Genomic DNA, 57,671 nt, shown 5'->3' with positions numbered 1-57,671 from the left:
CTATCTTTTCAAGGACACCGCTGCGCTGCCGCTTGAGAAGATCGAGCTGGAGGTACTGATCGAAGCATCGCTGAAGGATTGGACGGAGGTGGAGCCGGCCATCTTCGGCACGCTGTTAGAACGCGCCTTGAACCCGAAAGAGCGCGCGAAGCTCGGCGCGCACTACACGCCGCGCGCCTACGTCGAGCGGCTGGTGGGACCGACCATCATGGAACCGTTACGCGCCGACTGGGCGGGCGTGCGCGTCGCCGCGACCGAGCTGATTGCTCAGGGCAAACCCGACGAGGCGCGGAAGACAGTCGAAGCCTTCCACGGCAAGCTGGCGGGTACGCGCGTGCTCGACCCGGCGTGCGGCACTGGCAACTTCCTTTACGTCGCTATGGCGCGGATGAAGGAGCTAGAGGGCGAGGTGCTCGACCTGCTCGTGGATCTTGGCGACGATCAATACCTCGCCGAACTGACCGGCCATACGATCACGCCTGAAAACTTTCTGGGTATCGAGATCAATCCGCGCGCCGCCGCTATTGCCCAGCTTGTGCTCTGGATTGGCTATCTTCAGTGGCACTTCCGCGTGAACGGCAAGGACCGTTCGCCGCCTGAGCCGATCCTGCGCGACATCCGCACCATCGAGAATCGCGATGCACTTATCGAGTGGGACGCACTGGAGTTAGAGCGCGACGAGACTGGCGCGCCGGTTTCGCGTTGGGACGGCGAGACCGTGAAGCTGCACGCCACAACGGGAAAGCTCGTACCTGACGAGGCGGCGCGGGTTGAAGTGTATCGCTACGCAAAGCCGCGCGCTGCGAAATGGCCCAGGGCCGATTTCATCGTAGGAAATCCGCCCTTCATTGGCGGTAAAGACGTGCGGGAAAAGCTTGGTGACGGATATTTCGAGGCACTGTTCCGCACGACCGACGTACCAGAAAGCGCCGACTTCGTCATGCATTGGTGGGACAAGGCCGCACTTGCCGTCCGCAAAAGCGGCACGCGCCGCTTCGGCTTCGTCACTACCAATTCCATCACACAGTTATTCAGCCGTCGTGTCATTGCGAAGCACCTCGACGCCAAAGACCCCATATCGCTGCGCTTCGCGATCCCCAATCACCCTTGGGTAGATGAGAAGGATGGTGCGGCGGTGCGGATCGCAATGACTGTCACGGCTAGAGGAAAAACCGAAGGCCTATTGCTGAACGTCGTTGACGAGCGCGACGCGCCAGAACGCATTGAGTTCGTGCAAGCGGCCGGCGTTATTGGAAGCGACCTTCGCACAGGCGCGGATCTGACCGCCACGGTTCCACTAAAATCGAATGACATTATCTGTTCGCCGGGCGTGAAGCTTCACGGCGACGGATTCATTGTGACGCCTGAGGAAGCCATAAAACTTGGCTACGGTCGTGACATAGCTGCGTCCAAAGTGATCAAGTTATATCGAAACGGTAAAGATCTGGCGGCCCGACCACGGAACGTGATGATCATCGATGTAGATGGCTGGGATGAGCAGACGCTTCAAGCCACGTTACCATCCATATATCAACATCTGCTCGTTCATATGAAGCCCGTGCGTGCGAGCAATCGTGAGAAGTCGCGACGGGAACTATGGTGGATGTTCGGGAGACGAAACACCCTCCTTAGGGCGGCGTTAGCAGGTCTCCCCCGGTACATAGCAACGCCAGAAACTGCCAAGCACCGCGTCTTTCAGTTTTTGTCAGCCGATACCCTCCCCGACAACATGCTAGTCTGTGTCGCCGTGGAGAACGGGTTTGAGCTTGGCATTCTTTCGAGCAGATTTCATTGTCTTTGGGCTACGGCGAGCGGCGGCAGGATGGGGGTGGGCGACGATCCCCGCTACAGCAAGTCGCGCTGTTTCGACCCATTCCCCTTCCCTACCGACGTATCCGAACCACTCAAAGACCGCGTCCGCGCAGAGGCGGATGCACTCGACGCACTTCGCAAACGGGTGCTCGCCGAACATCAGGACCTAACTCTAACCGGCCTCTACAATGTGTTAGAAGCGTTACGGGCCGCAGACGCGGGCGGCCCACCACTCACTCTCAAAGAGCGCGACACTCACGATCGCGGACTAGTGACGCTGATCCGTCAGCATCATGACGCGATAGATGGCTTCGTCGCCCAAGCCTATGGCTGGGCTGAGGACCATGCAGCCGGCCGCTTAGCTGACGCAGTGATTATCGAACGGTTGGTTGCGCTCAACAAGGAGCGCGCTGCCGAAGAGGCGCATGGCCTGATCCGGTATTTGCGTCCAGAATTTCAGGACCCCGGCTACCGGACGCCGGTCTCTGCGACGTTCGATCTGGGTGATGGCGCTGCCGCCGTGCCCGACAACATCATCCTGTGGCCAGCCACCCTGACCGAGCAGGTGGGCGCGGTGCAGCAGGTCCTCGCCGCCGCCGCCGCACCGTTAGCAGCTCAGGACATTGCGCGCAGCTTCAAGGGCAAGCGGGCGGCTACCGTCCGGCCAGTGCTTGATGCGCTCGCTGGCCTCGGCATGGCTCGGCGCCTGACAGACGGTCGATACGCAGCATAAAGCGCCAGCGCCTAGGCTAATAAAATCCGCTTAGAGCGGATTTTCCTTGCGACCTGTCCGCGATTTGGATATCGGTGCGTCAGTTCAGGTGAAAAGGGGACAAGTCGTCATTTACCGAGGGGCAACCCTCTAGAAAGGCCGAGTGCCTTTTAACTTAAGGCTGCGCGAGTGTGATGCGCGGTCGGGGCGGCCCCGGCGACCGGGCCCGCCATTGTGATCAGGGTTAAGCGTTCTCTCCCCATACCTTCCGCGTCCAGGCGACACCTCCATAATGTTGTGGAGGGGGCAAAGAAGGACCCAAGCCGATGGCAACATTGGAACCGAACGGAGAACGTGGGCGTGTTAAGACGGGACGGCGGCGGAGGTGGGCAAAGCCACTTATCCGGCCGCAGACCATGAAGCTGGTAATCGAGATTGGCAAATGGATCCTCCAGATCCTTCAGCTAGTTGAGACCATCATCAAGGTTTTCCGAAACTAGACGCCACCCTGATTTACACCTCAGGAGATCAAGGTGTTAGCAGAAGCCCTCAGACTGATCCGGGTCTATCATGACCTCAAGCAAAAGGATGCCGCTGCGCGGTTAGGCGTATCGACGTCGTATATCTCAGACATCGAGCGAGGTGATAAAACGCCCACGCTTGCAGTGATTCAGAAGTATGCGACTGCCTTCGACATGCCAGTTTCTTCGATCATGTTTTTTGCCGAGAGTCTTGATGGTGCGCCGGTCAGTGGCCCCAGATCGTTTGTCGCTGGCAAGGTGCTCGCCCTACTCCAGTTCTTAGAGGCAAGATCGGGTCGAGAGCATGCCGAACAAGCGTAAGATCGCTATTAATCAATCCCGGCTCTTCAAAGTGTCGAGCCCGGAGCGGTTAGCCAAGGTACTCGGTACGTCGCTTCAGGACCTACGTGACCTCTGCGCGCTCGACTTACGCTACCGAGAGTTCGACATTCCCAAGGCCGGCGGAAAGCTTCGTCATTGTGAGGACCCTGTCCCAGCGCTGAAAGCGGTACACGGGCGTATCGCATCGGCCTTGTCACAGATTGAAGCTCCAGATTTCTTGTTCTGTCCAGTCAAAGGCCGTTCGTACATATCGAACGCCGCCGCCCACCGTCATAACCGAGCGGTCCGCTGCCTAGACATCAAAAGGTTTTTCCCGAGCACGCCCAGTCGGCGAGTTTTTTGGTTTTTTAAGACCGTCATGGGGCTTCGAGGTGACGCGGCCGGATTGCTAACCGACCTAGCGACCTTCAAGGGCCGCTTGCCAACGGGCAGTCCCCTTAGTCCAATACTGGCGTATTTCGCGTTCCATGACATGTGGGCAGAGATTGCCGCCTTCTGCAAATCTCGCGATTATGTTCTTACGGTGTATATCGATGACGTAACCGTATCGGGCCAAAAGGTGCCGCTTAGCGACCTATGGTATATCAAGACGATCATTCGACGATACGGCCTTGAGTACCATAAGGAGAAGTCGTTCATTGATCGGCCAGCGGAGATCACCGGCGTCATCCTTCGTGACGGCGCCGTGTCCGCACCCCACCGGCAGCATCAAAAGCGCAAGGCGGCGTCAGAGGCGCTGCGGGGTGGTGCAATCGACATCGACGTGGTCGGCAGACAGCTCAAAGGGCTTGAGGGTCAGCTTCGGCAAATCGCTCGATTTAAGGACGCCTGAAAACGTCAAAAAATACCGCGTGACCCGAGCGCGCACTATCGCATCAGGGCTGGAAACTAACGGCAAATAATCGTGGTACCCTTCCGGGCTTGACCAGCTCCGCGTAACGGCATGCACGAATGTGGGGCCAAGTGTGGGGCCGATGACCATCTAGGGCCATATTCCGTAGCGAATTCAAAGGCTTGCCAGCAAATATTGGCGGAGACGGAGGGATTCGAACCCTCGGTACCAGTAAACCCGGTACGGCGGTTTAGCAAACCGCTGGTTTCAGCCACTCACCCACGTCTCCGGCTGCAGCAGATGCGGGGCTATAGCGAGGGTCGTGCCGCGGGGCAACGCCTGTAATCGCGTCGGTTCCGCAATTCGGTCGATCCTCCCATCAACTCGGGCGAACTCGGGGGAAATAGGCCGAATCCGGTCGTTCACCGCGAATTCGGACGTGTTGGGCCAAATTCGACATGCGCGGCCCGATCGTTCATTGCGCGGCAAGGCGGACGTTGGTTAACCTGCGCGGATCAGGGGCACCCTGCCCGTCGGGGCGTCCTCCGGTTTTCCGTCCGGTTTTTCGGCCGGTCTTTCCGGCGAGTTTGGGGATCATCATGCGTAGCTTCTGGCTTGGCCTCGGTGCCATCGCGGCCGTTATCAGCGGAGGCGCGACCGCACAGGTCCGCACGATCGATCCCAACCAGGCGATCGATGGCGACCTCGCACCCCAGGCCTACACGGCGCCGACGCGGCCGCAGACGACCACCCAGCCATCGCGCCCGGCCGAGACCGAGACGATCGTCCAGAGCGATCCCACCACCGCCCCTGCCCCATCAGGCGTCCCCCCTGTCGGCCCAGCCGCAGGACCCTCCTCGCAGGCGGCCCGCGCCGAGGCGACGACCCAGGCGGCCGATACCTACGAACGCGACGACCTGCTCGCGGCGGGCGAAGGCGTGTTCGGCAAGGGCGCGGCGGGGCTTGGCGGCATCCTCGAGAACATCCTCAAGGACCAGGGCCAGCCCAACGCCTATATCGCCGGCCGCGAGGCATCGGGCGCGTTCATCCTCGGCGTGCGGTATGGCTCGGGAATCATGAGCCACAAGGTCGAGGGGCAGCAGCCGGTCTACTGGACCGGCCCGTCGGTCGGCTTCGACGTGGGTGGCGACGCGAACAAGGTGTTCGTGCTGGTCTACAACCTCTACGACACCGAAGAGCTCTACAAACGCTTCCCCGCCGTCGAAGGCCGGCTGTACCTGGTAGGCGGTTTCGCCGCCACGTATCTGCGCCGCGGCAACGTCGTCCTGATCCCGATCCGCTTGGGCGTCGGCTGGCGCGCGGGCGTCAACGTCGGGTATATGAACATCACGCACAAATCGAGGTGGTTGCCGTTTTAGGCGCAGCGCGGCAGCGGGCCACGTCCCGCTGACTCGCGCAAGCCCGGCCGGCGGGGCAAAGCCCCGTCCAACGACGCGGGCTTTGCCCACGGCGCGCGCCCAAACCGCAAGGCTCCTCATGCACGGGCCGCAAAGCCCAGCGCAAAAGTTGACGCCCCCACCCCAACCGCTACGCCCAAACAATGGCAAAACCCGACCGCCTCGCCCGTCTCGACGCCCAGCGCGAAGACCTCGAAACCGAATACCGCGAGACGCTCCTCGCCGCCCTCGAAAAGACCGCAGCCGGGTCGCTAGGCCTGTTCGACCGCACCACCGATCGCCGCGTCCGCGCCGCGATCGCCCCCACCATCGCCGCGCTTTCGGAAATGGGAACCGACATCGACTCGATGCGCGAGCGCCTGATGCTCGAACCCTTTGCGCTGCACCGCGACTTCTTCGCCGCAAGAGGCCCGGTCAGCGCGAGCGCGGTTGGTGAACAGAAGGAAGCACGATTGTGGCTCGACCGGCTGAAGGCGTCGTCCTGACGAAAGTCGGGATGACCGATGTTCGGAGACGCCCCTACCCCTCGAACCGCCACCCGGCATCGGTTCCGGCCAGGAACGGCACCACCGCCGTTTCCCCCGATCCGATCGACGCCGGCACTACGGCCTCGCCGCGCACCAGCGTCACGGTGCCCTCGTTCAACGGCAACCCATAAAACCGCGCGCCGTGCTCCGACGCGAAGCCTTCGAACTTGTCGAGCGCGCCCTCGGCGTCGAACACGCTCAGATACGACTCCAGCGCGAACGGCGCGTTGAAGATGCCCGCGCACCCGCACCCGGACTCCTTGGCGCCGACGACATGCGGCGCACTGTCGGTCCCCAGGAAGAACCGCGGCGATCCCGACACCGCCGCGCGCCGCACTGCTAGCCGGTGTGTCTCGCGCTTTAGCACCGGCAGGCAATAGGCGTGCGGCCGCAGCCCCCCGTCGAACAGCGCGTTGCGATTGATCAGCAGATGCTGCGGCGTGATCGTCGCGGCGATCGGATGATCCGCCTCGGTCACGAACGCCGCAGCTTCCGCGGTCGTGATATGCTCCAGCACGATCTTCAGGCCGGGATAGTCGCGCACCAGCGGTGTCAGCACGCGCTCGACGAACACCGCCTCGCGGTCGAAGATGTCGATCGACTTGTCGGTCACCTCGCCGTGGATCAGCAGCGGCATGCCGATCCGCTGCAGCGTCTCCAGCACCCCCGTCAGCGCGCGGATATCGGTGACACCGTGCGCCGAATTGGTCGTCGCATGCGCGGGGTACAGCTTGCAGGCGGTAAAAACGCCCTCGGCATGGCCGCGCTCGATCTCGGCGGGATCGATGCCGTCGGTGAGATAGCACGTCATCAGCGGGGTGAACGCGGCATCGCCCACCGCCGCCATGATCCGTTCGCGATAGGCCCTGGCCGCCGCGATCGAGGTCACCGGCGGGGTCAGGTTCGGCATGATGATCGCGCGCGCGAACTGCCGCGCGGTGTACTTCGCCACCGCCTCCAGCATCGCGCCATCGCGCAGGTGGACGTGCCAGTCATCGGGGCGGCGGATCGTGAGGCGGTCGGTCATGCCGCCTTCCTATCGACGCGAACCCACAGACGCCAGCCGCCGCCCGCCCGGAATCCCGTCACGCTTGGAAATCGCCCCGCACGCACTAGGTGGTAACGATGACCCAGCCCATTCCCGACGCGACGCCCGGAACGATGCTCGCGGACCGCAGCGTGATCCGCGTCGCCGGCGAAGACGTACGGGGCTTCCTGCAAGGGCTGGTGACCGCCGACACGGCGCTGCTCACCCCCGCCACCCCGGACTGGGCCGCGTTGCTGTCGCCGCAGGGCAAGGCGCTGTTCGACTTCATCCTGTGGGCGGATGGCGACGACGTGCTGATCGACGTCGAAGCCGCACAGGCCGAGGCATTGACGAAACGCCTGTCGCTCTACCGCCTGCGCCGCGCGATCACGCTCCAGCCCGACGACCTCAAGGTCCATTGGTCGCTAACCGGCGATCAAGGCGTACCCGACCCGCGCCTAGCCGCGCTTGGGAACCGCTGGCTCGCGCCCGAGGGCCCCGCCGCGAGCGGCTGGCACACGCATCGCCTGTCGCTCGGCGTCCCCGAAGGCATCGCGGAGCTCGGTGCGGGCGAAACGCTGTGGCTCGAATGCAATGCGCGGGAGCTGAACGGCGTCAGCTTCACCAAGGGGTGTTACGTAGGCCAGGAGAACACGGCGCGCATGCACCACCGTTCGAAGGTTAACCGCCGCCTCGTCGTCGCCCCTTTCACCGAACCGAGCGCCCGCACGCGCGTCACCTATCCCGACCGCGGGCTGATGGTAGAACACCGCCGCGTCGAAGCGCTCGGCGACGCGCTGATCCCGGCTTGGCTCGCGGCAGCCTTGGCGGAAGACGCTCCGACAACGGTGTAGAGCCTCGCTTCGCGTCGCGTATTTCTGCAAGAAGATGTGTTCGCGCGAAGGCGCAAAGCCTGTCCTGAGCTTCGCCGAAGGGGCGCGAAGATCTTAGCCCCCGACGAAGCTGCTCGACCGTCCACGATCGGACAATCGGCGCAGTCATTCTAAAAGGCCCGTGCAAGAGCAGGCAACGCTGCCCCGCCCGAACCCTCTTCGCGCCTTTGCGCCTTTGCGTGAACACATCGACGCTTCGTTGAGCACCGTCAGTCGATCAAGGTCGGAAGTCAGAGAGTTTGTTCGCGCGGAGGCGCGGAGGCGCGGAGAGTTTCCGCTTGAGAATGTGGTGGCACGTCGGCTGATCCGGTTGCTGAAGGGCGAAGCCGATACCCGAAAGCCGCATTCGCGGGCGCGCCCTCCCGGAACGATCCATCTCCGCGCCTCCGCGCCTCCGCGCGAACAGAATCAACGCCTACCAAATCCACGAAACCCGCGACTCAAACCCCACTCGCGCAAAGCACAAAAGAAAAGGGAGGCCGGCTTGCGCCGACCTCCCCGATCTTCATTCCGTAGCCGATCCGAGGATCGACTGGCGAAAGTCTTACTGGCCCGAACCCGGACCGTAGGTGACTTCCACGCGACGGTTCTGCACTTCGCGAACGCCATCGGCGGTCTCGACGCGCGGACGGCTCTCGCCGAATGCTTCCGTCGAGATGACACCGTCTGGGATGGCATGCGACGACAGGTACGCCTTCACGCCATCTGCGCGACGCTGCGACAGACCGACGTTGTACGAAGCCGAACCCGACTTGTCCGCGTGACCTGCGAGCATGACCTGTGCGTTGCCGCACGACTGGTACTGCGTGATCGCGTTGTCGAGGATCGACGCTGCCTCTGGCGTGATGTCCGACTTGTCCCATTCGAAGAACACGATAAACGGACCAGGCGAGCAGACCACATCCACCGGCGCCGGGGGCGGCGGGGGAGGGGGGGGAGGCGGCGGCGGCGGCGGCGGCGGCGGGGGAGGTGCAGCCGGCTCGCCGAAGTTGTACGTCACACCACCAAGGATGCTGTGCGAACGGAAGCGACCGTCGAACACGCGGTTCGAAACGTCGACCAGCTTGACGTTCTCGGCGTTGAAGAAACGATACTTCAGCGTCGCGTCGATGTGGTCGCTCAGCGGTGCACGGATACCGGCCAGGCCCTGATACGCGAACACGGTGTCCGAGTCGTTCAGGAAGTCGCCGTTGTTGTTAAGTGCGTACTGCGCCTTGACGCGAGCAACACCAACACCACCGCCGACGAAGCCCTGGATGCCATCGTCCGGACCGAAGTCCAGAAGGCCGTTCAGCATGAAGCTGAGAGCCGACGACGAACCACCAGCGAAGTCGGCATTGCCGGCTGGGTAGTTGCCGCGAGCGCCGTTAGCGGCGAAAATCGGCGTGGTCGTGGTCGACGAATAGCCGTCCACGGTTGCCTTGCGGTAACCGACTTCGGTTTCGAGGCGGAAACCGCCAAAGTCGTAGCCCATTACGGCGTCGACATCGTAACCATAGTCATGATCGACCGAACCGGCATTGTTCAATGCGCCGATATCATAGTCGATGTCTTCAACGATCATCGCACCGCCTTCGACGCCAACGTACCACGACTTATCGCGGGCGAGGGCGGGAGTGGCGAGTGCGGTGGAGGCGAGTGCCAGAACGACGGCAAGCTTCCGCATACTAATCCCCTTTCATGAGTGTCACACGGACATCGCAAACTCCCTATCCTCGGGCTTGTTTCCACGCAAGCTAACAAAAGTTGATACTGTTGCTGGAACGACACAGTTTTCGGGGTGTTTTAGCCGGAAATCAGGCCATGCCCTCGAAGGGCGCCCAATATGGCGCCAATTGCGGCCCTGGACTCGGTATCGACGATCGTGCCGCCGGCCGGGTCGACGATCGCGGCACGGCGCGCGCCGACCACGTCGTTGCCGCCGATCGAAACACGACTGCCCGCCAGCACGCCCAGCGTCCAGGCGCCGCCGACGAACCGCGCGACCTGTCCGTCGGCGATGCTCCAGGCGGCCATCCCGTCGCGCGCCCCGACGAACCGCCATCCGCCGCTGGTCCACCCCGCGATCGCGTGCGCCTGCCCGGCCCAGCCCCCGGTCGGCGCAGCCCCGACGATCCAGGCGCCGCCCGACACCGGAGTCGCCGGCGGTACGTTGGTGCCGACCGCCAGCACGCTTGCCTGTACCGCCAGGTCCAGCACCGTCAGCGCCTCGTTGTGAGTCGTCTCCTTCTGCGCCTGCCCGGGCTGCAGCAACGGCAATGCCAGCCGCGGTGTGATGTCGTCGCTCATCTTTCGTTCCCCCGTTCGATTATCAGGCCGGTACGATCAGTTCCGCCGGCAGCGACTCGCCGAACATGCCGCGCTGCCGCACCACGACGGCGACCGGCCCCACCCGCTCCGCCGCGCTCAGGACGATCGACGGCACTCCGACATCGACGTCGCGAACGTCGGTTCCGGTCGTCAGCGTCACCCGGTACCCCTCGCTTTCCTCGGCCAGCGGCGCATCGACCCCGTCGATCCAGCGCCATCCTGCCCGGCTCCGCCGCGTCCACCGCACCACTGCGCTGCCATCCGCCTCGCCACGCCAGCCAAGATGCACCGGCGATGGCGGCACCACCGACGCGCCGCGCATCGTGCAGCGCGTCTCCACCGGGGTGGCATCGCCGACCCCGGACGCCATCACCTGGATCTCGCGCCCGAGTGCGGCTAGCGGCAGGTCGAACGTCCGCACGGCCTCCGCCTCGATCAGCACGAACCGATCCCCGACGCCCTGAAGACCCGCCTCAGCTTCGGTCCCCCGCCGCCCGCGCAGCAATCCGCTCAACCGCCAGCGCCCCGCGCCCAGCGGTTCCGCCCGGCCGAACTGCACCAGCTCGTCCCCCAGCAGCGCCAGGTTGACGCCGCGATCGAGCGCCGCCGCATCCGCATCGCCCAGATCCATGTCCGCGTGCGCCAGGACCACCTCGAACGCGCCGTGCCGGTCGACCAGCGTCGCCGACGCCCCCGACGCCACGACCGCGATCGTCCCCAGCACCGCAGGCGCCGCGGTTGCCCCGGCCGCCACCCAGCTCACGCCGTCGTCCATGCTGTAGAGCAGCGCCGCTTGCCGCCACGCCGCGCCCTCGCCTGCGGCCACCACCGTCATCCGCGGCGCCGACAGCGGTGCATCCTCCAGCCCCGGCAGCTCGACCGCGCGCAGGATCGTCGCCCCGATCACCGCATCCACCGCCCCCGAAACCCGACCGCTCGTCGCCGTCGCCGGCACCGATGCCGTTACCAGCGACACCAACCCGAGCGTCGTCACCATGCCCTCGATGCTCACATCGGCCACCCGCCAGACGCCGCCCTCCCCGGCAACGGTCACGCAAGCCCCCGGCGCCATCCCCATCGCCGCGAACCCGGCAGCGACCGTCCGCCGCACCCGCCCGGCCTCGGCGCGCGCGAGCATCGCCTCCGCCACCGTCTTCGCCGCGCCCGCCGCCAGCACCGCCGGGACATCGACCGACACGTCGCGCATACCCGCCCCCGGCCGCCGCGCGCGTTGCAGGCCCGCCTGGTAATCGCGCGCCGCGTCGTAATAGCCGACCGTCACCGTCCGCGGCACGGTCTCGATCGCCGCCACCGCGCGTGCCCGCCGCACGCCCTTGCCTGAAACCGCAAACCCCTCGTCGACCACCGCCACGGTCGTCCCCGCCGCACTGCGCATGACCAGGCCGGTCCCCGACGGCGCAAACCACGCCCCGCTCGCCTGCCCCAGCATCGCCAGCACCGCCCCGACGCTCCCGCCCGACGCCGCGAACCCGCCCACCGCCAGCACCGCCGTCCCCGAAACCTCCCCGGCCAGCACGCGGGCGATCGTCGACACCAGCACCGCACCGTCGTCGGCAATCACCTCAAACGTCAGCGACGGGATCCGATTCCCGAAATCCGCCAGCTGCAACGTCTCGAACACCGCATAGGCGCACCCCCGATACGCCGGTGTCGCTCCCCCCTCGGCCGATGCGATCAACGGATCCACCGCCTGGTCCTCGCCTCCCAGATGCAACCGGAACCCGGTCGCCGTCTTGAAGTCCCCAGCCGCGCCGCGCAGCAGCTTGCCCTCCGCCCAGATCCGCCCGACGCCCAGGATCGCGCGTGCCGACAACAGCACCGCAAACGATGCCGCATAGGAATAGGTCGAGACGCTCGGCTGGCCCTTGCCCGACCGCGATGTCGACCGGCTCTCGATCAGGTCGGTCGCCCAGATCACCGTACCCGCCACGCGCATCGTCCCGAACAGCTTCGGAATCTGCGCGCCATAGGACGAGGTCTGCACCGCCAGCTCGACCAGCCGCGGCCCCTCCCGCCGCTTCGGCGCGAACAGCGCGTGATCCACCGACTGCCCGATCAACGCGCCGATCGCACCACCGATCGGTCCGCCCACCGCGGTCCCGACGGCGGTCAATATCAAGGTCGCCATGTCACCCCTCCATCCGCCAGACACCGAGCACCGGCCAGGGCGGCGCGCCCGGCCGCTCGACCACGCGTCGCAACCCCGCATCGGCATGCACGAAACCGCGCTGCGTGCTGACCCCCAGGTGAAACTGCCCCGGCCCCGCCGCCATCAGCAGCACATCGCCCGGCTCCGCCTCGGCAACGCGCACCAGCAGCCGATCCAGCAAACTCCAATCGCCACCCCGCAAAGAATACCCGCTCGGAACCGCGCCAGAATACCCACCAGCCCGAAGCGCCAAGGCCACTAGCCCGACACAATCGAGTCCCTCCGCCCCCCGCCCATGCAACCGAAACCGCGTCCCCACCGCGCGCAGGGCAGCCTGCTCGACCGCGCTCAAGCCCCCGGATACCGCGTGAGCAGGTCGATCCCCGGCAGATACGGCTCCCCCCGGAAATTCACGGCATTGCGAAACCGCCCGGCGCAGGTGGCAAGGCTCTTGTCGCACCCCTCGACGACTTCCACGAGCACGCCCGCCTCGACCGCGAACGCCGGCACTGCGCGCAACGTCAGCACCACCCCCGCGCCGGCCGCGACCGCGCTCTCCAGCCCGCCATTCGCAGCGCCGAACCAGCGCAGCAGCCCGCCCGCCAACCCATCGGTCGCGCCGTCCAGCGTCACTACCGCCCCCGCGCACGCCACCACCCGGGCAAACCGGCGCCGTCCCGCCATCGCCACCCGGCACCGCCGATCGCCCAGGTCCGCGCGACATTCGGGCGATGTCTCCTCGACAACCGGCCGATCCAGCGCCGCGCTCGCCCCGCGCAGTTCGGCCGTGAACCCGGCATCGCCCAGCTCGACTGCACCGATGATCCCCTCGCCCAGTTCCACGCGAGCCGCCGGATCGCTCCAGTCGACCGCAAACACCGCCACCCGCGCCCCATCCCACCGCCCGCCGAGCAGATCGCGCTCGCCGATCGCCGCGCTCGTCAAAGCCCCCGCCACATCCATCGTATCCGCCTCCAGCCCATCGGACCGCTGGATCGCCGACGGCGTCATCCCCGGCGCCGCGCGGTGCACCAGCCCGTCGACCACCAGATCCCGGTCATGCGCGGTCAAACCGACCGCCACCCCATCCCGCCGCTCGATCCGCCAGCACAGGGCAATCGTCGCCAGCTCAGCATCCAGAAACATGACAGTCTCCTCAAAAACCCCTCGCCCCTCCGGGGAGAGGGAGGGGCCCGCGCGCCCTTGCGCGTGGGAGGGTGAGGGGCGTGAGGCTCGGAACGTTAATCCCCAAAACCCCTCACCCTCCCGTCGCCAAGAGGCTCCTCCCTCCCTCTCCCCGCAGGGGAGAGGGACACGTCACGCCTCCCGCACCTCGACCAGCGGCACACTCGCCGCCACCCCCGCCAGAAACGTAGCCCGAGCCACGCTCAACCGATCCTCGGCAAACCGCACCGGCACATCGAACGCAAACCCCGCCGTCACCACAGCCCCCACGGCAGGCGCCACGTCGAGCACCACCCACCCGCCAGCCTCCACGGAGAACGCGGAAGTCCCAACGCCCCCCACAGCCACCGAAACACTGCCAACAACAGGCCGGGTAATCCGCCGCTCCATCGCACCATAGGATTTCACCAACGCAAACCGCCGAGCCACCCCATCGCCAACTCCGACCACCTCGCCCACCGCCTCGAAGTCAAACGGATCCCTCAGCCGAAACCCCCGAGCCGCGCCCATTCGCGCCCGGAAGAACGCGAGCAAAACCCCGATATCCGCCTCGCTCCGCAATCCCGGCCCGACATCGTACGCCGTCCGCGCCTCCGCCCAGGCCGCGTTGCGTACCTCCCGCCCCCCCGAACTCGTCAGGATCGCGGTCGAGAACCCCGGCGCCACCTCGGCCTCACGCCCCAGCGCCAACGGGAACAGCACGTCATCGAACGCGTCCACGGCCTCGTCCTCCCCCCCGATTGAATCGTCAGTATCGAAATGCACGAACCCATCCCGCATCACCTGCGGCAGCGCCCAGAGGAACGTCTCCGCCACCCCCCGCGCCCGCGCCACCTCGGCCGCCGCCTCGATCAGTCCCCATTGCGCCGCCTGGTCGGGTCCCAAATCTGGCTGGAGCACGAACCCCGACAGGTAATGCTGCCGTTCGACCGGATAGCCGAGCCGCGCCAACGCCACCGCCAACCCTTGTGCCGACGACGCCGAATCCCCCTCGGTCACCCAGTCGTAATCCTCGAGCTGCAGCACATCGAACGCCGGACTGGCCCACCCCACCGGCATGTTCGCGCGCTTCGCCTCAGGCGCGGCAGCATCCAGCACGGTCGGCAGATACGTCAGCAGATGCGAGACGCACCCGGGCGCCTCCAGCTTGGCAGCCGCCACCAGCGCCGCCGTCGACGCTGCCAGGCACGCCCCCGCAGCCTCCAGCGTCACCACCTGCGCCGCCGTCTTGGCCCCCCGAATGCTCGCCATCGCCACCGGCGCGAACGCCGCCACCGCGCTCGCATCGTACAGGCAAGGCCGCCCATCCGGCATGATCCACCACCACGGCTCGCCAACCTGAAACTTCGGCGCCAACCCCGCCGCAATCCCGATCGCGAGAAAAGCCCGCGCCACCGCCTGCAGATACCCCATCGCCCCGCCATGCGCCGGCGACAGCAACGTAGACGGCGGCGCCCACCCGGTCAGCGCCGGCGCGCCATCGGCGGCCCGCTGCTTCCAGTCGTTCCAGCAATGCGCGTCGAACAGCTCGTAGCTCAGCGACCAGATCACATCATAGCCAAGCGCCTTGGCCCGGCCCGCAAAATCCCGATGCCAGGCCGCACAAGCCGCGTTCAAAACGCCCCCCGCCGCCGACACGTAAAACCCGCCGCCAAGCGCCTCGAGCCGGAAATAATGGCTCATGCCCACATAATGCGTGATGCTCCCCCGATACCCGAGATGCAGCGCATTGCGCAGCAGCCTTGCCGGCGTCAGGTTATAGCTGTCGTCATACCCGCTCGCGATCCGCACCCCGTGCTCGGGCACGACGGCATCGCCGATCGCCAGCACCGACCCCGCCCCCTCACAGACCAGATCGGTCCACTCGACCCACCCCGCGCGCGGCCCGGCCAGCGGCACATCCGCCCCCGAATACTCCGGCGGCACCAGCGACACGAACATCCGGTCGATATCCCCCGCCCAAACAGGGTCCGCATCCTCCGGCAGTTCATACCCGCCGACCATCGCCGCGAAATCGAGCGAAACGACCGCATCCTCCGGCGCCCCCACCGCATAATTCCACAACCGCACATACCAGGCCCGAGCGACCCCAGCCGCATCCCGCCCCTCGATCGTCAACGTCGGACCATTGATCGCATCCAGCGCCATCACCCCGCCGGAGCGCCACCGGAACCCCAGCCGACAGTCCCGAAAATCCCGCGAAGTCTCATATTGCAGCAAAGGATGATCGAACCGATCGACCGCCTCCCAGATCAACCCGGCCAGATCGTCCGCCTTGTAAAACACAGCATCCACCCGCAGCGAGTCAGCCCCGCTCGTGACCACGGAAGCCATCATCGGCCGAGGAAAGTTGACGGTCCAGAACCGAGGATCGAACCGGGACACCAGCCCCTCGACCTGCACCGTCCGAGCCGAGCAAAGCCAATGCGCCATGAAGATTCTCCAACTTTCCCTCGCCCCTCCGGGGAGAGGGAGGGGCCCGCGCGCCCTTGCGCGTGGGAGGGAGAGGGGAGTGAGGCACGGAACACCGACCCCAAAGCCCCTCACCCCCCCGTCGCAAGCGCTCCTCCTCCCCTCTCCCCGACGGGGAGAGGGACTATTCCACCGCCAAAGCCGCCTTAACCGCCCGAGCCACCTGCCGGCTCGACTGCGCCAGCACCCCAGGCGCACTCCCACCAACCGCGTTGACGGTAATCGCCACCCGCACCTCGCGAACCCCACCGCCAGACCCAGCCTCAACCCGCCCGCTAGCAGTAGGCACGAAAACCTCCGCCCCCCGCTCCCCAACGACATAAGCGCGCCCCGGAGAAACCGGCCCACCGGTAGCCCGCCCAGGCAGTCCACCAACCAATCCGGCCAGCGCGCCACTCAACCCGCCACCGCTCAGCACAGACTGCACCCCAGCCTTCAAAGCCGCCGAAGCAATCGCATCCAGCGCCGACAACGCCACCCCCTTCAACTCCTCGAACCCCAGCTTGCCCGACCGAACCGCCCGCAAAAGCCCAGCCTCCAACCGAAGCGCAGCCCGCTCCGCCCCAGCCCCAAGCACCCCCTCCAGCTCCCCCCGCATCGCCTCGACATCACGCGAGAACCCGTTCGTATCCGCCCGAACGCTCACCAGCGCCGCATCAAGATCATCCATCAGGAAAAGCCCCCCTCAACCGCGCGATCGTCGAGGCATCCGGCGGCGCCGTCACATCGCCCACCAAAGCCCCGACCACCCCCGCCAATTCCGCCGGCGTAGCCCGCCAGAACATCTCCGGCGCCCACCCCAGCACCGCCCCCGCGAAACCCGCGAGCCGCGCCGCACTCTCCGAGAACGTCACTTCCCCGCCAAAATCTGCCGCAACAGCACCCGCAGCACCGGCGTCACCGCCGCCAGTCCCGCTTCGACCACAGCCTCCCCCAACCGCTCCCGCGTAACCCCCTCGGGACATTCGCGAAGGCAATGCCAGAACAGCCCCACCATCTCGCCGAGTCCAAGCTTCCCGTCGGCGGCGCGCTCGACCAGCGCGAACAAAGGCCCCAGTTCGCTTTCCGCTGCGACCAAAGCCGCAAAGCTGGGCCGAAGAACAAGCATCTCTCCCCCGACCCGAAGAGCCCCCTCCCCCCGAACCGGATTCGCCTGATCGTTCATGATAGATCTCCGAAAAGAGAACCCTCTCCCTTCAGGGGAGAGGGAGGGGCCCGCGCGAAGCGTGGGAGGGTGAGSSCACGCCCACCAAAGCACGTGCCCTCACCCTCCCGTCGCAAGTGCTCCTCCCTCCCTTTCCCGCCGGGAGAGGGACCAAACTCACCCCACGACCACAGCCCCGGAACTCTCCAGGCTAAGCGTATAAGACCGCTCCCCATTGAAATCCCCGGCATAGTCCAGCCGAGACACCAGGAACTTGCCCGTCATCGTATCCCCGCCCTCGAACGCCAGCCGATAATCATCCAGCACCCCGGTGAGCGCACTAGCCTTCACCCGCAACTCCGCCACCGACCCGGTAAAAACCCCCGCGCCCGACACGGACACACTCCGAACCCCAGCCCCAGACAGCAACTGCCGCCACCCCCCGGAATCCTTGGTGGTAACGACGATAGCCTCCCCATTCACCGACATCTGCGTCGTCCGCAGCCCCGCCACCGTCGCGTAGACTACCGGCACCGCCCCGTTCCCCACCTTCAGCAGGAACGCACTCCCCTTCTCCACCGCCATGTCGATCTCCCCCAAAGACGTTTCCCCGCGAAGGCGGGAACCTGCACCGCGCCTCCGCGGCGCAAACCCTTCAACTCTCCCGGTACATCCGCACCAGAAACTCGGACGTCCCCCGCCACCGATCCCCAACCCGCAGCACCCGAGACCGCACAAGCGCCAGCCGAACCACCCGCCATCCCTCGCCAAGATCAGGCGGAAGCAACTCCAACCCCTCCTCCGCCGCCGCCAGCAAGGAACGCACCCGAACCGGCCGCTCCCCCCCATCGAACAGCGTCAGCAGAACGCGCCCCTCCCGCCCAACCCAGGTCTTCGTGCTCCAGTCCGACAACACCGGCTCGTCCACCACCGCATACGGCAGCCCACCCCGCACCGGCGGCGCATCGAACACGCTCACGTCGAGCACAGCGTTCAGTCGAGCGACGACGGCATTCTGCAGGACCACCCGCGCACTCACGTCAAAGCTCCGGAGTGCACCTCAAGGCCCAACCGCATCCGCCGATAAGGCCGCCACAACGCCGCCACCGCCGCCGGCGGCGCCACATCGCTCTCCCGGTGATCGAACAGATGCGCGACCAGCATCGCCACCCCCTGCGCGATCGGGGCGGGCACCGCCTCGAAGCTCAAGGCAAGCCCAGCAGAATACGCCACCGCCACGCGCCCAGCCGATCCCGCGGTCAGGATACGAACCCAACCAACCCCATCCGCATCGATATCGACCGCATAGGCGCCAGCCGCCAGAACGAACGGCGCGCCCTCACTCGGCAATCCCGTAACCCCGGCAATCGTGCTCACCGGCGCAACCACCAGTCGCCGCCACCCCGCCGCACTGGTCACCACATCCTCGAAGGGCCGCACGATCACCGCCGCCCCCAGAAAAGCCTCCCCCAGCAGCAACGCCGTCTGCGCCAACCGCGCCAGCACGGCGTCCTCCCCACTCTCCACCCGCAACAAAGCCCTCGCCGCGACGACCACCTCAGCGATCACCCCGGCAGAAATCGCCGACCCACCCATGCAACGTCTCCTATTTCCCTCGCCCCTCCGGGGAGAGGGAGGGGCCCGCGCGCCCTTGCGCGCGGGAGGGAGAGGGGAGTTGGGACGAGCAACCCCCGCCCCAAACCCCTCCCCCCCCGAAACTCAAGCCACCGAGAACTTCATCAGCTTGATAGCCTCGGAGTTCGTCACGCACCCACCGACTCGCTTGGTCGCGTAGAAATTGACGAAAGGCTTGTTCGAGTACGGATCGCGCAGGATCCCAGTCTCGGTCCGCTCGGCGATGATGTACCCCGCCCGGAAATTCCCGAACGCGATCGCCAGAGCATTCGCCGCAATGTCCGGCATGTCCTCGGCCTCCACCACCGGATACCCCAGCAGCGTAGCCGGCACCCCCGCCGCCAGCGAAGGCGCCCACACGAACGCCCCATCCGTCGTCTTGAACTTCCGGATCCGCGCCAGCGTAGCCGCATTCATCACGAAGCTAGCCCCCTGCCGATACGGCCCGCGCAAAGACTGGACCAGATCGATCAACCGCTCCTGCGGACTCGCCGAAAAGTCCCCAGCCGTCCCGCTCGCGAGATACTGCAAAGTCCCGAAAGCCCGAACCCCATCCGCCGTCGCCGCGGTCGCCGACGTCAGAAACCCCTTAGGCCGCGACACACCGGAACCCGACACGAAAGCCGCCCCCTCGGCCTTCGCAAACTCCATAGCGATCTCGCCCGCCAGCCACTCCTCGACATCGAACGCCGCGTCATCGAGCATCGCCTGGCTAGCCGAGGGATTGGCATACAGCTCCCCCGTAGGCGGCGCGATCTCGACGAACACCGGCGAAGCCGTCTCCGGCCGAGCCGCATTCTCCGCCGCCCACCCCGAAGGGGTACCGCCCGTGGTAACCAGCTTGCGATACCCAGCCGACCCAACCTTCACGACATTGGCGATCGCCCGGATCGGCGAAATCCCCTTCAGCAACGTATCGATCTGCGCATCGATCTCCCGCGGCACCGCAAACCCGCCGGCATCCCCCGTCACCCCGGTAAACGCCTTCATCTCCAGCGTAGCGCCGGTCCGCACGAACCCCGCAAACGCCGCACTCACCCCGAGAGGAGCCGCCCCCTCCAAAACCGGCCGGTCAACAACACCCATCAGTCATCTCCTCGCGTGAAACGAAAAAGGGCGCCCCGCAGGACGCCTCGTGAAACTCAAAAACCCCTCTCCCGTCAGGGGAGAGGGAGGGGCCCGCGCGAAGCGTGGGAGGGTGAGGGCACGCCGCTAAGGCACCACCTCAACCCGCGCCAAAGCCTGCATAGGCACCGCCACCAGACTAACCTCGACCAGCGCGACCGACAGCAACTCGCGCCTACTCCCCTGCCGAACCCGCAAAGCCCGATACCCCACAGACAACCCAGCCACCGCCCCAGACCGCACCAGCCGAGCCAGCTCCAAATCCGCCACCACCCCCTCGACCCGCAACCCCCGCTCATCCTCAGCAACGACGGACAAAGACCCAACCGCCCCCCCACGATGCTGCCACAACAAAGGCACCATCCGAGCGTCGGCAAAGGCTCCCCGCCGCACCACATCCCCTGCCCGATCGACAACATCGAACACCGCCGCATACCCCGCGAATGCCACCTCGCCCGTCACTTCAACCACGCGGCAAACCCCAGCTTCACCGCCAGCCCCGCCAACATCAGCGCCATAGCCAGCCGCGCGATCCACCCCACCACCGCCTTCCAAACCGACCGCTTCGCATCCCGCCAAGCCGCCAACAGCTCGCGCAACTCCGCCACATCCTCCCGAGCCCGCTCATCACTCAAAGCCACCCGCGCCAAAGCCCGAGCCGCCCCCAACTCCCCCGCCTCCTCCACGATCGCCCGAAGCGTCACCAGGTCCACACCCCGCTCCGCCCCCTGCCGCATCAACTGCGCCAAAACCGCCCCGTCCATCAGACCACCTCCGATATGTCCAAGAGAGCCCGCTTCTCCGCATCGCTAAGAAACGAAGCCCCGCTAACCATCCCCCAAAGCCGCTCGCGATCCTCGACCAGCGCTGGCACCCGATCGAGATCGACCGAAATCGCCGCCCCCTCGAACCACCCAGCCAACCCCTGCGCGATCCCGGTCAAAATCGAAGACGCCAACGGCAAAACCCCCAGCCGCCAAAGCGCCCGGTTAGCCTCCCGGTAATTCGCGTAAGAATTATCCCCCGGCAGCCCGAGCAACATCGGCGGCACCCCGAACGCCAGCGCGATCTCCCGCGCCGCCGCCGCCTTCGTCCCCACGAAATCCATGTCGGCGGGCGACAGACTCAAAGCCTGCCACCTGAGGCCCCCCTCCAACAGCATCGGCCGCCCAGCATTCCCCGCCCCCGAGAACGACGCCTCCAGCTCGCCCCGCAACCGCGCGAACTGCTCGGTCGACAACACCGCGCCATCCTTCGGATCATACATCAGCGCCCCCGAAGGCCGCGCGGCATTATCCAACAGAGCCTTGTTCCACCGCGCCGCCGCATTGTGGATCGCCACAGCTCCCGAAGCCGCCCCCAGGCACCCCAACCCATAATGGTCATCGACCGGGTTGAAGCTCTTCAGGTGGATCACCTCCGGCCGAACCGGATTCGCATGCAACCGCGTAACCCGCTCCCCAACTCGGTAGCGATAAGCCGCCGGCCACCCACTGGAATCCGCTTCAACGGCGACCCGCTCCGGCCGCAAAGCAAACAACTCCGCCGCGCCCCCATCGACGTCGCGCAAGACCTGCACATACGCATTGCCATGCAACAGCACCTGCGCCGCCACCGTCTCGACCAGCGACTGCCCCCCGGACCGCGCCGTCACCAAAGCCACGAGAGCCGGATCAGAAGCCAGCAGAGGCGCAGACCCGACGCACTCCACCACCAGCTTCACCGCCCGCTGGACGATCGCATTCCCCAGATACCCCGCCCGCACCTGCGCCTCATACGAATACGGCACATCCCCAAACGCCCCCTGAAACCCCGGCGCACTCAAGGCACGCGACAACACCGGCCGCGACTCATCGCGCCCGGATTTCCACCCGAACAATTTCATGGATGATCTCCTGTAACGAAAACCTCTCTCCCTTCAGGGGAGAGGGAGGGGCCCGCGCGAAGCGTGGGAGGGTGAGGGCACGCTCACCAAGACACGTGCCCTCACCCTCCCGTCGCAAGTGCTCCTCCTTCCCTCTCCCCAATGGGGAGAGGGCCACCCCCTACAAAACTCGCACAGAAACCCGCGCTCTCGGCCCCAGCATTACCTCCGTCATAGCCCAGACAAGAGCATCAGCCCGATCCGGCGACCGCCCCGGCCCCTCATACCCCCCACCAGCGATCAGCCCGCAAAGCTCGTCCTCCAGCGCCGGAAACGCCCCCACATGCCAGGCCCGCCCAGCCTCATACAAAGCCACCACCGGCTCCGCCCGCGCCACCTTTCCCAGCGACGCATGCACCAGCTTCACCGGCATCGCCCGATCCGCGCCGGCAAGCACGCTCCCCACCATCTTCCCCCCCTGGTTGGACTCCGCGATCACCCGGTCCGCGCCATGTCGCTCGGCGCACTCGGCCACAGCGCGAGCCCACCCTTCCGGACTGGCCCCGGAAACGCTCGCATCCTCCAGCACATACGCAAACCCATCGACCCCGAGCGCAACGACCACGATCCCGCAGGCATCCCCCGGCCCCCCGGACACACTGCCAGCGGGAGGATCCACCCCCACCACGACCCGCGTCACCTCAGGCGCAAACGCCTTCCGCCGAGACTCCACCAGCGCCCGCGTCCACAGCGCCCCCACGACATCCTCGATCAGCTCGCCATCCAGCTCCTGCCGCCCCAGCCGCGTCCCCGCATAGGACGCCGTCATCGCCTCCACGAAACTCACCGGCAGATGCACATTGTCCACGGTACGCCCCTGCGACCGCACCACCCCCGGCAGCGCCAGGATCCGCCGCAGCAAAGCCACCGGCCGAGGCGTCGTCGTCACCACAATCCGCGGCAGATCGCCCAGCCGAAGCCCCATCATCAGATTATCCCAGGTCGCCTTCCCGTTGCGCCACTTCGCCACCTCGTCGCACCACGCCACATGATGCTCGGGCCCGCGCAACCCCTCCGGCGCCTCCGCCGAATACGCCGAAGCCAACGCCCCATTGCCAAATCGCAGCTCGCCCGAGCCAACCCGCCAGACCGGATCCTCGTCATCGCGCGCGACGGCGAGCAGCCCGCTCTCCCCCTCGATCATCACCCGCCGCACATCCTCGACGGTCGCCCCGACCAGCGCGATCCGGGCCCCTGGATTGTCTCGCGCGACCTGGCTGACCCACTCCGCCCCAGCGCGAGTCTTCCCAAACCCGCGTCCGGCCAGGATCACCCAGATCCGCCAGTCGTCCGCCGCGCCCCGACCAGCCAGGCATTGCCCCGGATGCGCCCAGACCTCCCACCGATCATGCAGTTCATGCCGCTCCGCCGCCGTCAGCATCCCGACCAGCCGCGCCCGCCGTGCCGCAGGCAACGTCGCCAGTTCCGCGATCACATCCCGGCCAGTCTCAGCCCCGCCGTTCGCAGAACCGCCTTCATCCTCTACTCCCCCGCCCAGCGTCTCGGGCGTGCGACCGTCAAGATCTTCCCCCGAATTCTCCCCCGAATCCCTCAAAGCCATGTGGTCGGTTTCATCAGCCACGCCACGCGCTCCTTCGCCAGACCGGTCATCGCTCATGCCGCACGCCATTCTCGGGGATCATCCCGGCCCCTGTCAGACGCACCTCAGATCCAGCGACATCGGCCCCGTCCCCGTCCCCGGCTCCATCCTCGCCGGCCCCGCCCCCCAGCACGATCACAGCATTCGTCGGCGCCGCCGCCAGCCGCCTGGCCAAGGCATCCAGTTTCTTCGCGATCGAGGCATTGGTCTCCTCGACGGTCGCGCGCCGTCGACCCAGTTTCGGCCGTTTCCCGCCCTCCGCCTGCGTGGCGCGAAACCGACCCAGCATCGCCAGCGCAACCTGCACCGCCTGCATGCTCGCCAGCCGCACGACACCCGTATCCGGAATCGAAATGCCCTCAAGATCGCCGGCGGCATCGCCCGCCAAATCCCCGGCGGCGGCCCCCTCGGCGGCGTCATCGGCCTCGATCGCGAAATCTCCGCTCAACCCGGCGATCGCCGCCGCCAGCAGCGCCTCCTCGAGCCGATCATACCCGTCGGCCAGCGCCGCAGCCCACGCCGCTGCAAAGGCCGGATCGCGCAGTTTCAGCGCATACGCGGTTCCCCACGCCATCCCGACATTCGCGGCGGCCGCCCTGACGTTGCAGGTCCTTCCCAGCACGTGCAGGAATTGCACCCGCCGCGCCTTGGTCCACCCGTCGGAACGCAGCGCGCGCACCTGGATACCCCTGTTCTTGCCCCCATTGATGATCGTCGCGCGCGCGCCAACCGACCGAACGTGCGTATGCGTATCGACCGTCGCACCCGCCTCCCGAAAGCTCACCATCCCGCGCCCCCGCCCATGTGAACCGCCCCGCCAGAACGCGAAAAGGCCGGCAACACCCGAGGCTCCCACCCCGGCCGTCCCGGCCTCTCTCCGCCCGAGCCACCAGCCCGAGCCGCAATTCTTCAGCGTTCCCGTTATGTACCAAACGAGCGTGACGATGTCAAGTCGTTTAACCGTTTTGGTTACACATCGTCTTGGCTAATCTTCAGGCCAAGCCTCGGCCGGCCAATCCCGCGCAGTATGGATCACATGCAGGATCGATATCTCCTCCCGATCGTCGCGCACCGTGATTGCATAAGCGATCACGTACGCCAGCCCCGTCACCAATTTCTCGAAAGTACCACCAACCCGTCCCGGACGCCCGGTCGGGATCGCTCCTAGCGCGGCCCCCGCATCGCCGATCCGAGCCGCAACCCGGTGTGCGGCGTCAGGGTTGTCCGCTGCAATATAGGTGAGTTGCGCCGCCAGATCGTCCAGTGCATCGCGCGACCAGACGACGGTCCGCGTCAACCACCCGCCTTGCCGGAACCCTTGACGCCAGCCCGGTCGATCGCCGCATGAAGCGCACGCACAGCATCGTCATGCCCGATAACCCGCCCAGCCTCGACGTCATCGAGCCCACGCCGAATACCCGCGACGACCGCAAGCTCACGATCGACATACCCCGACACAGCCATTGCCGCGAGATCCGACGGACTCTGCTGCGTATCCTGCGCCAACCGCCCCAGCCGCGCCTTGAGCGCCGACGTCACCCTGATCGTCATCGTCGTGCTGCCGCTCATCACCGAACCTTCGCTCCAGACGTCACAGCACATACCACAACGCCCGAATTGCACCAACGCGCGGATGCATGACGATGCCAAACCACCCTGCTGAATGGCCCCAAGCCTGTAACTCGCCCTAACCAAAGCCAGCATGTTTCCCCGCAAAGGCGGGGATCCAGTCTGGGCTCCCGCCTTCGCGGGAGAACAAGAAGGTGCCAGCGATCATCTCACAGGCATCGGCCAATCCCTCGTTAGGTTATTCTGGACAGATAAGGGAGCGGACCGCTTGGCGACTGTGACACGTAGTGCAGGGATGAAGAACCACGCGCGATAATGCAGGTCGCGTTAGGCGTGTCATAATCGCCTAGGGGCGGACCGTGCATACGGGGTAAACCGGGCTCACTCTTGTCTGAATTGCCCTCTCGCAAATCTCTACCGGAAATAGGTCGTAGGCGCTTCTAACATTTGCCTACGAACCTTGCTGCATCAATGGTCGTAATGATCGGTGGTTTTTTCCATTGCAGTGTAGCGTCGCGCAATCGTTCGGCAGTCTCGGAAAGGTAGGCTACCTCGTCTTTAGATGGACCGTTTCCATATTCTTGAGCAATTGGTGAGCAGCCGTATTCCTGAACGCTTACCTGCTTTGCCTCAAATGCTAGCGAAGCAAATTCAGATGCGCCCTTGATTTCGTACTCGGTCGGTTCGAGCGGCCAAAACAGAGCACCCTTAATCCATCCTCCCTTTCGAACATGGGTGTTCATCAAGTAATCGTAACGTATCACCTTCTGCACCGCGGCAGCACGTTCCTTAATGCCAGCTTGCGTATCTATCGCGTGATTAATTGGCGTCAATGCGAGAAAGGAGACCGCGATATAAGCAACTACCGCAACTCCCGCGATAAACCAAGGTAGGTACTTAAAGAACTTTCGAGTGCTAGGGCTCCGACGAGACTCTTTTTGCAAATAAGGCAGCAAGTTATCTGAGACATAGTTTACCGCAGGAATCCACGTATCATCACAGTTCTCCCGGGTAATGTTCAATTCTTCTAAGGTTAGACTATATGCCTGCTCGTAACCATCAGGAGTATCAAGCAGACTATCAACGTATTCCTTCCGAACGCGAGTGAAGTTAGCTTGTAGAGCATCGTGCTCCGCCTTCGCCTTCTTCCAGTACCTCTTGTCAATAGTGCCTTCCGCATCGGCCAATTCGACGATGCCAGCCGCTAAATCCAAAAGCTCGTCAATGTAACTTTTTGCCATGAACAGCCCCCCCCCCGGAGTTTTATGGGTTGGTCGCCCATGTCGGTCAATCCACGCTTACGACAATAACGCAGCCTTGCCTCAGCTAGTACAAAGGGCTAGCACAACGGTCCCGGCGCCGAAATAAATATCCTTTGTTTCTCAGTGCTTACGGGGATTTTAACCGATCCCCCTCGGTTCCACCGGCGGGCATCATTCTTCGAGACTTAGTTGAAGAGTCGGCGCTCTGATGGCCGGTAATCCAGCCCACCGAATACGACCTATCACGCGAAACCGTAGCCGCTTCACCGAAGCGGCTGCGCCCCCCTCACCGAGTAGGCACAGGCTCCGCCCCCGAATAATCGTAAAACCCGCGCTTGGTCTTCCGCCCGAACCACCCGGCCTCGACATATTTCACCAGCACCGGCGCCGGCCGGAACTTCGGATCGCCGGTCCCCTCGAACAGCACGCGCGTGATCTCCAGGCACGTATCCAGCCCGATGAAATCCGCCAGCGTCAGCGGCCCCATCGGATGGTTCAGGCCCAGCTGGCACGCCAAGTCGATGTCGCGCACGCTCGCCACGCCTTCGCCCAGCGCGAAGCACGCCTCGTTGATCATCGGCATCAGCACCCGGTTGACGATGAAGCCCGGCGCGTCGTTCGCATGCACCACCTGCTTGCCGAGCGCTTGCGCAAACGCCTCGACCGCCGCCACCGTGGCGTCCGACGTCGCCAGCCCCCGGATCAGCTCGATCGGCCGCATCACCGGCACCGGATTGAAGAAATGCACCCCCATGAACCGCGCCGCATCGGGCGCTGCCTGTGCGAGGCGCGTGATCGGGATCGACGATGTGTTCGACGCCAGGATCGCATCCGGCCCCAGCACCTTGCCGACCTCTGCGAAGATCGCGCGCTTCACCGCCTCGCGCTCGGTCGCCGCCTCGACGACGATCGCACAGTCGCCCATGTCGGCAACGCTCGCGACCGGCTCGATCAGCGCCAGCGCGTCGTCACGCTCGCGCGACCCGATCTTCTCCTTCTCGACCAGCCGGCCGAGCGCCTTGGCGATCCCCGCCTTGCCTTTCTCGGCCGCCTCCAGCGACACGTCCGCCAGCAGCACCCGGTACCCCGCCTGTGCCGAAACCTGCGCGATCCCCGCGCCCATCTGTCCTGCACCAATCACGCCGATCGTCTGCATTTCGCTCTCCTAAAATCGTTGCCCCTCCCTAGCCGCTTTTCCCCGCGCGGCCAGAGCGCTAGGCTGCAATCATGCCGTGCAAACCGATCTTTTCCGCCCTGACGCCCCTCCTCGCGCCCCTGGTCATGGTGCCGCTGATGACGGCCTGTTCGCCAAGCCAGCCCGCGCCGCAGCCTAAGGCCGAATCGACGCCCGAGGCCAGGACAGCGTCCGCCCCCGTCGCCCAGACGGCGCCACAGCCCACCCCCGCCGCAGACTCGCACACGCCCCCAAAACCCGGCACGACCAGGACCTTCACCGACTGGACCGCAGGCTGCGACAACGCGCTTCGCTGCACGCTCGGCTCGCTCCTCCCGGATGCGAGCATCGGCCAGGACGATCTCACGCTCAACCTCGTGCGAGAGCCCGGCCCGGTCGCGAACGGCGGCGGCAGGATGTCGCTGGCGATCGAAACCCGCAACGCCCAGGCCGCCACCACGCGCCCACCCGCCAGCTTCACGGTCGACGGCAAACCCATAGCCCTGCGCGACGCCGCCGCCCTCGCTGCCGCGATCGCCAACGCCCAGTCGCTGAAGATCCTCGACGCACAGGGCGGCACGCGCGCCACGCTGTCGCTGAAAGGCGCCGCCGCCGCACTCCGCTACATCGACGCGCAGCAAGGCCGCGCCGGCAGCACCGACGCGGTCGTCGCCAAGGGCCCCGCCCCCTCGCGCGCACCGACGCCCGCCCTCCCCGTCATCGCCGCGATCGCGCCATCGGGCGCCGCCGCCAAGCTCACCCCCACGCAGATCGCAACGATGCGCAAACGCGGCGCCTGCGATCTCGGCAATTTCCCGTTTGGCGCAGACCCGGAACTGTTCGCCCCCGAGGTGCACGCGCTGGGCGGCGGCAAGTCGCTCGCGATCCTCCCCTGCTCGACCGGCGCGTACAATCTGATCGGCGCGCTCTTCATCGTCGACGGCGCAAAGATCACCCCGGCACAAACCGACGCCCCCTCGGGGTTCGAGGAAACCGGCGCCGACTCCGGCACGCCGATAAGGAGCGTCGTCAACGGCAGTTTCGAAAACGGCATCCTGACCAGCTACGCCAAGGCGCGCGGCCTCGGCGACTGCGGCGTCACCCAGAGCTTCGTCTGGGACGGCACCCGCTTCCGCCTGTCCGAACAGGCCGAAATGGGCGAGTGCCGCGGCAACATCGACTATATCACGACGTGGCGCGCGCGGGTCCAGCGCGCGCCCTGATCCTGCTGCGTCGTTACAGCCCGATCTGCAGGCTCGCGCGCAGCGACAGCGCCACCCGGCCCTGCTGCTGCTCGGCATTGAACTCGCCGCCCATCCGGAAGATGCCGTTGCCGCCGACGCCGCGCAGCTTGCCGACCCAGCCGCTGGTGCGCTTTTCCGGGGTCAGCGTGAACGCCTGCCCGCCCTCGAACGCCGCGGTAGTCGCGCCCAGCCCGCCGCCGACGATCTGGCGACGCCCGCCCTCGGTCTCGAGCCTGAACCAGCCGTCGGTGAAATCGGGGCCGCCGAAGTTCAGCCCGATCGCGGTGCTGCCGGTCACCGCCAGCTCGTCGCTCGTCCGCGCGCGCACCACCAGGTCGATCGCCTTGCCGCCGCCGGTCTCGGCATAGCCGTCTTCCTTCAACCGGTAATAATCGATCGCCAGCACCGGCCGCAGCACGAACCGGCCCTTGCCCGCATCCCACGACACGCCGCCCGAGCCTGCGTACAGCGTCCCGTTCCAGTCGCCGCGCGAGGTCCGCTCGACCGCCTCGGTGCCGATGTTGCCGGTGAAGCGCCGCAAGCCATCGAACTGCACCTTCGCGCCCGACGCACGCGCATTCGCCTGGAGGTTACCCCAATGCCCGCGCCAGTATCCGGCCAGCTCATACTGGTCCGAATTCACCTCGTTGTCGGTGCCGTCGTCCGCGTCGGTGCCATGCAGATACGCCAGCGAGGTGCCGAAATTGCCCACCCCGGTCTTGTATTCCGCGCCCGCCGCGACGCCCCAGCCGCTAATGTCATAGCCCGCGGTGTCGCCGACGCTCTTCGCCGTTCCCCACGCGACCTGCGAGACCCAATAGCCCCATTTGCCCTCGTCCTTGAACGGGCCGTGCGGGTCGGCGAGCACGCGGGCGGTCGCGCGCGAGCCCATCGTAACCGCCTCGAACGTGCCGCCGGCATGATCGGGCAGCATCTGTCGCACCGAGCCGCGGAATGCGTCGCCGTCGGTGATGTTAAGGAACGCGCCGCCGACCTTCGCGTCGTTGCCCAGCGCCTTGTAGACCGCGTCGTACGCCGCCGCCTGCGAGCGGTTGAACCCGAGTTCGGTGGCCGATTTCCGCGCGACGTCGACGCTCAGCTCGTTGCCCGTGTTCGCCGCGATGCTGCCCTTGTAGAGGAACGGCAGCGCGGTCGTCGTCGCGGTCAGGTTCGCCGCCCCCGTCAGCGTTCCCGCGCGCAGCACGGTGTAGCGACCCTCGGCATCGACCACGCTGGTCAGCTTCAGCGCCAGTTTCGCATCCTTGTCGAACGCCGCCGTGCCCGCGACCTGGATCATCGTGCCGGTGCCGCCGGTCTTGTCGAGCGTCACCGCCAGCACGCCGCCCGCACCGACCGACAGCGACGCGATCGACGCCGCCTTGGTCAGGTCGAGCGTCCCGCCATTCACCGCGACCGCCAGCCCGCCGGCATTGGCGAGCGTGCCCGAGAACCGCGACGTGCCGCCCAGCGTCAGCGTGTCGCTGCCCCCGCCGAAGTCCGCCGCGCCGCTGAACACCGAGGTGCCGGCCAGCGCGACCACGTCGTTGCCCGCGCCGAACACCGCCCCGCCGGTCAGCGCCGCGTCACCCGACAGCGCCAGCCGGTTGTTGCCGGCGCCGAACCGCGCGGTCCCGGTCACGGTGCCGTCCGCCACCTCGAACAGGTCGTTGCCGCTGCCGAAGCGCACGTCGCCGACGATCGCCGGCGCGGCGATGCCGGTCGCGACCAAGGTCTGGCGGACGATGGCGCCGGCCGCGTTCGCAGACAGGTCGATCGCGATGTTGCGCTCGGAGGTAGCCAGCGCACCCGCCGCACCGATCCCGCCGCTGTTCTCGACCAGGCTCACCGTTCCCGACCGGTCGAGGATCGCGATCGCGGTACCGTCGGCGGCCTGTGCGGTCGCCTTGATCGTACCGCTGTTGCGGATCGTGCCGACCGACGCACCGGTATCGACCAGGACCGCGGTGGAGATCGACGCCGCGGTGCCGCCACCCGCTGCCGAGATCGTCCCGGCATTGCGGATTTCCGGGGTCGACGCCCCTCTACCGATCTTCAACGCGGTCGCGCTCGCGCCGTTCGCCGTCGCTGCCACCGTGCCGTTGACACCGATCCCGCCGGCGATCGTCACCGCGCCCCCCGACCCTGTGCCAAGCCCGCCGATCGCCAGCCCGTTCCCCTCGACGCCGCCGTACACGCCGCTCCCCGCGATGCCGCCGTCGACGATCAGCCCGAAGCCGGTCCCCGTCCCCGCCACCGCGCCGATCGTGACGGCGCGCGTTGCCGACCCGATCTGCACCGCCGGCGCCGCGCCATAGGAGGTCACCGCCGCGGAGCCTTCGGTCGCGTCCGGGATCCCGTCCTTGTCCTCGTCGGTGTCGGTGGTGCTCGCATCCTTCGGCGGCACCGCAAAGACGATCCCGCCCGACACGTTGCCCGCCACCACCAGCGCGGAGCCGCCCTGCAACAGGTCGTCGGCATCGAGCTTGGTCACGTCGGCGGGCGCGGTCGCGTACCGGTATCCGGTCGAGCCGAGCGCGCCCTGCACCACCAGCGCGCCGGCGATGTCGCCATCGACGCGCGCGGCGACGGCACCTTGCCCGATCGCCGCGATCGTCCCCGCGAGCCGGACGTTGCCGGTGACGTCGGCGATCCGCACCCCGGTCGACCGGTCGCCGGTGACCGCGGTCTGCCCGTCATGCGTAAACGCGCCGGTCAGCGGCCCGCCCAGCCAGATGCCCGCGGAGTCGTTGCCCTTCACCGTGATCGCACCGCTGTTGACGATCGCGCCGGCATACGCGCCCGCCGTCCGGATCCCGGTCCGCCCGGTGCCCGCCGCGAACGGCCCGTCGATGTCGCCGTCCTTGTCGACATCGGTCGGCGCATAGCTTTCGTCGATGATGATCTTGCCGGCCGCCGCGTTGGTGATGCCGCCGCCGGTGCCCGCCTGCGCGAGGATGCCGGTCGCGCCGTCCGCGTTGGTGACCTGGATCGTGCCTTCGTTGGCGACCGAGTTGACGCTGTCGACCGTCACCGCGGTGCCGCCGGTCGGCGTGACCGAGCCCGCCGCGACGATCCTGAGGTTGTCCGCCGCACCCGCCTTGATCGTCGAGGTCCGCACCGCATCGGTCCGCTTCGTGTCGATCACGGTCTGCGCCTGCGCGCCGCTAGCGACGGCAAACACGCAGGTGGCCAGGCAGGTGGTGGTCAGCAGGAGACGACGCATACGGAACCCTTTTCGATGTGTTTTCGAAAAGAGGACGGAGCCGCGGCCCAGAAACCTTGACCCGCGCCGTATAAGCCCGTGCCACCGGGATCGCGGCACCAAGATCAAGTCGGCGCGTTATCGCGCCAGACATCTTCAGGGACACACGACCATGATCACCACCATCGCCGACCTCGACCGCATCCGCGACGACAGCAAGCGCCTCGTCACGACGCGTTCGATGATGTCGGCGGGCGCCGCGGTCGTGCCGATCCCCGGCGCGGACATCGTCGCCGACATCGGCCTGCTCACCAAGCTGCTGCCCGAGATCAGCAAGCGCTTCGGCCTAGATCACGATCAGGTGCAAAAGCTCGAGCCACAGATCGCCCAGCAGGCGCTGGTGATGGCCTCGAGCCTTGGCAACACGATGATCGGCCGCATGGTGACCAAGCGCATCGTCGTCGCGCTCCTCCGCCGCGTCGGCGCGCGCGTCGCGGTCGGATCGATGGCCAAGTTCATCCCCTTCGCCGGCTCCGCGGTGGCCGCGACGATCAGCTTCGGCGCGATGAAACTGGTCGGCAATTCGCACGTCGAAGACTGCTACAAGACCGCCCTCGCCCTCCTCCCCGCCGACCAGCGCGCACTGGCAAAGGCGTAAAGATCAACGTCGTCGAAATAGGATACCCGATCGTTTCCATGATCCATGGATCTGTAAACGATCGGGTATCGGGGGCGCCGAGCACCGCCCGATGTCCCGATGGGGTTGGGAAGGCCATCGGGGCACAGCCGTGCCAGTTGTGATCGGCGAACTATCTGATGGGTCGCGTATTCATTTGACGTGACCGTACGTTCTTATCCAGGTCTTCGCCATTCCATGCTGAAATGGCATCCCATTCGGCTTGCGTGTGACACGTTTTTTCGGAAAGCCTGGAAGCCGCGGAATTGGCCGCCCGGCATATCAGTTTCTCGGTTTGCGTCGCCGCGGGCACGGTCGCCACGGATTCCGGCGGCCGAGCAATTGCCGGCGTCGTCATCAAGAGTATCCCTGCCAGTGACATGCTGCGATCAAACATTCAAAGTCTCCTAGCGGCCTGCATATCAACCAACTTATCCGATAGAAGTTGCTTGGCAAGTGTTGGGGTAGTGGCCGTAGGCGCTGGACCCAACCAGAAATGGAGCATCGGAATATCCGAAAATACGCGGAAGCGGAATGGTCGGAAACGGAAGCCGAACGGCCGGAAAGGAGAGGAAAGCGGACAGGCCGCTTATTGTTTGAAAGGCTGTCGTTTCGACGCCCGAGCTACCGCGCTCGATCTTTGTCGTTTCAGCACGTCAGGTATCTGACGAAGAAGGGCGGGCAGGCCCACGAGGATCAACAAAAGGAGTGACCACCTTTCGAGATGCCTGTCGCGTTCAGTTACTTCGACGCAGTAAGGTCCCGAATTCACACGCCCGCAAAGCCAATCAGCAGGAATGGCTGTGAAATGAGAACCTACGGACACCACCGGACGGTTTTCCATGAGATAGATGTTAGTCGCGAACGGCGCGAATATCATCGAAGTACAAGCGGCCAAAATAAGTCGACGCTTCACGACAATCTCCCTGCGCCTCCCGGTGTGCGTCACCGGATACACGATCCGACGTCCGCTATCGGGGAGTTAGAAGAGGGGTGTCAACGCCGGCAAGTGGGCGTAAGCGGAATGGCCGAGATGGGAAGGTTAGCGGACGTTGAAGCGCTTACTTAAATCTCGCACTTCACGCTCGAATGACGCGGCGAAAAATAGCCCCAGCCGGTCTATCTCGGCGTCCTCATCTCCGGCGTAGGCCGGGAAGCGTGGCTTTCGCTGACCCGGTCGCAGCATGACGTGATCGCACTGGCTTTCGATGCCGAGCACACCAATAACCTCGTCATCGAGCGAAGAACCGCCCCCTTCGATCCATAGATCGAGGATGCGTCGGCAGCCAAGGATCATTTCGGGTGCGCCAAGGGCATTTCCTTCAATCCGGGCAACATAATCAGCGGATAGAGCACCGATCTCGCGCTGGACGCTTTCGCGCTTCGGAAGGTCGTTGATGAACATCTAGCTATCATAACACGACGATTTGAATGTCCGCTATTGGGCGATTTCTACCGATCCCAACCGTCCCGAAAACAAAATCCAAAGGGCAGTTCAGCCAGACCTGCTCTCCGCGGCCGGCGCGCGTAGCGAACGGATGACCGCCTGATCCTCCCCCCCAAGGGGGAGGTGGCTGGCGCTTGCCAGACGGAGGGGGAGGAAACGACGACATCCATTGCATGTCCTCCCCGTCCCTCTCGCTACGCGATCCCCCCGCAACGGGGAGGATCGCACCGTCAGAACGCCGCATCCAGCCCGATCCGCACCGTCCGCGGCCGCTGCGGCGTGATCTGCCCGATGCCCACCTGGAACGGCGTCCCCAGCGCGAACCGGTTGCCGACGCTGTCGGTCAGGTTCGTCACCCCCAGCGTCACCCCCAGGCCCGCCCGCCCCACGCGCGCGGTCAGCGCCGTATCCAGATAATCGCCCTGCTCCTCGCCCAGCACCGGCCCGACGCCTAGCCGCGACCGCCCGACATAGCGCGCCCAGCCATACACCCGCAGATCCAGGTCGCGCCCGACATCCCGACGATATTCCGCCCCCAGCCGCCCCGCATAGCGCGCGATGTTGGGCACCTGGCTCATCCGCGCGAGCGCCACGTATAACGCCACGCTCGGCTCGTTCACCCGGCTGTCGTTATAGGTCACGCCCGCATCCAGCGTCAGTCCCGGCACCGGCGTCCACCCACCCGTCGCGCCGAACGTCCAGATTCGCCCGTCGCCGATATTGGCGGTACTCGGCAGGCCGCTGGCATCGATGAAGTCCGCCTGGATATCCTGCCAGATCGTGTGCGACACGCTCGCCGTCAGATAGGCGCGGTCGACGCCTGCCAACCCGTACCGCACGCCGCTCTCCAGCGTCCGCACGCGATCATTCTCGAACCGGCGCACGAAATCGCTTTCGATCGCGAGTCCGCCCGGTCGAAACCCCTGCTGGTATCGCCCGTACAGCGACACCTTCGGCAGCACCGCCGCGATGATCGACGCCGACGGCAGCACGCTCGTCTCGACCCGGTCCGCGGTCACGCGCGCGCGCGCCAGCGCGACCGCTTCCAGCCGCGCCGGCGCGACGTCCTCGCCGGTCCCCGCCAGCGACGCCCGCGTGACGCGCGCGCCCGCGGTGGCGGTCAGCCCGCGCACCAGTTCGAGACTGCCCTCGCCGTACAAGGTCGCCTCGTCGATCCGATTGGTGACGCCGGTGACCGGCGCCGGCGCATCGACCGGCCCGAGCGAACGCGACAACCGGGTGCGATTATGCGTGAAACTGCCGCCCACCACCCAGCCGAACCCGTTCCGCATCGGCCGCCACACCCGCGTCTCGTTGGCGATCAGCATCGTCGCGTTGCGCTGCGCAAAGACGCGCGGACTTGCCGCGAGCGTCGTTGCGGGGCCGCTGGATACGGGCGGGTCTCCGCCCGGCAGCATCGCGTCCCCGGTCGGCATGGTCGCGTCGTAGCGTTCGCTGAGCGTCTGGCCGACGATCCCGGTCGACGACTTGACCCTCAGCCCGGCGATCGTGCCCGACACGACGACCTGCCCCATCGCATACTCCGCCGCGAACCCCTGCACGATCGCGCTCGACCGGGTCAGCGCGCCCCGACCGAGACCGCGCGCGTCGCGGTCGGCGTACTGGCTGTCGTCGCCCTTGGTCCATTGCCCGATCCCGCCGAGATCGACGGTCCAGCCATTGCCGGCATCGAGCCGCAAGGTCGCGCGACCGCCGCCGATCCGCGTCCGGTTCACGTCGCGGCGGTCGCGCACAGGATTGTCGATATAGCCGCCCTCGCTGACGCCGTAGCCGACCACGCGCAACGCCACCCGCTCGCCCAGCGGCAGGTTCAGCGTCGCCCCCAGATCGGCGCCGGGATCGCCGTGCCACGTTGCCGACAGGCCGCCCGCGATCGACGCCGACACCGTCGCCAGGTCGGGCGCATTCGGCACGGTCCGGATGATCCCGCCCAGCGACCCCGCGCCGTACAGCGTCCCCTGCGGCCCTTCGAGCACCTCGACCGTCGCGATATCGTACAGCCGCAGGTCGGGATCGGGCGCGTTGTAGCTCAGCCGCAGATCGCCGAAATATTGCCCCACGGTGGTCTGGGTCGGCCCGGTGAAGCTCGAATCGGCGATGCCCCGGATGAACAGCTTGTTGCGCCCCGCGCCCAGGTGCGTCGACGACACGCTCGCCAGCCGCGCGAGGATCGCCTCGGTCCCGCCGGCGCCGCCGAACGCGAGATCGACGCCGTCGAGCAGCGCCACCTGCCCGGCGAAATCGCGCAGCCGCACGTCGCGCTTGCTGCCCGTCACGACGATGTCCGGGCCCACATCGACCGGCAGCACCACCGGAGCGACCTTGGGTAGCGTTTTCCGGATCACCGCGACGCGCGGCGCGCGCGGCACGAGCCGCCACCCGGCCGGCCCCGCCTCCACCACGTCCGCGCCGGCCACGCTGGCGAGCCGGTCGAGCGCCGCCCGTGCGGTCATCTGCCCGCGCACCGCCGGCACCCGCCGCGCCCACAGCCCCGGATCGCCGACGACGATGCTCGTCCCCGACTGCCGCCCCAGCGCGAGCACCGCGTCGCCAAGGCGCCCGGCCGGCAGATCGATGGCACCGATCGGCCCCGCCAGCACGGGGGAGGCCACGGCCAGCGCCGCGCCGACCAGACACACGCGCATGCTCACGACCGCGCGGACATCACCCAATGGTCGCCGCGCCGGCGGATCACGACGCCCAGCAACGGCGCAGCAAGCCTTGGGTCGCGGGCCAGCTTGGCGGTGGCGATACTCCCGCTGAACGCCCGTCCCGCCACCCCCGGATCGGCGCGCAGGTCGACGCCCAGCGCGCGCGACAGGTCGTCCGCCACCTCCGCCAGCGTTGCGCCCTCATACGCCAGCACGCTGTCGCGCCACGATCCAACGCTCGCCACGTCGACCGCGGCGACGGTCGCTTTGCCGTCGCGCACGACCATCCCTTGCCCCTTGGCGAGCCGGATGCCGTCACGCCCGGGATTATAGTCCACCGCCCCTTCCGACACCGCGACGCGCATGTCGCCAAGCGCATACTTAACGTCGAACGCGGTGCCGACATCGACCAGCCGCGCGCCGCCGACATGCACCTCGAACGGATCCCGGTCATCGTGCCGCACCACGAACATCGCCTGCCCCCGCTCCAGCGTCGCGACCCGCGGGTCGTCGCGGTCGAGCATCAGCCGCGTCGCCCCGCCCATCGCGATGCTGCTCCCGTCGGCAAGCCGGACCGTCCGCATCGCCCCCGCCGCGGTCTCGACCGCATAGGGGTGCGCGCCCGTCCCGATCGCGCCATAGCCGACCACCAGCGCCAGCGACGCGGCCAGCGCACCACCCGCCCAGACCGGCCAGCGCCGCCCGGCCCGCATCGACACGACGATCGGCTCGACCCTCATGGCCGGCAGCTCGGGCGGCACCGCGGCCGCCATCTCGTCGATATCCGCGGCCATCGCATGATACGCCGCCGCATGGCGCGGGTCCGCCTCCAGCCACGCCTGGAATCCCGCCCAGTCGTCGAACGCATCGCTCCCGGTCCGGACCACCCAGTCCAGTGCGCGTCCTTCGATATCCTCCTGCCGATCCGCCATCATGGCCTCCTATACCCGAAGACGGAGGCGATCGCGCGCGCCCTTGGCATTTCAACCCTCGTCATGGCGTCGCTTCGCATCGATCATCGCGCGGTACGCTTTCCGCAGATCCGCCTCGACCGTACTCAGGCTCACCCCGAACTCCGCCGCGACCACACGCTGCTCGATCCCGTCGATCCGGTGCCGCCGAAATATCCGCGCGGCCCGGTCGCCTACTGCCTGCAACGCCGCCTCGGCCAGCGCCGCCTGCTCGCGCGCGATCACGACGCGCTCGGCCGACGGCGCCTCGGAGCGGTCGGGCGAGGAGCCCCCCGTCGCCGCCACCCAGTCCCGGTCACGCTTCTCCGCCTGCCGCACCGCACGATGCCGGTCGAGCATCAGGTTGTTCGCCATCCGGTAGAGATACGACAGCGGCGCCGCGATCGGCCCGGTCGGCGCCACCTGAGTCCGCACCCACAGCTCGTGCAGCAGATCCTCCGACGCATCGCCCGCGCCGAGCGAACGGAGGAACCGCAGCAGCGTATCGCGGTTCGCGAGAAAGACGGCCTCGAGGCCAGAGGAGTCCATGTTCCGCCCGTATCAGATAGGCCGCCGATCGGCGCACCGCGGCGCCGGGTTCGCCGCGGGACGTACCGCGCTTGGCAGCCAGAAACAATCGGCCGGCCTATTGGTGCACCAGCGTCCAGCCCGGCGGCAGATAGTCCGTCGACATGTAATAATACATCAGGCACGTCCCGTCGCGCGCATAGGTACCGCCCTTGACCAGCCCGAGCGCGGTCGTCCCCTCGAACACCGGCGCGCCGCTGTCGCCGCCCTTGCAGGTCGGTCCCTCCACCGCCACCCAGGTCGCCAGGCATGCGCCGCCGCACAGGTCGCCCGCCGGCGCGAAATCGACCATCGCCACCTGCGCACAGCTATACCCGGTGCGCTCGCCGCGATGACACACGAAGTCCCCCGCCCGCGTGCTCGTGCGATAGCGCCAAGTGACGACCGGCCGCGCCAGCGTCTTCGCGGTATCCGCATAGAATAACGGTGCCAGCGGAGCCGATGCGGCGGGCACGCTGTTCACCTGCACGTCCTGATACCCCCAGCCCCATTGCCCGACGAAATCGAGCGGCCATTCGCGCCGTGCGCCATCGACATAGCGGAGGCTGTCGGGGCAATGCGCCGCCGTGACGACGCCATGGCGCACCCCGTCGGTCACCACGAACCCGGTCGTGCACGCATAGCGCTTGCCCTCGACCGTCCCGATCACGCGCGCCCCCCCCTCGATGGCGCCCTCGATAGCGCCCTCTCCGGCACCATCCGCCATGTCGACGGGCGGCCGGTCGACCACGTCGATCCGCACCGGCATCCCGGTCAGCGCCGCGATCCGTTCGCGCAGCGCACCGCCCCGATCGAGCGCGGCGTCACCCGACGAGATCACCACCACCATCTCGCCGGTCCGCTGGTCCAGCCCGATCCCTGGCGGGTGCGGCAACGACGCACGGATCTGCGCCTGATAGGTCGCGATCGCGGCAAGCACCGCCTCGCGCGTCGCCGCCGCCCCGGTCCGAAAGACGACCGGCACGGTCATCCCGCCCGCGCCGATCGCCTGGTCCGCCACCGGCTCGGAGCCGGTCAGCAGCACGACGATCCGGTAATCCGGCAGGTGTTCGACCGAAATCCCCGCCCAGCGATCCGCAAACGTCGCCCGCAGCGCATCGGTAGCGGCAACGCTCTCGCCCTGCGCACGCATCCGGTGGATCGCCGCGTCGAACGTCACCCCGTAGCGCCGCGCATATTCCGCCGCATCCTGCATCAGCGCATCGACCGGCAACTGCACGCCCGGCGGCGGCGGCGCTGGAGCCGGTGTCGGTGTCGGTGTCGGTGTCGGCGCTGGCGCTGGCGCTGGCGCCGGTGTTGGAACAGCCGCCGGACCGGCCACCCCCTGCTGCGCAAATGCCGCAGCGCCGCCGGACAAAACCGCCCACGCCACCGCGCCGGAAAGAAAGACGCGCGCGACGCGCTGGATGACGCTGACCATAAGCGCGATTCACTAGCACGGATCGACACGCGGGTTTAGTCGATGGATCCAGGCTGATGCCCCTCCAGCCCCTTCCCGTCATCCCCTTCCCCGTCATCCCAGCGAAAGCTGGGATCTCCCGATGTGGGTCGCAGCGCCTGCCAACAGGGATACCCCAGCTTTCGCTGGCGAGACGGTTTCGCGTTGGGGCGGCGTCGACGAACGTAGGACCGTCCGCGCTCTTGTTCTCCCGCGGAGGCGGGAGCCCAGTCTGGATCCCCGCCTTCGCGGGGAAACATGCTGTCGTCGGTTGGCAAGGGTTGGGTCCCGGCTGCCCCGGACTCAAAGCAATCCTCCCCCGCCAGGGGGAGGTGGCAGGCGTCAGCCTGACGGAGGGGGCGGCCCGCGGAGCAACGGCTCCGTGTCCTCCCCCCCGTCGCCTTAGGCGCCACCTCCCCTTGCGGGAGAGGATCGTTCAGACCTTCAAATCACCCGTGCAGCGACCGGCGGAACGTCTCCGGCAGGAACACCAGCCCGACCAGCGCCGTCACCGCGCACGCGACGATCGGATACCAGAGGCCGTAATAGATATCCCCGGTCGCAGCCACCATCGCGAACGCCGCGGTCGGCAGGAACCCGCCGAACCAGCCATTGCCGATATGATACGGCAGCGACATCGAGGTGTAACGGATCCGCGTCGGGAACAGCTCGACCAGCAGCGCCGCGATCGGCCCGTAGACCATCGTCACGTACAGCACGAGCAGGACGAGGATCGCGACCACCTTGGGCTTGTTGATCTGCGCCGGGTCCGCCTTCTCGGGATATCCAACAGCGGTCAGCGCGGTCTTCACTTCGCCACCGAACGCCTTGATCGCCGCTGCCTTCTCAGGGCCCGAGACGACCGCTGGGTTGACGACCGGGATGGTCGCGCCGCCGATATGGATCTGCGCAACCGTGCCCGCGGGTGCGACGACGTTGGCATACGAGATGCCCGCCTTAGCCAGATACGCCTTGGCGATGTCGCACGAGCTGCTGTCGAACTTGTTCTTGCCGACCGGATCGAACTGCACCGAACATTCGTCGGGATTGGCGACGACGCTCACCGGCGAATTGGCCTGCGCTGCATACAGCGCGGGGTTGGCCGCCTTCGACAGTTCGTGGAACAGCGGCATGTAGGTCAGTGCCGCCAGCGCGCAGCCGGTCAGGATGATCCATTTCCGCCCGATCTTGTCCGACAGCCAGCCGAAGAAGATGAATGCGGGCGTGGCGATCAACAGCGCGATCGCGATCAGGACGTTGGTGGTCGGCCCGTCGACGCGCAAATTCTTCTCGAGAAAGAACAGCGCGTAGAACTGGCTGGTGTAGAACACGACGCCCTGGCCGACGACCGCACCGAACAGCGCGATCAGCACGACCTTGAGATTGCTCCACTGCCCGAACGCCTCGGTCAGCGGTGCCTTCGAGGTCTTGCCCTCGTCCTTCATCTTCTGAAACACCGGGCTCTCTTCGAGCTGCATGCGGATCCAGAGCGACACCGCCAGCAACGCGATCGAGACGATGAACGGAATGCGCCAGCCCCATGCCGCGAACGCTTCTTCGCCGACCAGCGTGCGCACGCCGATCACGATCAGCAACGCCGCGAACAGCCCGAGCGACGCGGTGGTCTGGATGAAGCTGGTGAACAGGCCGCGCTTCTTGTCGGGCGCGTGCTCGGCGACATAGGTCGCGGCCCCGCCATATTCGCCGCCGAGCGCCAAGCCCTGCAACAGCCGCAGCACGACCAGCGCGATCGGCGCGGCAACGCCGACCGACGCGTAGCTGGGAAGCAGACCGACCAGGAACGTCGAAAGCCCCATGATCGCCATCGTGACGAGGAAGGTGTTCTTGCGCCCGACGACGTCGCCGATCCGCCCGAACACCAGCGCGCCGAACGGCCGCACCGCAAACCCGGCCGCGAACGCCGCCAATGCGAAGATGAACCCGGTCGTCTCGTTGACGCCCGAGAAGAACTGCGCGGTGATGATCGTCGCGAGCAGGCCGTAGAGATAGAAATCATACCATTCGAACACCGCCCCCAGCGAGGAGGCGATGATGATCAGCGGCTGGCTCTGTTTCACGTGCCCAAGGGGCGAAGCGTCCCCCGTTGTCGTCGCCATGGCGGTGTCCTCTCAGGTGGGTTGGGTGGGGATTCTGGAGCGTCGGGCAATCAGAACCCGTATTTGAATGCGAATTCGAGGCGGTCGAGCGCGCCGGTGTCACCCGAGACCAGCTCGCGGACCGCGTGACGATATTCCACGCCGATGTCGAAGCCCTTGCCCGGCGACCAGAACAGGTTGCCGGCGCCGCCATAGGACTTGGCGTTGGCCAGCCCCGTGACGATCACGCCCGCCGGATAATTGGCGGATTGGTAGCTGCCCATGACCGTCGAGTGGATCGCATCGGTCCAGCCGATCCGCAGCGCCGCGAAGCCCGCGAAATTGTCGATCCGCTCGAGCTGGGTCGCGGCGCCGCCGTAGATCGCGTCGGGCACGTATCCCAGTCCGAGGTACCGACCGATGCCTTGCCCGTAGGTCGCCATGAAGCGCAGGTCGTGACGCTTGCCGATGGGGATTTTGCCGGACCCGGACACGCCCCAGCCGAAGACGGTATCGCCGCTGCCCAGCGTATCGGTGCGCAGCTCGCGCGCGATGCCGGCCAGCGCGAAATCGCCGAATGTCGACTTCCAGTTCACCCGTGCCACCACGTCGGGCAGGCGGTCGTCATCCGTGTCGACCAGCGCCGCGTTGGCCGGCAGCGCGGTTTCCGTCTCGGGGTTCTCGGCCGCGATCTGCAACGTCAGCCCGGATCGCAACGGGATAGTGTAGCGGACCTGGGCCTGGCGGTTGAACACCGTGCCGTCCAGCGGTCCGACGAAATCCGTCGTCTCCGGCAGCACGGCGATGTTCTGGAAGGTCGACCATTCCTGCCCGACCAGCAAATTGCCATATTCGATGAAGCCACGGCGGAAGGTGGGCGTGTACGGATTGGTCGCGCGTTGCGCGCCGACCGGCGCCGTCGCGAGCGCGAAATCGAACTCCACCAGCGTCTTGATGTCGGTGCCGTTCATCGGCGTGGACGTGCTGAACTGCAGGCGGGTCTGGCGCGCGGAGAGCAGCAGGTCCTGGCTGGAGAACCCGCCGCCGACCGGAATCTGCTGCGGCAGGAAGAACTCCTTGCCCAGCCCGCCGACTGCGGCCTCGCCATCGTTGTAGCGGCTGGCAATGACGTTGAGGCGAACGAAGCCGCCCAGCTTGACCGTCGTGTTGCCGACGCGAAAACCGTCGGCCGGTGCCGAATTTGTCGCGACAGGCTTGGCCTGGGTCACATTGGTCGCGCCGGGCGATCGGCCCGGCGACTCGGATGCCGCGCTCATCGAAGACGCGGTCATGGGATTGGCGTTCATGGGAGACGCGGTCATGGAAGACGCGTTCGCGGAATTCGGGGCGATCGGCGTCGCGGCCGTCGCCCGCGCCGCGGTCAACTCGCCGCGCAGATCCTGCACGGCGGCTTCGAGCGCCTTCAACCGCGTCTCGAGCTCCACTTCGCGCGCGGTCTGCGCCTGCGCCACGCCCGGTACCAGCGCGGTCCCGCCAAGCAACGCCGCCAACGCCAGTCGCGTCCTGAACGCCATAGATGTCATCCCCGTCTCCATGCTCTCCCACTGGTCTTGCGCGTGGAATTAGCGTCGTCATCATGCCGCATTGCGTCGCGTCGTCCATCCCTTACTTTGGTGAGGGATGATCGCCCGAACACGACCGCGTACAGCGCGGCAAAAGGAGAGCCAGATGACCGAGGCCAGCTATCCCGTCCCCGCGGAATGGGCGAAGGACGCCCTGATCGACGCCGCCGCCTATGACCGGATGTACGCCGAGGCCGCGACCGATCCCGACGCGTTCTGGGCGAAGGAGGCCAAGCGGCTCGACTGGATCGTGGCTCCGACGAAGATCAAGGATACGTCGTTCGACGAGAGCGACTTCCACATCCGCTGGTTCGAGGACGGGCAGCTCAACGTCGCCGCCAACTGCGTCGATCGCCATGCCGACGCGCGGCCGGATGCGACCGCCATCCTGTGGGAAGGCGACGACCCCGCCGACGACCGCGCGATTTCGTACGCCGAACTCCGCGACGAAGTGTCGAAGCTCGGCAACGCGCTGAAGGCGAAGGGCGTCCAGAAGGGCGACCGCGTCACCATCTATCTGCCGATGATCCCCGAGGCGGCGTTCGCGATGCTCGCCTGCGCGCGGATCGGCGCGATCCATTCGGTCGTCTTCGGCGGCTTCTCGCCCGAGAGCCTGTGCAACCGCATCCACGACTGCGACAGCCGCATCGTCATCACCGCCGACGAAGGCCTGCGCGGCGGCAAGACCGTGCCTCTTAAGGCCAACGTCGACGCGGCACTCGACCACGGCGATCTCGCGGTCGAGACCGTCATCGTCGTCCGTCGCACCGGCGGCAAGGTGACGATGACCGAAGGCCGCGACTGCTGGTACTCGGACTGCGTAGAGGGCCAGTCGGCCGACTGCGTACCCGAGCCGATGAACGCCGAGGACCCGCTGTTCATTCTCTACACCAGCGGCTCGACCGGCCAGCCCAAGGGCGTGCTGCACTCGACCGGCGGCTATCTGGTCTGGGCGTCGATGACGCACGAGTACGTCTTCAATTACCGCCCCGGCGAGATCTTCTGGTGCGCCGCCGACGTCGGCTGGGTCACCGGCCACACCTATTCGCTGTACGGCGCACTCGCGAACGGGGCCACGACGGTGATGTTCGAGGGCGTACCGAATTACCCCGACCACAGCCGGTTCTGGCAAATCGTCGACAAATACCAGGTCAACATCCTCTACACCGCACCGACCGCGCTCCGTTCATTGATGCGCGAAGGCGATGACTGGGTCACGCGCACCAGCCGCAAGTCGCTCCGCCTGCTCGGCTCGGTCGGCGAACCGATCAATCCCGAGGCGTGGAACTGGTATCACAATGTCGTCGGTGACGGCCGCTGCCCGATCGTCGACACCTGGTGGCAGACCGAGACCGGCGGCCACATGATCAGCCCCCTCCCCGGCGCCACCGCGCTGAAACCCGGCAGCGCGACCAAACCATTGTTCGGCGTGCTCCCCGAGCTGGTCGACGCGGACGGCAAAGTCCTCGACGGCGCGGTCGAGGGCAACCTCGTCATCGCCGACAGCTGGCCGGGCCAGATGCGGACCGTGTGGAACGATCACGAACGCTTCTTCCAGACCTATTTCTCGACCTATCCCGGCAAGTATTTCACGGGCGATGGCTGCCGCCGCGACGAGGACGGCTATTACTGGATCACTGGCCGCGTCGACGATGTCATCAACGTCAGCGGCCACCGCATGGGCACAGCCGAAGTCGAGAGCGCTTTGGTCGCCCACGCGAAGGTCGCCGAAGCCGCGGTCGTCGGCATGCCGCACGACGTGAAGGGCCAGGGCATCTACGCCTATGTCACCCTGAACGCGAACGCCGAACCGAGCGAAGACCTGCGCAAGGAACTCGTCCAGTGGGTCCGCCGCGAGATCGGCCCGATCGCGACCCCCGACATCCTCCAGTTCGCCCCCGCGCTCCCGAAGACGCGCTCGGGAAAAATCATGCGCCGCATTCTGCGGAAAATCGCGGAGAACCAGCTCGACCAGCTCGGCGACACCTCGACGCTCGCCGACCCCGCGGTGGTCGACGCCTTGATCGCCGGCCGCGAGGAGGCCATCCCCGTACCGGCATGACCCGAACGATCCTGATCGCCGACGACCACCCGCTGTTCCGCCAGGCGCTCAAACTGGCGGTCAGCCGTGCCGCGCCCGACGCGGCGGTGATCGAGGCGGGGCAGCTCTGCGAGGCGGTCGACGCGGTGCGCGGTGCCGAGCGGCTCGACCTGATCCTGCTCGACCTGCGCATGCCGGGATCGGAAGGGTTCGCCGGCGTGGCGCTCCTCCACGCCGAACGGCCCGATACGCCGATCATGGTGATCTCGTCGGCGGACGAAGCCGAAGCTGCCCCCCGTGCGAGGGCGTATGGTGCGGTCGGCTTCGTCTCCAAAACCGCCGACCTCGCCACGCTGGAAAACGCCGTAGCCCGAGCCCTAGCCGGCGAACGCGACGCGCCAACCGAGGGCGCCCCCGTCGACGAAATGTCGACCCGCGTCGCCAGCCTCACCCCCACCGAGCTGAAAGTCCTGCTCGGTGTTTTAGCCGGTCGCCTGAACAAGCAAGTCGCCTTCGACCTCGGCATCTCGGAGGGCACGGTAAAAGGCCACATGACCGCCATCCTCCGAAAACTCGGCGTCCAGAACCGAACGCAGGCGGTGCTGGCGGCAAGGGCGATGGACATCCACTTCGCCGACTGAGTTCAGCACCATCCGCCAGCCCTCCATCGGGGTCCCTCTCTCTCCCGCTCGTCCCGAGTAGCCGTCGAGTAGCGGCGAAGCCGCGTATCGAGACGGCGTATCGACGGACAGGTTGGCGTGCGGGACCCATACCTCGATACGAGCCCTCGATACACCCCAAGTGGGCTACTCGGTCTCTACTCGGCACGAACGGCGATGGGGCTGGACTACATAATTCGCGCCGCGGCCGCCGAAGCCTCCTCGATAAACCGCCACAGATCCGCCGGCACCACCGGCTTCGTCAGCACGACAAGCCCCGCACACCGCGGATCATCCACAACCGCACGGTCCGCCGTTACCAGCGCAATCGCCGGCGCCGGCACCATCGCCCGTAACCGCGCGACCACGTCGAGCCCATCCTCCGCCTCGTCCAGATGATAGTCGACCAGCGCCACATCCGGCTCCTCGTCCGCCGCCAGCTCCATCGCCTCCGCGACCGTCGCCGCCAGCAACGGCACGCACCGCCGCGCACGCAACGCCGCATCGAGCGCCGACAGGATCGTCGCATCGTTATCGAGGCACAATACCCGCAACCCCGGCACCAGCGCGCGCGCCGCAGAGGGCGTCGGCAAAGCCACGTCCAACCCGGCAGGCGCCAACGGCACGCGCACGGCAAACGTCGTCCCGCGCCCCGGAGCCGACCGCAACTCCACCGCCACCCCGAGCAACCGCGCGATCCGCCGGACGATCGCCAGCCCCAGCCCGACGCCGCCACCCGCACTCCCCTTGCTCTCCAGCCGCTCGAACTCCTCGAAGATCCGCTCGCGATCCCCCGCCGCAATCCCCGGCCCGGCATCCCGCACCTCGATCAGCACATCGTCGCCCCTGCGCCGCGCCCCAATCCAGATCCGCCCATCCGCCGAATAGCGCACCGCATTCGACAGGAAATTCTGCAATATCGACCGTAGCAAAGACCGATCGGTCGCCACACTGAACGCCCCCGGATGCGACACCAACACCAGCCCCCGCTCCCCCGCCAACGGCGCGAACTGCACCGCCAGCTCCTCGATCAACGCCCCCAGCGCAAACCGCTCGACCTTCGGCACCACGCCCCCCGCATCGAGCCGCGACACGTCGAGCAACGCGCGCAACAACGTGTCCGCAGACCCGATCGCGCCATCGATCGCGCGCACCAGCTCGCCCTGATGTGGCACCCTGTCCTCATCGAGGCCCTCGTCGAGCGCCGCACAGAACAGCCGCGCCGCATGCAACGGCTGCAACAGATCATGGCTCGCCGCCGCCAGGAACCGCGTCTTGTCGCGCGTCGCAGTCTCCGCCACCGCGCGCGCTTCGTCGAGCATGTGGTTCGACCGCGCCAGATCCTGCGTCCGCGCGACCACCCGCGCCTCGAGATCCGCCTGCGCCTCCTTCTCCGCGGTGATGTCGGTGAAACTCTGCACGTACCCGCCGCCGGGCATCGGCCGCCCGACCATCTTGATCCACCGCCCCGACGGCCGCTGCCGCTCGAAACTATGCGGCGTGCCGCGCGCGAGATGCGCCACCCGCCGGCCGACATGCGCCGCGATGTCCCCGACCCCCTCACGCTCGGCATTGTAGCGGATCAGGTCGGCGATCGCGCGCCCGACGACGACATAGCCCTCGGGATAGTCGAACATCTCGACATAGCGCGGATTCCAAGCGACCAGCCGAAGGTCCGCATCGATCACGCTGACCCCCGGATCGATCGTCTCCAGCGTCGCCGACAGCAACGTGCGCGAGAACCGCAGCGAGCGCCCACGCTGGTCGAGCAGCCGCACCACGTCGCTGACGTCGATCGCCGACCCGGCGATGCTCGACGCGACGATCTTGCGCGCCGACGGTGCGCCGATCACGCCCGCGATCAGCCGCTCGGCGGTGCGCGCGGCTGGGCCGTCGATCGGCGCGCGCAGATCGGGCGAGGCCAAACCGATCGCCTCCGCCTCGCCGTCGCCGACGAACCGCGCGACCAGCATCCGCAATTCACCGAGCGTCGTGACATGGTCGAGCGCCGCGTTCCCCCGATGCCGCTCGCGAAAGTGCAGACCGGCGATCAGCGCGATGTTGACGCCCAGACTCCACACCGTGCCGTTGACCAAAGGCGAGCCGATCCGCCAGCCGAGCAACGCATCGGGATCGAGCCATCCCCGCGTGAACTGCGCCAACGCCGGCCCAACACCCTCGCCGATCGACGGCAGCAACAGGCAATAGATCCAGACGACGACCCCACCGATCAGTCCAGCCCGCGCCGCGCTGTGATTGGCGAAATCCCACCCCACCGTCGCGATCAGCGCCGGCGCAAACTGCGCGACGCCCGCGAACGCGATCAGCCCGATCGACGCCAGCGGCAGGTCCGCCCCGAGACTCCGGCCATACAGCAACGCAACCGCGACGATCGCCGCGATGATGACCCGCCGCACGCGCAGCATCCGCCGGCCAAGCTCACCCTCGCCCGCCTCGCCGTGGCGCCGCAGCAGCAGCGGCGCGAGCAAATCGTTGGTCGCCATCGTCGACAGCGCGATCGTCTCGACCACCACCATCGCCGTCGCCGCCGAGAACCCGCCGATGAACGCGATCAGCGCGACCAGATGCTTGCCCTGCTCCAAAGGCACAGCGAGCACGTATAGATCGGGCTCGGCATCGCCCGGCAACAGCGTCATCCCCGCCAGCGCCAGCGGCAGCACGAGCAGCGAGATCGCCACCATATACGCGATGAACGGGCCCCGCGCCCGAGCGATCGCGTCGGGGCCACGCGCCTCGATCACCCCGACATAGAATTGCCGCGGCAGGCATAGGATCGCCAGCGCCGAAAGCAGCGTCCGCACCCAGAAATCCGACGATAGCGCGCCCCAGGTGAAGCCGGACCGAAGCCGCGTGAGCGGCGCCGCCAGCGTCTCCGCGGGCACGTCGGCGAGCAGCGCCACCGTCACCACGCCGAGCACGACGAAGCACAGCAGCTTGATCAGCGACTCCGCCGCGATCGCCGCCACCACGCCGGGGTTGCGCCCCGCCACCTCATACCGTCGCGCACCGAACAGGATCGCGAACACCGCGAGCAGCAGCGCGACCAGCACGCCGACCTCCGTCGAACTGCCGACGCCCGCGATCGCACCGAAACTCAGCGTCACCGACCGCAACTGGAGCGCGATGTACGGCACCGACGCGAGCAGCGCCGTCCCCGCGACGATCGCCGCGGTGCCCCGACTGCGCCCATAGCGCGCGGAGATGAAGTCCGAGATCGAACTGGACCCCTCCTCGCGCGCCAGCCGCACCAGCCGCGCGAGAAACTTCGGCGCGAGCAGGAAGACCAGCACCGGCCCGAGATAGATGGCGAGATAATCCCAGCCCCGCGTCGCGGCGGTGCCGACCCCGCCGAAGAACGTCCAACTGCTGCAATACACCGCCAGCGACAGCGGATACGCGATCCGCCCCATGCGCCGCGACAACCCGCGCCGATCGACGACCCAGGCGATCCCGAACAGCAACGCGCCATACGCCAGGATGGCGAGAACGATGCTTGGCCCGCTAATTCTGCATCTCCCCCATTCGCTCGTGCCCCGAACCCGTTAGCGCGAGCCCCGCTAGCGCGTGACCGCATCGGCGGCTCCAGCCGACTGCCACGCATGATGCTCTATCACGATCCGCGGCGTCATCCCCAACGGGGCGGCTAAAGATGATTGCAGGCGCGCGATATCCGCGACTCCGCCCCCCGGCACGATAGCGAGCCGACGCACGCAGCTCACACCACTTGCGACAAAATTGCAACATTATGACAAAAGCGCCCGGTTAGGACATATTTTCGATTGTCAAAATGCCCCCGCTATGGCGACTTCCTGCAATGCGCGTGTGTCACCGATATGACGGTGAGCAAGCAGCCGGTGTCCCGGTCCGTCGGACGATCAGTCGAGGAGGGTCTATGTTGCACGCTGCCGTTCGCCTTCCCCGCCACGATCGAGACGTCGCGCCACGTCGGCCCATGCGCACGATATTCGTACCGTTCGGACGACCCTGTCGCTCCGACCATGCCGAAGATCCAGACACGCTCAGACGCGCCGAACGCAATCGGTGGTCCGGAGCGGGGATGAACTAGGGGGAGGATCCTGAAAGCCACTTTTCAAAGGGGGCTTAGGATGATCAAGTACACGACCTCGACCGTCGCATTGGCGGTTGCATTGCTATCGGGGTCCGCGGCCTATGCGGCCAGGCCCGATTCCGCGTTGAACGCTGCTCCGCTCCCACTCCAGGATACCGCCCCCCAGGATACGGCGCCCCAGGATGCCCCCCCCCAGGATGCAGCGGCGGCGGCTACCGAACCGGGCAGCGACATCGTCATCCTCGGCACCCGACGCACCGATCGCACGCTCGCCAACTCGCCGTCTCCGGTCGACGTCATCAGCGCGGCCGAACTCTCCTCGCAACCTGCCGCCAACATGCTCGACGCGCTGAAGAACATCGTGCCGTCCTTTTACGTCGGGCAGAACTCGATCTCCGACGCCTCGACCTTCGTGCGCTCGCCGTCGCTCCGTGGCCTGTCGGGCGATCAGGTGCTGGTGATGCTGAACGGCAAGCGCTACAATAGGTCGGCACTGGTGCAGGTCTATGGAGGCAGCGACACCGGGCTCGGCCGCGGTGCCCAGGGCCCCGACATTTCCGCGATCCCGTCGCTCGCGATCGGCAATCTGCAGGTTCTGCGCGAAGGCGCCACCGCGCAATATGGCTCGGACGCGATCGCCGGCGTGCTCAACTACGGGCTGCGCCAGGATCAGGGAATCGAACTGGTCGGTCGCGCGGGCCAATATTATGCCGGCGACGGTGAGAGCTATCAGATCGCGGGCAATGCAGGGCTGAAGGGGGATTGGGGCTTCATCAACGCGACCGCCGAATATGTCGACGAGGGCCAGACCAGCCGCGGCCGGACGCGCCCGTCGGCGGCGAACTTCGCACAGAACTTCCCGGCGCTGGCGTCGCAGCTGCCCAATTATCCCGGTCCAGTGCAGATCTGGGGCAACTCGCCCTCGCACGGCTTCAAGTCGGTGCTGAACGCGGCGATCAACGTCACGCCGGACAGCAAGCTCTATTTCTTCGGCAACTTCGCGCAGAGCAAGGGCAATCAGAGTTTCAACTATCGTGCCCCGGTGAGCAGCACCGCGGTGGATTCGAACGGTGTGGTCCGCAATCAGGGCGCGAACGGCGCGTTCAACAACACCTTCTTCCTGACCCCCTGCCCCACCGGCAACGCGACATGCCAGGCCGGCGGCTTCGTCCGGGACGGTAACACCTTCAAATTCGGTACGCTCTACCCGGCGGGCTTCACGCCGCGCTTTGTCGGCAAGACGCAGGAACTGTACGGCGTGCTCGGCTACAAAGGCACCAGCGGCGATTTCAGCTATGACCTGTCGGGCACGCTGGCCCGCAACAAGCTGTCGTTATCGATGTATGATTCGGCCAACTTCTCCTATGGCCCGGCGACGCAGACGAGCTTCGATTTCGGTGACCTGATCCAGAAGGAGGTCAATTTCAACGCCGACTTCACCTATGCGGCGGACCTCGGTTTCGCGGCGCCGCTGACCATCTCGGCGGGTGGCGAATTCCGCAAGGAAACCTACGAACAGACCGCGGGCGATCTGCAATCCTACGCCGCTGGTCCCTATGCCGTCGCGCAGCGGCTCTACGATCAGACCGCGCCGGGCGTGTATACACTCTTCACGCCCCCCAGCCCCAATACCACGCTGGGTGCACCGCAGGGCGTCGGCGCCAGTGGCTATGCCGGCACCAGCCCGGCTACCGCCGGCAAATTCGACCAGAAGGCCTATGCCGCCTATGTCGGTCTCGAAACCGATCTCACCGAAAAGCTGACGGTCGGTGCAGCGGGTCGCTACGAGCATTACAACACGTTCGGCAGCGCTTGGGTCGGCAAGGTCAACGCGCTCTATAAGCTGGTCGAGGGTCTCTCGGTCCGCGGCAGCTTCGGCACCGGCTTCCATGCGCCGTCACCGGGCCAGTCGAACGTCTCGATCGTCACGACGTCGTTCAACAACGGCAACGCGTTCCAGGCGGGCACCTATCCGGTCAACAGCGCACCGGCGCAATATTACGGCGCCCAGCCGCTGACCCCGGAAAAGTCGACCAACTACGGCCTCGGCGTCATTCTAGAGCCGGTCCGCAGCATGACGATTACGGTCGACGGCTACCAGATCGACCTGCGTAACCGCATCGGCCTGACCTCGCCGTTCATCGTCAACGATGCGGCAGTCGCGGCGCAACCGGCGCTGCTGCCGGTCGGTGTCGGCGGACAGGTTCAGTATTTCACCAACGGCTTCAAGACGCGCACACGGGGTGTCGACGTCGTTGCCACCTACCGGACCAAACTCAGCGAGGCCCTGCTCAATTTCTCGCTGGCCTATAACTACAACGACACCAAGGTCGTCGACTTCGACGCCCGCGTGGTCAGCACCGCGCAGTTGATCGATGCCGAAAACCTCGCGCCCAAGCACCGCATCGTCTTCAACGCGAACTGGTCGCTGGACAATCTGAGTTTCAACGTCCGCGAGAATTACTATAGCTCGTTCACCAGCGCGCAGGATTACGGCCAGACCAACGGCGTTGCGAACCAGGTGTTCGGCGGCAAGTTCGTCACCGACCTCGAACTCAGCTACACCTTCGCGGAGCACTTCACGCTCTCGGTCGGCGCGCAGAATTTCACCGACGAGCGTCCCGATCGGCTTGCCGCGACCGGGACGGTTCAGATCTATCCGCTTACCGGCGGCACCTCGGATGGACAGGTCTACCCCCGCAGTGGCGGCCCATTCGGCTTCAACGGCGGCTTCTACTACACGCGCCTGCGCGTAAAATACTGACGAGCCGTGGGGGGGGCGCCATCGGCGTCCCCACAATGTCCTGCAGACGGTTGGGACGAGGAGTTCGGCGCTGGAGCTGAGGCAGCGACAGCACAAACGTGGGCGCTAGGAATTGGGAGTAGCCCCGTAAACGGAAAGCTACATCGGAAAGTCCCGGTCTATTTCGAATGGCTGGGCGTCCCGATGCTGCAAGTGCCAGAAACGACGACAGCCCCGTGGCTTGCGCTACGGGGCTAGGATTGTCGTTGGGTATGGTTGCGGGGACAGGATTTGAACCTGTGACCTTCAGGTTATGAGCCTGACGAGCTACCGGGCTGCTCCACCCCGCGACGGTCCGGTTAGGGACGGTGGGTGTAGAAGACGTTGTGAATGGGTTTAGATATGTGTGTTGCATGTTGCACGGGCTTCAATGCCTGGCGACGACCTACTCTTCCATCGCTTGAGCGATAGTACCATTGGCGCAGTCGGGTTTCACGGCCGAGTTCGGAATGGGATCGGGTGGGACACCGACGCTATAGCCACCAGGCAATGGAGCCGGTGCGACATGCGTTGCGCGTCATATCTGGGTCCCCACCTTGGCCTTGCGGCCTTGGTGGGGTTTTAAAATCGATACCGTGCATGGTTTGTAGCCAGCCTCTCGGAACACCGAGTGCTGGTGTAGTGGTATTTGGACCAATCCCTCGACGGCGAGGGGATTGGCAATCTGGCGTCGTCTTAATCATCCGCACTATCGTTGGCTAACTGGGCGAACCCAGTGTTGTCATTGATGGTGTGAGACTCTCAAGCGCGAATAGAGCAATTAGTATCGGTTAGCTCCATGCGTTACCGCACTTCTACATCCGATCTATCAACGTCGTGGTCTCCGACGGCTCTATGAAATCTTATCTCGAGGGAGGCTTCCCGCTTAGATGCTTTCAGCGGTTATCCCGTCCATACATAGCTACCCAGCTGCGCTCCTGGCGGAACGACTGGTACACCAGAGGTATGTTCAACCCGGTCCTCTCGTACTAGGGTCAACTCCTCTCAAATTTCGACGCCCACGGCAGATAGGGACCAAACTGTCTCGCGACGTTCTGAACCCAGCTCACGTACCACTTTAATTGGCGAACAGCCAAACCCTTGGGACCTGCTCCAGCCCCAGGATGTGATGAGCCGACATCGAGGTGCCAAACAACCCCGTCGATATGAGCTCTTGGGGGTTATCAGCCTGTTATCCCCGGCGTACCTTTTATCCGTTGAGCGATGGCCCTTCCACGAGGGACCACCGGATCACTATGACCGACTTTCGTCTCTGCTCGACTTGTCAGTCTCGCAGTCAGGCGGGCTTATGCCATTGCACTCTAACAGACGGTTTCCGACCGTCCTGAGCCCACCATTGCGCGCCTCCGTTACTCTTTAGGAGGCGACCGCCCCAGTCAAACTACCCGCCACAGAGGGTCCCTGTTCCGGCTTACGGAACGAGGTTAGACATCAGAAACAAACAGGGTGGTATTTCACCTATGGCTCCACATCAGCTGGCGCCGATGCTTCAAAGCCTCCCACCTATGCTACACAGTTTCTTCCTAATGCCACTCTGAAGCTGCAGTAAAGGTGCACGGGGTCTTTCCGTCTAACCGCGGGTACTCCGCATCTTCACGGAGAATTCAATTTCGCTGAGCATGTCCTGGAGACAGTGGGGAAGTCGTTACGCCATTCGTGCAGGTCGGAACTTACCCGACAAGGAATTTCGCTACCTTAGGACCGTTATAGTTACGGCCGCCGTTTACCTGGGCTTCATTTCAGAGCTTGCACCCCTCCACTTAACCTTCAGGCACCGGGCAGGCGTCAGGCCCTATACGTCGTCTTGAAGCCGACTTAGCAGAGCCCTGTGTTTTTGCTAAACAGTCGCTACCCCCTGGCCTGTGCCCCCTCAAAGTGCTTGCGCATAGTGAGGGCCTCCTTCTTCCGAAGGTACGGAGGCAATTTGCCGAGTTCCTTCAGGACACTTCTCTCAAGCGCCTTGGTATACTCTACCTGACCACCTGTGTCGGTTTCGGGTACGGTCTATACGGTGGGGCTATTTCCTGGAACCATTTCGAAGCCATCCCAATCCGATAAGGGATGACAACACACATGATCCGTCACACACCACCAGGCCCACGAATATTAACGTGGTTCCCATCGACTACCCCCTTCGGGCTCGTCTTAGGGGCCGGCTCACCCTGCGCGGATTAGCCTTGCGCAGGAACCCTTGGTCTTTCGGCGAGAGGGCATCTCACCCTCTTTATCGCTACTCATGTCTGCATTCGCACTTCCGATACCTCCACGACCCATTACCAGATCGCTTCACAGGCTTACGGAACGCTCCGCTACCGCGTACCACATAAGTGGCACACCCTAAGCTTCGGCACGTATCTTGAGCCCCGTTACATCTTCGCCGCAGGACCTCTTGTTTAGACCAGTGAGCTGTTACGCTTTCTTTAAAGGATGGCTGCTTCTAAGCCAACCTCCTGGTTGTTTTGGAAGTCCCACATGCTTTCCCACTTAGATACGATTTGGGGGCCTTAGCTGTAGGTCAGGGCTGTTTCCCTTTTGACGACGGACCTTAGCACCCGCCGTCTGTCTCCCGCATATCACTCTTAGGTATTCGGAGTTTGGTTAGGTTTGGTAGATCTCGCGACCCCCTAGCCCATCCAGTGCTCTACCCCCTAAGGTGTTCGTGCGAGGCACTACCTCAATAGTTTTCGCGGAGAACCAGCTATTTCCCGGCTTGATTGGCCTTTCACCCCTAAACACAACTCATCCGGTAACTTTTCAACGTTAATCGGTTCGGACCTCCAGTGCATGTTACTGCACCTTCATCCTGGTCATGCCTAGATCGCCGGGTTTCGGGTCTAATACATCAAACTCTGGCGCCCTATTCAGACTCGCTTTCGCTGCGCCTACACCTATCGGCTTAAGCTTGCTTGATACATTAAGTCACAGACCCATTATGCAAGAGGTACGCTGTCAGGCCATAAAAGCCCTCCAACTGCTTGTAGGCAATCCGTTTCAGGTACTGTTTCACTCCCCTCATCGGGGTGCTTTTCACCTTTCCCTCACGGTACTAGTTCGCTATCGGTCACATACGAGTATTTAGGCTTGGAGGGTGGTCCCCCCATGTTCAGACAGAATTTCACGTGTTCCGCCCTACTCGAGTCCTGAATTCTCACTTTCGTATACGGGGCTGTCACCCGCTATGGCGTCACTTTCCAGAGACTTCTACTAGTTGAAATTCAGGCACTGGCCTGGTCCGCGTTCGCTCGCCACTACTAACGGAATCTCGGTTGATGTCTTTTCCTCCAGCTACTGAGATGTTTCAGTTCGCCGGGTTCGCTTCACGAAGCCTATGTATTCAGCTAAGTGATACCTAACCTAATTAACTCTACCCCAGCATTGCTGCTCAAGTAGAATTAATCGGGATAGGTGGGTTTCCCCATTCGGAAATCGTCGGGTCAATGCTTGCTCACAGCTCACCGACGCTTATCGCAGCGTGCCACGTCCTTCATCGCCTGTATGTGCCAAGGCATCCACGAATTGCCCTTACCTCACGCTTGAGAGTCCACACCACCAACGACATCACTGGGTGTCCTCTGGGAACCCATCAAAGTATTACTTTGATGGGAAGCCCAACGGATCACCAACTCGGCAGAGCAGTGCGCGTTGGCCTTTGTCAGGTGCGGATGATTATAATCTCAGCCAGATTATTTAGTATGATGATGTCGATATCTGGAGTCTCGAACCGCTCGTCTAATTCCCATCACGCCGAAGCGCTCTGCGAATTGCCGAAGCAATCCTCGTCTCCAAAATCGAGCACCTCACGGCATCGATTTTAAAAAACCCATTCACAATGTCAAATACGGGTCGTCTCGACCCAATCACCGTGCTCTCGCACGGCGAACCGTTTCTCTTCATCACCTGGATATGTGGTTAGCGTGTCGCCCAAAGCCCGCGCGCCGTCAGTCGCAGCAAAGCTGCGCCTTGTGGCGCGCTTTGTCGCGCTGGCCGGCCTTGGTGAAGTGCGCGGCAGCTTTGCTGCCTCGTCTCTTCTCCTGCGACTTGGTGGAGCCTATCGGGATCGAACCGATGACCTGATGCTTGCAAAGCAACCGCTCTCCCAGCTGAGCTAAGGCCCCCTACCAATTCGACCGAAGGTCCTCAAAGCCATGCCAAGGGCACAACCTGTCTGACCATTCGAGCTTTGCGAGAATGGTGGGCCGAGTAAGAGTTGAACTTACGACCTCACGCTTATCAGGCGTGCGCTCTAACCACCTGAGCTACCGGCCCCATTGGGATCCCATCAAAGTAGTACTTTGATGGGGCCCTTCTCGCCCTAAGCTGGTCCGAAGGACCGCTAGGCGGGAGGTGCCAGCTCAGGCTTCCACACCCTCTCGAGTGTGGATCCAGTTGATGAAGGGACATGAGGACGGCGGCTAATGTTCTTTGGAATGGAAGAAGCTCTTCCGACAGGGTGGCATCCGAAGATGCGGGCCTGTCGGCGCTTTCTGCCGATATCCTTAGAAAGGAGGTGATCCAGCCGCAGGTTCCC

Annotated in this window: 43 protein-coding genes, 4 tRNA genes and 2 rRNA genes (1 of these 49 running past the window's edge); 11 read left to right on the top strand and 38 right to left on the bottom strand. The window is 65.6% G+C overall.

What is annotated here, in order from left to right; all coding sequences use genetic code 11:
• The 3 genes from VH567_RS10930 to VH567_RS10920 all read left to right on the top strand — a co-directional run.
• On the top strand, positions 1-2,545 hold the 3' portion of the coding sequence (locus tag VH567_RS10930) for a class I SAM-dependent DNA methyltransferase (RefSeq protein WP_423325984.1). Its footprint begins 941 nt before the window's first position; 2,545 of the gene's 3,486 nt are visible here — the last part of the coding sequence; its start codon lies beyond the left edge, outside the window; it ends in the stop codon at positions 2,543-2,545.
• A 512-nt stretch (positions 2,546-3,057) separates the two neighbouring features.
• The gene (locus VH567_RS10925; RefSeq protein ID WP_423325982.1) at positions 3,058-3,366 is read left to right on the top strand and encodes a helix-turn-helix transcriptional regulator; all 309 of its coding nucleotides are present in this window, start codon (positions 3,058-3,060) and stop codon (positions 3,364-3,366) included.
• On the top strand, positions 3,350-4,219 hold the full coding sequence (locus VH567_RS10920; RefSeq protein WP_423325980.1) for a reverse transcriptase family protein: 870 nt from the start codon (positions 3,350-3,352) through the stop codon (positions 4,217-4,219). The genes VH567_RS10925 and VH567_RS10920 overlap by 17 nt, the downstream gene beginning before the upstream one ends.
• A 196-nt stretch (positions 4,220-4,415) precedes the next feature.
• Here VH567_RS10920 and VH567_RS10915 read toward each other — a convergent pair.
• Positions 4,416-4,508: transfer RNA gene (locus tag VH567_RS10915), tRNA-Ser, on the bottom strand.
• 310 nt (positions 4,509-4,818) lie between these two features.
• On the opposite strand from VH567_RS10915, the gene VH567_RS10910 reads away from it, so the two are divergent.
• Both VH567_RS10910 and VH567_RS10905 read left to right on the top strand, forming a co-directional pair.
• Entirely contained in the window at positions 4,819-5,598 is a 780-nt protein-coding gene (locus tag VH567_RS10910; protein ID WP_423325978.1) for an EipA family protein, read from the top strand.
• Positions 5,599-5,780: 182 nt separating this feature from the next.
• Positions 5,781-6,122, top strand: coding sequence for a hypothetical protein (locus VH567_RS10905; protein WP_423325976.1), 342 nt, complete (start codon positions 5,781-5,783; stop codon positions 6,120-6,122).
• A gap of 34 nt (positions 6,123-6,156) precedes the next feature.
• Here VH567_RS10905 and pyrC read toward each other — a convergent pair whose 3' ends face one another.
• Positions 6,157-7,191 (bottom strand): dihydroorotase, encoded by a 1,035-nt coding sequence (gene pyrC / locus VH567_RS10900; protein WP_423325975.1) that lies wholly within the window; start codon positions 7,189-7,191, stop codon positions 6,157-6,159.
• Positions 7,192-7,289: 98 nt separating this feature from the next.
• On the opposite strand from pyrC, the gene VH567_RS10895 reads away from it, so the two are divergent.
• Positions 7,290-8,045, top strand: a complete 756-nt coding sequence (locus VH567_RS10895; RefSeq protein ID WP_423325973.1) for a YgfZ/GcvT domain-containing protein — start codon at positions 7,290-7,292, stop codon at positions 8,043-8,045.
• Positions 8,046-8,628: 583 nt separating this feature from the next.
• Here the strand turns inward: VH567_RS10895 and VH567_RS10890 are convergent.
• From VH567_RS10890 to VH567_RS10785, 22 genes are all read right to left on the bottom strand, one after another.
• Positions 8,629-9,750 carry an OmpA family protein gene (locus VH567_RS10890; RefSeq protein WP_423325971.1) on the bottom strand — a complete coding sequence of 374 codons (1,122 nt, stop codon included), beginning with the start codon at positions 9,748-9,750 and terminating at the stop codon, positions 8,629-8,631.
• Between the two features lie 119 nt (positions 9,751-9,869).
• Positions 9,870-10,373, bottom strand: coding sequence for a DUF2793 domain-containing protein (locus VH567_RS10885; RefSeq protein ID WP_423325969.1), 504 nt, complete (start codon positions 10,371-10,373; stop codon positions 9,870-9,872).
• Positions 10,374-10,395: 22 nt separating this feature from the next.
• The gene (locus VH567_RS10880; RefSeq protein WP_423325967.1) at positions 10,396-12,543 is read right to left on the bottom strand and encodes a phage tail protein; all 2,148 of its coding nucleotides are present in this window, start codon (positions 12,541-12,543) and stop codon (positions 10,396-10,398) included.
• A 1-nt stretch (position 12,544) separates the two neighbouring features.
• The gene (locus VH567_RS10875) at positions 12,545-12,766 is read right to left on the bottom strand and encodes a hypothetical protein (protein ID WP_423325965.1); all 222 of its coding nucleotides are present in this window, start codon (positions 12,764-12,766) and stop codon (positions 12,545-12,547) included.
• A 146-nt stretch (positions 12,767-12,912) separates the two neighbouring features.
• The gene (locus tag VH567_RS10870; protein ID WP_423325963.1) at positions 12,913-13,710 is read right to left on the bottom strand and encodes a DUF2163 domain-containing protein; all 798 of its coding nucleotides are present in this window, start codon (positions 13,708-13,710) and stop codon (positions 12,913-12,915) included.
• A gap of 171 nt (positions 13,711-13,881) precedes the next feature.
• The gene (locus tag VH567_RS10865; RefSeq protein WP_423325961.1) at positions 13,882-16,182 is read right to left on the bottom strand and encodes a DUF2460 domain-containing protein; all 2,301 of its coding nucleotides are present in this window, start codon (positions 16,180-16,182) and stop codon (positions 13,882-13,884) included.
• 163 nt (positions 16,183-16,345) lie between these two features.
• On the bottom strand, positions 16,346-16,894 hold the full coding sequence (locus tag VH567_RS10860) for a tail tape measure protein (RefSeq protein ID WP_423326532.1): 549 nt from the start codon (positions 16,892-16,894) through the stop codon (positions 16,346-16,348).
• Positions 16,884-17,075 carry a phage tail assembly chaperone gene (locus VH567_RS10855; RefSeq protein WP_423325959.1) on the bottom strand — a complete coding sequence of 64 codons (192 nt, stop codon included), beginning with the start codon at positions 17,073-17,075 and terminating at the stop codon, positions 16,884-16,886. The genes VH567_RS10860 and VH567_RS10855 overlap by 11 nt, the downstream gene beginning before the upstream one ends.
• Positions 17,072-17,386: a gene transfer agent family protein gene (locus tag VH567_RS10850; RefSeq protein WP_423325957.1), complete on the bottom strand. Its 315-nt coding sequence runs from the start codon at positions 17,384-17,386 to the stop codon at positions 17,072-17,074. Before VH567_RS10850 ends, VH567_RS10855 begins: the two co-directional genes overlap by 4 nt.
• Positions 17,387-17,542: 156 nt before the next feature.
• Positions 17,543-17,950: a phage tail tube protein gene (locus VH567_RS10845; RefSeq protein ID WP_056060976.1), complete on the bottom strand. Its 408-nt coding sequence runs from the start codon at positions 17,948-17,950 to the stop codon at positions 17,543-17,545.
• A 70-nt stretch (positions 17,951-18,020) separates the two neighbouring features.
• Positions 18,021-18,404 carry a DUF3168 domain-containing protein gene (locus tag VH567_RS10840; protein ID WP_423325955.1) on the bottom strand — a complete coding sequence of 128 codons (384 nt, stop codon included), beginning with the start codon at positions 18,402-18,404 and terminating at the stop codon, positions 18,021-18,023.
• Positions 18,401-18,961 (bottom strand): head-tail connector protein, encoded by a 561-nt coding sequence (locus VH567_RS10835; protein ID WP_423325953.1) that lies wholly within the window; start codon positions 18,959-18,961, stop codon positions 18,401-18,403. The genes VH567_RS10840 and VH567_RS10835 overlap by 4 nt, the downstream gene beginning before the upstream one ends.
• 123 nt (positions 18,962-19,084) lie before the next feature.
• On the bottom strand, positions 19,085-20,086 hold the full coding sequence (locus VH567_RS10830) for a phage major capsid protein (protein WP_423325951.1): 1,002 nt from the start codon (positions 20,084-20,086) through the stop codon (positions 19,085-19,087).
• Between the two features lie 126 nt (positions 20,087-20,212).
• Positions 20,213-20,575: an HK97 family phage prohead protease gene (locus tag VH567_RS10825; RefSeq protein WP_423326530.1), complete on the bottom strand. Its 363-nt coding sequence runs from the start codon at positions 20,573-20,575 to the stop codon at positions 20,213-20,215.
• An 8-nt stretch (positions 20,576-20,583) separates the two neighbouring features.
• Positions 20,584-20,889, bottom strand: coding sequence for a DUF6127 family protein (locus tag VH567_RS10820; RefSeq protein WP_183129183.1), 306 nt, complete (start codon positions 20,887-20,889; stop codon positions 20,584-20,586).
• Positions 20,889-22,010: a phage portal protein gene (locus VH567_RS10815; protein ID WP_423325949.1), complete on the bottom strand. Its 1,122-nt coding sequence runs from the start codon at positions 22,008-22,010 to the stop codon at positions 20,889-20,891. The genes VH567_RS10820 and VH567_RS10815 overlap by 1 nt, the downstream gene beginning before the upstream one ends.
• Before the next feature lie 160 nt (positions 22,011-22,170).
• Entirely contained in the window at positions 22,171-23,430 is a 1,260-nt protein-coding gene (locus tag VH567_RS10810; protein WP_423326528.1) for a DNA-packaging protein, read from the bottom strand.
• A 226-nt stretch (positions 23,431-23,656) separates the two neighbouring features.
• On the bottom strand, positions 23,657-24,328 hold the full coding sequence (locus VH567_RS10805; protein ID WP_423325947.1) for a hypothetical protein: 672 nt from the start codon (positions 24,326-24,328) through the stop codon (positions 23,657-23,659).
• A gap of 306 nt (positions 24,329-24,634) precedes the next feature.
• Positions 24,635-24,946 (bottom strand): type II toxin-antitoxin system RelE/ParE family toxin, encoded by a 312-nt coding sequence (locus VH567_RS10800; RefSeq protein WP_423325945.1) that lies wholly within the window; start codon positions 24,944-24,946, stop codon positions 24,635-24,637.
• A complete protein-coding gene (locus tag VH567_RS10795) occupies positions 24,943-25,218 on the bottom strand; it encodes a CopG family ribbon-helix-helix protein (protein ID WP_423325943.1) in 276 nt (91 codons plus the stop codon). The genes VH567_RS10800 and VH567_RS10795 overlap by 4 nt, the downstream gene beginning before the upstream one ends.
• 440 nt (positions 25,219-25,658) lie before the next feature.
• A complete protein-coding gene (locus VH567_RS10790; protein ID WP_423325941.1) occupies positions 25,659-26,459 on the bottom strand; it encodes a hypothetical protein in 801 nt (266 codons plus the stop codon).
• A 307-nt stretch (positions 26,460-26,766) separates the two neighbouring features.
• Positions 26,767-27,636: a 3-hydroxyacyl-CoA dehydrogenase NAD-binding domain-containing protein gene (locus VH567_RS10785; RefSeq protein WP_423325939.1), complete on the bottom strand. Its 870-nt coding sequence runs from the start codon at positions 27,634-27,636 to the stop codon at positions 26,767-26,769.
• A 137-nt stretch (positions 27,637-27,773) separates the two neighbouring features.
• On the opposite strand from VH567_RS10785, the gene VH567_RS10780 reads away from it, so the two are divergent.
• Positions 27,774-28,877 carry a DUF1176 domain-containing protein gene (locus tag VH567_RS10780; RefSeq protein ID WP_423325937.1) on the top strand — a complete coding sequence of 368 codons (1,104 nt, stop codon included), beginning with the start codon at positions 27,774-27,776 and terminating at the stop codon, positions 28,875-28,877.
• 13 nt (positions 28,878-28,890) lie between these two features.
• Here the strand turns inward: VH567_RS10780 and VH567_RS10775 are convergent, their stop codons facing one another.
• Entirely contained in the window at positions 28,891-32,121 is a 3,231-nt protein-coding gene (locus VH567_RS10775) for an autotransporter outer membrane beta-barrel domain-containing protein (RefSeq protein ID WP_423325935.1), read from the bottom strand.
• Between the two features lie 151 nt (positions 32,122-32,272).
• On the opposite strand from VH567_RS10775, the gene VH567_RS10770 reads away from it, so the two are divergent.
• Positions 32,273-32,758, top strand: a complete 486-nt coding sequence (locus VH567_RS10770; RefSeq protein ID WP_423325933.1) for a hypothetical protein — start codon at positions 32,273-32,275, stop codon at positions 32,756-32,758.
• Between the two features lie 1,060 nt (positions 32,759-33,818).
• Here the strand turns inward: VH567_RS10770 and VH567_RS10765 are convergent.
• The 7 genes from VH567_RS10765 to VH567_RS10735 all read right to left on the bottom strand — a co-directional run bounded on the left by VH567_RS10765 (position 33,819) and on the right by VH567_RS10735 (position 43,511).
• Positions 33,819-34,181, bottom strand: coding sequence for a hypothetical protein (locus VH567_RS10765; protein WP_423325931.1), 363 nt, complete (start codon positions 34,179-34,181; stop codon positions 33,819-33,821).
• Between the two features lie 272 nt (positions 34,182-34,453).
• Positions 34,454-36,889: a TonB-dependent receptor gene (locus tag VH567_RS10760; protein WP_423325929.1), complete on the bottom strand. Its 2,436-nt coding sequence runs from the start codon at positions 36,887-36,889 to the stop codon at positions 34,454-34,456.
• Between the two features lie 2 nt (positions 36,890-36,891).
• The gene (locus VH567_RS10755) at positions 36,892-37,827 is read right to left on the bottom strand and encodes a FecR family protein (RefSeq protein ID WP_423325927.1); all 936 of its coding nucleotides are present in this window, start codon (positions 37,825-37,827) and stop codon (positions 36,892-36,894) included.
• A 51-nt stretch (positions 37,828-37,878) separates the two neighbouring features.
• A complete protein-coding gene (locus VH567_RS10750) occupies positions 37,879-38,394 on the bottom strand; it encodes a sigma-70 family RNA polymerase sigma factor (RefSeq protein ID WP_423325925.1) in 516 nt (171 codons plus the stop codon).
• A gap of 97 nt (positions 38,395-38,491) precedes the next feature.
• Positions 38,492-39,853, bottom strand: coding sequence for a hypothetical protein (locus tag VH567_RS10745; protein WP_423325923.1), 1,362 nt, complete (start codon positions 39,851-39,853; stop codon positions 38,492-38,494).
• A gap of 467 nt (positions 39,854-40,320) precedes the next feature.
• The gene (locus tag VH567_RS10740; protein WP_423325921.1) at positions 40,321-41,988 is read right to left on the bottom strand and encodes an MFS transporter; all 1,668 of its coding nucleotides are present in this window, start codon (positions 41,986-41,988) and stop codon (positions 40,321-40,323) included.
• Positions 41,989-42,038: 50 nt separating this feature from the next.
• Positions 42,039-43,511, bottom strand: a complete 1,473-nt coding sequence (locus VH567_RS10735) for a DcaP family trimeric outer membrane transporter (RefSeq protein ID WP_423325919.1) — start codon at positions 43,509-43,511, stop codon at positions 42,039-42,041.
• A gap of 145 nt (positions 43,512-43,656) precedes the next feature.
• Between VH567_RS10735 and acs the strand changes: the two genes are divergently transcribed.
• Both acs and VH567_RS10725 read left to right on the top strand, forming a co-directional pair.
• Entirely contained in the window at positions 43,657-45,612 is a 1,956-nt protein-coding gene (acs, locus tag VH567_RS10730) for an acetate--CoA ligase (RefSeq protein WP_423325917.1), read from the top strand.
• A complete protein-coding gene (locus tag VH567_RS10725) occupies positions 45,609-46,232 on the top strand; it encodes a response regulator (protein ID WP_423325915.1) in 624 nt (207 codons plus the stop codon). Before acs ends, VH567_RS10725 begins: the two co-directional genes overlap by 4 nt.
• Before the next feature lie 206 nt (positions 46,233-46,438).
• Here the strand turns inward: VH567_RS10725 and VH567_RS10720 are convergent, their stop codons facing one another.
• On the bottom strand, positions 46,439-49,732 hold the full coding sequence (locus VH567_RS10720) for a PAS-domain containing protein (RefSeq protein WP_423325913.1): 3,294 nt from the start codon (positions 49,730-49,732) through the stop codon (positions 46,439-46,441).
• A 645-nt stretch (positions 49,733-50,377) separates the two neighbouring features.
• On the opposite strand from VH567_RS10720, the gene VH567_RS10715 reads away from it, so the two are divergent.
• Positions 50,378-53,104: a TonB-dependent receptor plug domain-containing protein gene (locus VH567_RS10715; protein ID WP_423325911.1), complete on the top strand. Its 2,727-nt coding sequence runs from the start codon at positions 50,378-50,380 to the stop codon at positions 53,102-53,104.
• Positions 53,105-53,356: 252 nt separating this feature from the next.
• Here VH567_RS10715 and VH567_RS10710 read toward each other — a convergent pair.
• From VH567_RS10710 to VH567_RS10690, 5 genes are all read right to left on the bottom strand, one after another.
• A tRNA-Met gene (locus VH567_RS10710) sits at positions 53,357-53,433 on the bottom strand.
• 82 nt (positions 53,434-53,515) lie between these two features.
• Positions 53,516-53,630, bottom strand: a 5S ribosomal RNA gene (rrf, locus tag VH567_RS10705).
• A gap of 253 nt (positions 53,631-53,883) precedes the next feature.
• Positions 53,884-56,679, bottom strand: a 23S ribosomal RNA gene (locus tag VH567_RS10700).
• Between the two features lie 503 nt (positions 56,680-57,182).
• Positions 57,183-57,258 (bottom strand) — tRNA-Ala (locus tag VH567_RS10695).
• Between the two features lie 74 nt (positions 57,259-57,332).
• Positions 57,333-57,409 (bottom strand) — tRNA-Ile (locus VH567_RS10690).
• Positions 57,410-57,671 lie beyond the last annotated feature (262 nt).

Origin of the sequence: Sphingomonas sp. 4RDLI-65, from assembly GCF_049472435.1 — a bacterium.
Classification (GTDB): Bacteria; Pseudomonadota; Alphaproteobacteria; order Sphingomonadales; family Sphingomonadaceae; genus Sphingomonas.
This window is presented reverse-complemented; position numbering and strand designations above follow the sequence as displayed.

Excerpts from the sequence above, each read along its gene's own strand:
- VH567_RS10760 (WP_423325929.1), bottom strand. The coding sequence starts at position 36,889 with ATGCGCGTGTGTCTGGTCGGCGCGGCGCTGGCCGTGGCCTCCCCCGTG.
- VH567_RS10790 (WP_423325941.1), bottom strand. The coding sequence starts at position 26,459 with ATGGCAAAAAGTTACATTGACGAGCTTTTGGATTTAGCGGCTGGCATC.
- VH567_RS10885 (WP_423325969.1), bottom strand. The coding sequence starts at position 10,373 with ATGAGCGACGACATCACACCGCGGCTGGCATTGCCGTTGCTGCAGCCC.
- VH567_RS10810 (WP_423326528.1), bottom strand. The coding sequence starts at position 23,430 with ATGCTGACGGCGGCGGAGCGGCATGAACTGCATGATCGGTGGGAGGTC.
- VH567_RS10920 (WP_423325980.1), top strand. The coding sequence starts at position 3,350 with ATGCCGAACAAGCGTAAGATCGCTATTAATCAATCCCGGCTCTTCAAA.
- VH567_RS10740 (WP_423325921.1), bottom strand. The coding sequence starts at position 41,988 with ATGGCGACGACAACGGGGGACGCTTCGCCCCTTGGGCACGTGAAACAG.
- VH567_RS10745 (WP_423325923.1), bottom strand. The coding sequence starts at position 39,853 with ATGGTCAGCGTCATCCAGCGCGTCGCGCGCGTCTTTCTTTCCGGCGCG.
- VH567_RS10815 (WP_423325949.1), bottom strand. The coding sequence starts at position 22,010 with ATGAAATTGTTCGGGTGGAAATCCGGGCGCGATGAGTCGCGGCCGGTG.
- VH567_RS10845 (WP_056060976.1), bottom strand. The coding sequence starts at position 17,950 with ATGGCGGTGGAGAAGGGGAGTGCGTTCCTGCTGAAGGTGGGGAACGGG.
- VH567_RS10770 (WP_423325933.1), top strand. The coding sequence starts at position 32,273 with ATGATCACCACCATCGCCGACCTCGACCGCATCCGCGACGACAGCAAG.
- VH567_RS10750 (WP_423325925.1), bottom strand. The coding sequence starts at position 38,394 with ATGGACTCCTCTGGCCTCGAGGCCGTCTTTCTCGCGAACCGCGATACG.
- VH567_RS10780 (WP_423325937.1), top strand. The coding sequence starts at position 27,774 with ATGACGGCCTGTTCGCCAAGCCAGCCCGCGCCGCAGCCTAAGGCCGAA.
- VH567_RS10820 (WP_183129183.1), bottom strand. The coding sequence starts at position 20,889 with ATGGACGGGGCGGTTTTGGCGCAGTTGATGCGGCAGGGGGCGGAGCGG.
- VH567_RS10765 (WP_423325931.1), bottom strand. The coding sequence starts at position 34,181 with ATGTTCATCAACGACCTTCCGAAGCGCGAAAGCGTCCAGCGCGAGATC.
- VH567_RS10870 (WP_423325963.1), bottom strand. The coding sequence starts at position 13,710 with ATGTTTCTGGATGCTGAGCTGGCGACGATTGCCCTGTGCTGGCGGATC.
- VH567_RS10755 (WP_423325927.1), bottom strand. The coding sequence starts at position 37,827 with ATGGCGGATCGGCAGGAGGATATCGAAGGACGCGCACTGGACTGGGTG.
- VH567_RS10890 (WP_423325971.1), bottom strand. The coding sequence starts at position 9,750 with ATGCGGAAGCTTGCCGTCGTTCTGGCACTCGCCTCCACCGCACTCGCC.
- VH567_RS10910 (WP_423325978.1), top strand. The coding sequence starts at position 4,819 with ATGCGTAGCTTCTGGCTTGGCCTCGGTGCCATCGCGGCCGTTATCAGC.
- VH567_RS10835 (WP_423325953.1), bottom strand. The coding sequence starts at position 18,961 with ATGGGTGGGTCGGCGATTTCTGCCGGGGTGATCGCTGAGGTGGTCGTC.
- VH567_RS10785 (WP_423325939.1), bottom strand. The coding sequence starts at position 27,636 with ATGCAGACGATCGGCGTGATTGGTGCAGGACAGATGGGCGCGGGGATC.
- acs (WP_423325917.1), top strand. The coding sequence starts at position 43,657 with ATGACCGAGGCCAGCTATCCCGTCCCCGCGGAATGGGCGAAGGACGCC.
- VH567_RS10795 (WP_423325943.1), bottom strand. The coding sequence starts at position 25,218 with ATGAGCGGCAGCACGACGATGACGATCAGGGTGACGTCGGCGCTCAAG.
- VH567_RS10830 (WP_423325951.1), bottom strand. The coding sequence starts at position 20,086 with ATGGGTGTTGTTGACCGGCCGGTTTTGGAGGGGGCGGCTCCTCTCGGG.
- VH567_RS10715 (WP_423325911.1), top strand. The coding sequence starts at position 50,378 with ATGATCAAGTACACGACCTCGACCGTCGCATTGGCGGTTGCATTGCTA.
- VH567_RS10850 (WP_423325957.1), bottom strand. The coding sequence starts at position 17,386 with ATGAACGATCAGGCGAATCCGGTTCGGGGGGAGGGGGCTCTTCGGGTC.
- VH567_RS10895 (WP_423325973.1), top strand. The coding sequence starts at position 7,290 with ATGACCCAGCCCATTCCCGACGCGACGCCCGGAACGATGCTCGCGGAC.
- pyrC (WP_423325975.1), bottom strand. The coding sequence starts at position 7,191 with ATGACCGACCGCCTCACGATCCGCCGCCCCGATGACTGGCACGTCCAC.
- VH567_RS10880 (WP_423325967.1), bottom strand. The coding sequence starts at position 12,543 with ATGGCGACCTTGATATTGACCGCCGTCGGGACCGCGGTGGGCGGACCG.
- VH567_RS10735 (WP_423325919.1), bottom strand. The coding sequence starts at position 43,511 with ATGACATCTATGGCGTTCAGGACGCGACTGGCGTTGGCGGCGTTGCTT.
- VH567_RS10865 (WP_423325961.1), bottom strand. The coding sequence starts at position 16,182 with ATGGCGCATTGGCTTTGCTCGGCTCGGACGGTGCAGGTCGAGGGGCTG.
- VH567_RS10905 (WP_423325976.1), top strand. The coding sequence starts at position 5,781 with ATGGCAAAACCCGACCGCCTCGCCCGTCTCGACGCCCAGCGCGAAGAC.
- VH567_RS10775 (WP_423325935.1), bottom strand. The coding sequence starts at position 32,121 with ATGCGTCGTCTCCTGCTGACCACCACCTGCCTGGCCACCTGCGTGTTT.
- VH567_RS10725 (WP_423325915.1), top strand. The coding sequence starts at position 45,609 with ATGACCCGAACGATCCTGATCGCCGACGACCACCCGCTGTTCCGCCAG.